Origin of the sequence: Candidatus Aegiribacteria sp. (genome assembly GCA_021108005.1) — a bacterium.
Lineage (GTDB): Bacteria > Fermentibacterota > Fermentibacteria > Fermentibacterales > JCC-6 > Aegiribacteria.
Map to the genome: position 1 here is coordinate 1 of JAIORS010000063.1, position 57,671 is coordinate 57,671.

The following is a 57,671-nucleotide window of genomic DNA, read 5'->3' on the forward strand; positions in this document are numbered from 1 at the left end:
AAATACACCCATCTCTGAAACCCCGCCCCCTGTCAGTTCCCTCGGTTGTAATCACTGTTCATTGAATAAACCCATTTGTTTCCCAACTTGATATTTTTGAAATGACAGCATCTCCATCGAGAACGTTTCGTATATCATCACAATTTGGAGTTTCGGTCCACGAATCAATATCGATTCCGCAATGAAATATGCCCAGGGACCAGTTGTTTTGGGGATCGCCATAACTGTTCATAAGTGTCTTTGTATTGTTCATCTGGCCTTCAGAACTACCTACAGGCCAGTGGATCGGAGCGGGATCGTTGGCATGCGCTGAAGCGGACCTGGATTACAACACAGATCGATTATTAAGTTATATGATATACGTATGGTGAAATTCGAGATCGGCAATATCCCGGTCAATTTGCTTAAAATCGTTAGTATCAGGAGAACAATTGATAGATGACATCAGTGATATCGTAGCACTGTACAACAGCGACCCGGAGAAGGAGCACATCCGGCTGGAACGCCACCAGCTTGAGCATGACATCACATTGAGGTACCTGAACAGGTATCTGCCCCATGAAGGCTCCATTCTGGAAGTCGGGGCTGCAACAGGAAGATATACACTCGAATTAGCAGGGCGCGGACATACGCTCACAGCTGTTGACATATCGGAAAAGCTGATTGAGAGATGCAGAAAACGAATAGAAGAACAGGGGCTTGAGAAACATGTACAGTTTCTTGTAGCCGATGCGCGTGATCTCAATGAGGTGCCGGAAAAGGAATTTGACGCTGTTCTGCTTATGGGTCCTCTCTATCATCTGGTTGAAGATGAGGACCGGAAGACGGCTCTGAGGGAAGCATTCAGCCGGCTGAGAGAAGGCGGCATCATATTCTCATCGTTCATCAGCCGCTTCGGCATTCTGGGTGGCGTGCTCAAGCTATTTCCTGAATGGATCGAGAATCAGCCAGAAGTTCGTTCAGTTATCGAGAAAGGCAGCAATCCTGAAAACCTTCGGATAGGAGATTTCCGCGGGTACTTCGCAACCGTCTCCGAGATTGTTCCCCTGCATCAGGGTATCGGATTTGAAACCCTGGTTCTGGCCGGTGTTGAACCAGCTATCTCAGCTGATGATGAAAGTTACAACAGCCTTCAGGGTAAGCGTCGGCAACTATGGCTGGACCTGTTCTTTGAAGCAAGTACGAAGGAATCGGTTATCGGAGCTTCAAGACATCTTCTCTATATCGGCAGGAAACGGGAGAAGTGAACGAATGAAAATTGACAACACCAAACCTGAACACCTCGTAAACCCTTCGACGCTCTCTCAACTGATAGAAAAGGCAGATCGAGTAATCGTCAGGGAATCTCCCTGGATCAATTCAAAAATTTTGTTTGAGTCGAAAGACAGGCAGGATATAATTGCCTTGAAGCAGAGCCTGATTATAGAGAGGCCAAAGGAGTGGTTTCACTGCAAGTGTGACGGCACACCTGCTGTCTATATCTACAGCGGTGATGAAGAAATCATTCGAATAACGAATCATCATGGCCTTTCGATTCGTTGTTCACTCTGGGACAGCGACGCAAGGATTATCGATACCGATAAGTGGCTTTCGTGGTTCGATGAGCGCGGAATCGATGAAGCGCGCGTAGAAGTTGATGAAGCACGTAGAAAATACAAAGGACGGGGATAAACTTAAAAGAGCGAAGCGCGTCTTCAAGTAATATGAAACACACGAATTTTATGACTCGATGCGAGAGAAAATGAGATTCGTTTGGAAACGGAGGAAACGATGCAGTCAGGAAATGAGAGACTTCCTGTTTTCAAGAGAGTAGGCGGGTTCCTGCTCATCATTATCGTGCTTATTGCCTCTTTCCTTCTGGGCATTAAACTGATCGGCATGTTCTCTTCTCATGAACCTGTGCCAGAGTCCTTTCTTGCTGCCGGGTCCTTCTTCAATTCTACGATTGCCATTGTATTAAGCGCTATCGCTCTTACAGCAGCTGTGGTTGCGTATGCTGTAACTTTCCTCACCAGCTGCTTCACGTTCGATTTCAACAAGCCTTTCTTCGCGAGCTTCAAGAAGAAGCTCTATCTTATCAACATCGCCGTTGGCTTGGGCCTATCCCTGGCAATCGGATTCATCATTTCTGTTCCTATCACACCTATCCTGATACATCATGGGCTGCCAGAACCATTACCGTTCATCATTCCCATACTGGCATCGTTGATATGTGTTCAGCTCACTATGGTCTGGATCAATATCTGGGCGCCGCTTAATCGAGCTGTGGTCAGAAAAAGGGCAATTGTGCTCGGAGTTGCCCCCCCTGATCTCGCGAAGGGAGTTCTTGTTGGAGTTTCGGACCCTGGCAAAAGCAGCTTCAAGAAGCTGACTCTTGTAGAAGATGATGTTGGCGTGCTTTGGATAGAGCCTGACCGGCTGGTTTACCGAGGGGATACGGAAAATTTCGTGCTGAAACGGGAGGACATGATCTCCGTAAAATGCAAGGCAGACGCAGGAAGTATGGCCTCATACGCGGGAGCGGCATATCCCATACTGCAATATCGCAGCTCAGACGGAAGTGAGCAGAGCATACGACTTCATTCCTGGGGCAGCTGGTCACTGGGCGGACTGTCTAAATCCCTGAGGCTCATAACTTCGAAGCTCAAATCATGGCAGCTCCGAACACCGGCAGAAAACAGTTGACAGCCACAGGCGTACGACGGAACGTATCGAAGGCATGATTACAGGGAAGTCAGTCCATATCTGTTGACTTCGATTTCAAAGTTCTGTAATTTGAAGTTCATTAAGCGATTCATTCCAGAATTTCTCCGGAGGGAGACGAAGTGAGAGTTGGTTTTGACGCGACTAACATTCTCGGGCACAGCGGGATAAGAACCTACACCCGGGAACTTGTACGGGCTCTGGCCTTCGAGTTTCCAGATGATAAATTTCTGCTTTACACAACGTTCAGTTCTTCGAAAAAGGGCATACTCCAGAAGATCTTCGGTGAATACTCGAATATCGATATTATCGGAGGCCTTCCTCATATAAGAATGCTGGGTGACAGTTTAAAACGCCTGACTGTTCTCACAGGTTCCCTTGCATGGCGATTTCACGAGCGAAAAATTGATATTGTACATCTGACGGATCCATACGGAACTCCGGCATTACCAGGCTCGTTCGTAGCAACTATCAACGATATCTTCCCCATAACTCAGGAACAGTACAGAAACTCAGATCTCCAGAGACAGTACCTCAGCAGGACCCCTGTTCTGCTGAAAAGGGCAGACGCGATAATAACTCCATCAAGTTACGTTGCCGAAACACTTCACAGAAAGTATCCTTCCTGCACACTTGACATTGTACCTGTTCACGATGCCGCCTCCGTATCGTTCAAACCGGTTGCGCCGGATAAGCAGCTCCTGAAACGGTACGGTCTATCCGGTAACTCGTACTTCCTCTTTATCGGACGTGTTGATCCAAGAAAAAACATATCGAATCTACTCGAAGCCTATTCACTCATTCCAGAGGATATTCGCAGGAAGAACCATCTTGTACTTGTCCTGTCCGGAGGCGAGGAAGACAAAAAGAACTTCCAGGCGAGAAACGAAGCTTTCCTTAAAGACCGGTCTGTGCATACGATAGAAGGAATATCGGAGGATGATCTTGTTCAACTGTACTCATCTGCCACTGCATTCGTGTTCCCGTCCTTCGCAGAGGGATTCGGCCTCCCCATTATAGAGGCGATGCAGTGCGGCTGTCCCGTCATTACATCCAATGCGTCATGTCTACCGGAAATAGCGGGAGACGCGGCTATTCTCGTTGATCCACTCAGCCCCACGGAGATTGCATCAGCAATGAAGACACTAACAGATCCCGCCGGTATTCGCGAACAGCTCATACCCCTGGGTTTTGAGCAGGCAAAACATTTTTCCTGGAATTTAACAGCGAAACGCTCTATGGAAGTCTACAGGAGTGTTTTGAGACATAATGGGAAAATTTTCAATTGAATGGTGTTTATCGATTTAAATAATTGTATCCTTTAAGTATCTCAAGCTGAAGAAAACCTTTGTTCTTCGCGAATGCCAGGTAGAGTTCTCTTTCTCGCGATCTGTCGAATGTTCTTCCGTACGGATGAGTTCTATCCACACTGTCAATTCTCAGGGAGTCAACTTCCTTGAAGGGGATCAAATACTTCTCCTGATCGTTTATTCCTCCCCACTTGGAGATGTAATAATTCTTGTTTCTATCATAGAAATATGAGTTAAGCTTGCGCATCTTTTTGTCAGAGCTGATCACGCTGCTTCCCTCGTGGAGTGTTCTTCCAGTCAGGAGACAGGCAACAAGCGGATTGTCAACATCATCCAATGCAGGATTTTCGATAATAGATCCATTACCCTGTGCAAGCCGTACTCTGTAAAAATAATCACAGTCTTCAAAGTATGCCGGGAAGATGTTCTCATCGAAGTACCCAGCTTTTTTGAAAGCGTCCGGCATCAGTATGCACGCGGCAAGTCCCTGAGAATGCTGCCAATCGTCTCCGTGCTTACCGTGCGGTCCCCTCACCGTGACGAGCGCTTTATCATGGGACTCTTCTGCGAGAGAGATCATTCCGTCAATATCACCCGGATGAAAGCGGATATCACTGTTTATAAGAAAGACATAATCGTAACTGTTCTTTTCGTATCCATGATAAAGCGCTTCATTGAAACAAAAGGCTACACCAATGTTGTAGCCTAAATTGAAGATGAACTCGTTTTTAGCATTTGAAGCTATCTTCTCCGATCCAAGGTATTCGGCAATCTCAGGATCTTTTGAAACGAAGTGAAGCAGTAAATCCCAGTCATGTTGAGAATCAATTGAGTTAATCGTCTGTTTCAGCAGATCACATCTGTTCAACGCTATTGTATGAAAAAGGATTCTCAAACCGGCAAGCCCCCTTTAAAGACGCGATCTTAATCGTCAGCAGGAAAAACATATCCTTGCCAACGGGCTACTAATCCTACTTAAACCGATAGAACACACTCCCACACAGTAAGCTACAATACCAGGGAACAGGAAGCCGCGTCAAAGCGAGGTCTGACTGAAATCACCCATTATAATATACAAATCTATGATTAGAATTCGGAATTGCATAAAAAGAACGATACAAAGATATTATGAACCATCTTTCGAGAAAGGGGTTTTTGTGGACGGTGTTTTTCTCAGTGCTCTGTTGCCGCCTCTGAAAGACCTGATTTCAAACAGGAAATGCAGGAAAATCGGCCGCCCGGCAAGGGACGCATTCGGCCTTCTGTTTGACGATGGAATTCTTATTCTGAACGCCAGACCGGATTCTCCGGGCCTCATCTGGAGCAAAACGGCGAATATGACAGAACTGTCCTCCCCGACATGGAACCATCATCTCGACGGTGCAAAAGTTCGGAATATTGTCCAGCCGGGCGCTGACAGAATACTGAATCTCTGTTTCAGCAGTACTCTTCTCTATGGGAATTCCGACGTTACTCTCATCTTTGAGGCTACCGGGCGGAATGCGAACGTTATCCTGGTAAGAGATGAGGATAAGAGAATTCTTGCCTGCCAAAGGAAAGTACTCTCAACCAAAAGCAGGTATAGAACAGTTGCCCCGGGTCAGGTATACGTTCCACCACCATCTTCTGGCCTGTCTCCAGGAGAATGGAACAGTTCCATCGAATTGAAAAGAACCATTGAGAATAAAAAGGCCTCTCCCGCCTTACTATACACGATGCTGGAAGGTGTTGGCCCGACGACCGCACGAGCTCTTATAAGCCATTCGGATATCAATAAGACCTCATTGATCGATGTCGTAATTGAACTTGAGACCGCTCTGCTTGAACAGAATTTCAGCCCATGGTTCGGTCCTGACGGCCCACTTCCCATTGAACTTGGTACAGGAAAACCCATAGAGTTTCCCCTCTCCATGAAAATGACGGGAAAAAACACCTGTCTAAAGGAGGACAGGCTTGAAACATGGTCAGCCATTCTACGGAGGAGGCTGTCTTTCCTTTACAAAAGGCTTAGCAATCTCAAGGTCGCCCTGGATGGACTCGTATCCCCTGAAAAGTACCGAACATGGGGTAACCTGCTTCTCTCAACACAGAATAATTCGAAGAAAGGCCTCAGTGAGATTGTACTGAGGGACTGGAACGGTTTTGAGCACACAATTCCTCTCAAACCCTCAAAGTCACTTAAATCAAATGCCGGCAGGTTTTTCAGGAAGGCTTCAAATACTGGAATAGAGAAACGCAATCTTGAGGAACATGAACAAAGTACGCTGTATGAAATAGAATCCCTGGAAAAGTCACTCTCAAGAGCCCCTGACCTTCCGGTTGCCGAACTGGACGATCTTCTTCGGAATCACCGGAAAAAGGAACTCAATAAGGAAGAAGGGAAAAAACTAATAGGAGCTAAAACACTCAGCGGAGAATGGAGATGCTTCGCGGGAAGAAATGCCAGAGAAAATGAGGAAGTTACATTCAGAATCGGCAAGCGGGGCGACTTATGGTTCCATGCAAGGGGTATTCCAGGTGCCCATGTAGTTCTTAAGCTCGATGGAAGGTCAGACAATCCACCGGAGGATATCATATTGGAGACAGCAATTGAGGCTGCAAGGGGAAGCGGAGCCTCCTCCGGTATCATCCCTGTTGATTATACCAGGGTTCAGTATGTTAACCGCATAAGAAAAGGAAAACCGGGACAGGTTGTATATTCCAGAGAGAAGACTGTTTTTATTGATCTGGACAGACTGCCCTGAATTGAATAGTTAATACAATGAATCAGAATATGACATGGAGAAAAACATGAACAGTAGATTCACGCTGGCCCATCTTGACGTGTTCAAATCCGCTTACCTCTTCCAGGCTCTGGAGCCGGAAGAGCTTGAATTATTCGTTGATAAGGCTCAATATTCTGACCTGGCTCCCAACAGTGTGATAATCCGTGAGGATGACACCGGCGAATATCTATACCTTATCCTGTCAGGCAAAGTTCGCGTGACCAAGAAAACCTTCGAGGGTATCGAACAGATACTCGGAATTCTCAAAATGGGGGATTTCTTCGGTGAAATGGTCCTGCTTGATCGCAGAAGCAGAAGTGCCTCTGTATATTCACATACTCGGGTTGAACTGGCAAAGATCCAGCATTCCAAGGTATCTTGCATATTAAATGAAAACCCCAGGATAGGTCTAAAAGTATTTCACGCGTTCTCAGAGGTTGTTTCCCTCAGACTGCGAAATGCCAACGATAAGCTCAGATCACTTCCCTTTATCGAAAGAACCTTCTGAGGATGGCTAAGAGTGCTGAGGAACTTCTCGCGAAAGCGAAGGAAGCCTCCGGAAATTGCTACTGTCCTTATTCGAATTTTCATGTGATCGCGGTTCTTGAAGATGAGAATGGTGACCTTCACGTTGGGGTCAACGTCGAAAATTCCTCCTATGGTCTTACCGTGTGTGCCGAAAGGGCAGCGGTTTTTTCAGCGGTTTCAAACGGACAGAAGAAATTCAAAAGGATTCTGATATACTCGCCTGATGGTGAACCTATGCCGTGCGGAGCCTGCAGGGAAGTACTTGCCGAATTCTGCGATGATGATTTCCAGGTGATGGTGGCAACGAACGACACGGTCAAGTCCTATACTCTCACTGAACTACTCCCACACCGCTTCTAATACCCTCTCAAGCGATAGTATTTATATGCTATTCGATCCCTATCATGGAAAGGGATATACGCTTTCTTTTAATGTCCACATCCATGACCTTTACTCTGAGTTTTTGACCTGCCGAAACTACATCTGCCGGATTTTTAATATATCTGTCAGCCATCTGGCTGATATGGACAAGTCCATCCTGATGAACCCCTATATCTACAAAAGCGCCGAAATTCGTAACATTCGTTACTATTCCGGGCAGTATCATTCCCTCATCAAGATCCTTAATATCATGGACATCAGCAAAACTGAACATCTGGAAGGATTTTCTGGGATCCCTTCCTGGTTTTTCCAGCTCATCCATGATATCACGCAGCGTGGGAAGCCCGATTTTTCCACTGATAAACTCTTTGAGATCAATTGATTTCCGGATCTCCTCTGACTTCATCAGTTCTGTAACACTCGAACCCTTCGATCTGGCCATCCGTTCAACCAGTGCATAACTTTCCGGATGAACACCGCTTCCATCCAATGGGTTCTGCCCTTTTCTGATCCTTAAAAAACCCGCGGACTGCTCAAAGGCAACAGATCCGAGACCTGTAACCTGCAGAAGCTGTTGACGGCTGGAAAATGCTCCGTTCTTCTCTCTCCATTCGAGAATATTTCCAGATACTTTCGCGGAAAGACCGGATACATACGATAGAAGTCGAGCACTTGCTGTATTGATATCAACGCCAACTCTGTTGACACAGCTCATCACTGTATCATCAAGAGCCTTGTGCAGTTTTTTACTGTCCACATCATGTTGATACTGGCCTACTCCTATGGACTTAGGGTCTATCTTGACCAGTTCCGCCAGGGGATCCTGAAGCCTTCTTCCTATCGAGATCGCTCCGCGTACAGTGATATCAAAATCGGGAAATTCCTCCCTGGCAATTTCGGAAGCCGAGTAGATTGATGCTCCGCTCTCGTTCACCGATACAGCTTTTACATCCTGCGGAAGCCCCACTTCGCCCAGGAATTTTTCGGTTTCCCGGCCGGCAGTACCATTACCAACAGCGATGTACTTCGGTCCGAATCTCTCTATCAACCCGTTAACGGTTTTAGCGGATTCCACTTTTTTCGCTTCAGACATAAAGGGAAATATCGCTGTATTATGTTGAACCAATCCCTGTGAATCGAGACAGACAAGCTTGCAGCCGGTCCGGAAACCAGGATCTATTGCCAGCACTTCTTTCGAACCCAGCGGTGGAGCAAGCAGAAGTTCTCTCAGATTTGATGCGAATACTACTATTGCCTCATCATCCGCCGCCTCCCTGCTTCTGCAGCGGGTCTCCGTCTCCATAGACGGAGCGAGAAGTCTCTGGAAACCATCCTTTGCGGCCTCAGCGATTATTCTTTCTTCAGGAGTATCGGGGTTCATGCATTTTCCTGACAGAATAATGTCCATTGCTCTATCAATCGACACTGTTATCCTGAGAGATAGAACTTTTTTCTCCTCTCCCCTTCGCATCGCAAGAACTCTGTGTGATGGAGTTCTGCATACAGGTTCATCCCATTCAAAATAATCTCTGAATTTCGCCCCTTCCTCCTCCATTCCCGAATTCACCCTGCATTTGTAGTTGCCTGTATTCCAGTAAAGCCTTCGCATAGGGTTTCTGATTTCAGCGTCATGTGACAGCACTTCCGCAATGATATCCCGTGCTCCTGCAAGTGCATCTTCCAGTGTTTCAACGCCTTTTTTCGGATCCAGATATTCGAGCGCATACAAAGATGGATCATCACCCTTCTGAAGCAGTATCCGCAGCGCAAGAGGCTCGAGCCCCTTCTCCTTTGCCTTTGTGGCTCTGGTTCTTCTTTTAGGACGGAACGGCAGATAGATATCTTCAAGAGAAACCACAGTATCCGCATTGATGATCCTGTCCTTCAAATCGTCTGTAAGAAGTTCTCTTTCATCAAGTGACCGCAGTATGGATTCCCTTCTACCATCAAGTTTTTTCAGCTGTTCCAGTCTGTCACGAACGGTTATGACGGAAACTTCATCCATGCTTCCGGTAGCTTCCTTTCGATACCTTGCAATAAAAGGTACGGTAGCTCCCTCCGCAAGTAGAGACGCGACAGCGGCAACGTATTTTGTGCTTAATCTTGTTTCAAGGGATATCTTTTTATAATGATAGTTTTGCATTTCTTTCTCTTTCAGAACTGTCTGAAGGACTGGAAGATAAGCAAGGATTACTGATGGAGATGGTTCAATTTATCCAGGTTGAATGACCTATACCCTTTTCTTGATGGATCGGACGGTATTGAATACCTGTATGAATGATTATTTCACTGATACATGAAGAACATCTCCTGGATCAGGGTTATTTTCAGCCCGGTTTGATGAAAATTCTACTCCAGGATCTCAAGAGCCTCATTAATCGCGTCACGAACCTTCACCATTACATCGGGAGTCAATGTAAGCCCCTTGCGAGTAGGCTTCCAATCACCCTTATCGTCCATATAGTATATTCTGGCGCCTATGTACTGGCTCCCTTTGAATTCGGAAAGCTCAACTCTAATCAGATCCTGTCCTTTTTCTATATCCTTTACTGTCTTCTCCACTGTTTCTCCATTCATTGTTTTTTAACCGCTCATTTTAGTTGAACCGGAAGTCTAATGAAAAATGGCGGTGAAATGCAAGCCCGGTTCCAATCCGCCTGCAATTAGCCGTAGAACAATCTGTTTAATTTCAGGATTAATTATTGATCTGATTAGTATCTGACATGGATGAACTTTATCAGCCACATTCGGAATAGCCGCAATTGAGGGAACAGGAAACACATCCTGATTCGTACTTGAGAGGTCCTCCGCACATTGGACAGGCTCCAGCAAGGTTCTCCACGACTTCTTCATCGTTCGATTCAGCAGCATTCGTTTCAGTATCGTTACTCTGTTTCGCCTGTACCGGTTCGATGGATTGTATTGTGGCGGTACTGTTCATGATTAAAGTATCCACATTCTCGTTGCCGTACCATTCAATGGTCTGGCCAATGGCATCAGCGCAGGATAGGATTCTGTTACCACCCTGCCAGACTATTCTATGGCAGCTGATACCCTTGAGTTCTTTCACTATTGCCTCGGGTTTGACATTGGATCTTAGAGCCAGAGAAATGAGCCTGCTTATAGCTTCCGACTGGCTGGCTGCGCAACCGCCGGCTTTCCCCATCTGTGAAAACAGTTCAACAGGACCATTTTCGTCTCTGTTTATTGTCACATACAGCTTTCCGCACCCTGTTCTGATTCTTCTTGTTATCCCTGAAGTAACATCTCCCCTGTCCCGTGGGCTTATTGGCATTAATGGTAGCGTAACTTCATCGGCCTTCTCGGACTCCCTTGATTTTGCAAGGTTAAGAACCTGCTTGTCCCTGCTTTTATCCCGATAAACCGTAACACCTTTGCAACCAATCCTGCGGGAAAGCTTGAAAATTTCAGCGACACTCTTCCTTGAAGCGTTCTCGGGAAGATTCACCGTTTTTGAAACTGCGTTATCGGTGTATTTCTGGAAAGCAGCCTGCATCCTTACGTGGTAAGCGGGAGATATATCATGAGAAGTGACAAATATTCTCTGAATATCCCCTGGAATCTCGGGTATTCCCTGGCAAGTGCCTTTTTCAGCAATTATCGTAAAAACTTCTTCAGAGAAGAAATTTCTTTCACTCGCAATTCTCGCGAATTCTGGAACTACTTCATGCAGTTCATCATCTTTGTCCAACAGGTTCTTTCTTGTAAAAGCAAGAGCAAATACAGGTTCAATTCCACCTGAACATCCGGCAAGGATGCTGATTGAACCGGTTGGCGCAATTGTGGTTACTGTCGCGTTACGTATCATAGGCATATGCTTGCTGTCGTAAACGCTTCCTTTGAAATTCGGAAATGCTCCACGTTCCGCGGCCAGATCTGTGCTTGCTTTTTTTCCCTTCTCAGCAATGAAACTCATAAGTTCTTCTGCGAACAGCAATGCTTCCTCGGAGTCATAAGGTATTCCCAGCCTGAAGAGAAGATCTGCAAAACCCATAACACCAAGACCTATTTTTCGATTCCCGGCTACCATCTCAGCTATCTCATCAAGAGGATAACGATTTATCTCAATTACATCGTCCAGAAACCTTACAGCAGTTTTCACAGTTGTTTCAAGCTTAGCCCAGTTCATTTTAAACATTCCGGTTTCGCTTTTTTCCACCATAACTGAAACATTTACAGAACCAAGGTTGCACGCTTCATATGGAAGCAGTGGCTGCTCTCCACATGGATTTGTAGCTTCAATATCAGCGATATGCGGTGTAGGGTTAGCGTCATTCATGCGGTCAATGAAAACCAGTCCCGGCTCCCCTGAATTCCAGGCTGAATCAATAATTGAGTCGAATATTTCATTTGCGTCCTTTGAACCAACTACTTTGCCGTTCCGGGGGTTCACAATATTGTACTTGGTTCCCCTTTCAACTGCATCCATGAATTCATCGGTAGCTGCGACTGAAAGATTGAAATTGTTAAGCTTTTCCATATTGCGCTTAACGTTTATGAATTCACAAATGTCGGGATGGTCCACCCTGAGAACGGCCATGTTTGCTCCCCGGCGAACCCCTCCCTGCTTGACGGTTTCGGTTGCCTGATCAAAAACATTCATGAAAGATATAGGACCGCTGGAAATACCTTTCGTTGACATTACAGTATCATTTACAGGGCGTATCTTGGAGAATGAGAACCCTGTTCCCCCCCCACTCTTATGTATCAGCGCCGTATTCTTTACAGCGGAGAATATGCTTTCCATACTGTCTTCAATGGGAAGAACGAAGCACGCTGAAAGCTGCCCGAGTTCTCGTCCGGCATTCATTAGTGTGGGAGAATTGGGAAGGAATTCCTTTTTAGCCATCATATTGTAGAATGTGATCGTCATCTGTTCTACATCGTTCTCGTATTTTTCCTCAGCAGACGCAACGGCTTCAGCAACACGCAGAAACATATCCCCCGGCTTCTCAATGATCTCACCGGATTCGTTTCTTTTCAGATACCGTTTCTTCAAAACAGTTTGTGCGTTCTTGCTGAATTCAGGCGTAATCAATCCAATGAAATCAGATGAGTTCTTTCCTTCATCAACAAGCTTTTCACTGCTACTGTCTGTTTTCGAGAATAGATCGTTCTGCAGATGAAGTTCAGCCAACTACACCCTCCTGCCCCATTTGTAAGGGGTAATCATCAGCAGAAATAATAACCACTATTAGTTAATCTGCATATGTAAATTTTATCACTACTTTCAAACCTATAATTGGTTTCAACTTTTAAACTAACTCAGATCCCGGTCACAAGTCAAAACGCCATCGATAGAGGTAGACTATCAATATTTTGTACCTTTGGCAAGGGGGCACTACTACAGGTTGTGTTGAACGCTAACGTATTGGCATATGGACGATTCGTTTGCTTGTTTATAAGCAACGAATATTCTATATTGTGAGCAGTATGAAAAGCAAACGAAGAAAGAGTTTTGAAAAGGAAGTGCTCAGTCACCTGGACAGGCTCTATGGATATGCAATGCATCTTTGCAAGAATAGTGAAGACGCGTCCGACCTTATCCAGGATACTTATCTGAACGCACTCAAATCCGAGAAGCAGTATTCCCTTGGAACAAATGCGGGGGCATGGTTGTTCACAATAATGCGTAATACATTTTTGAATGAAATTAGAAGAAATGAAAGAAAGCCAATAGGTATGGCTGGAGAATGGATAGAACAGATGGTCAGGGAAGATGTATCGGAGCTGCACAAGCACGGTCCCGACCCGAGTGTAAAGTGTCTTGATAATTTACTGAAGGAAGATATAACAAGAGCTATCGCTAATCTTCCTGAGGAGTTCAAGGATTCCATAGTACTCTGCGATGTTCAGGGATTTTCATACACAGATATTGCATCTATTCTTGATATACCGATAGGTACGGTAAGATCCAGGATACACAGAGGCAGACTAATACTGCGCCATTTGCTTTCTGACTGGAAGAATGTGGCAATGGGGGAGAGTTGATATGACATGTGAAGATGCTCATTTACACATGCACGATTACATTTCTGGTGAGCTGGCTCCCGAGCATCGAGAAAACCTTATGGACCATATTGATGGATGTCCGGACTGCAGGGAATTCTTCAGACAGACCGAACACATTCAGCAAACCATGAGAGATTACATGCAATACAAGGCTCCCTTCGAGCTGCAGAACACTATCAGCAGTTTACTGACAAATGCATGATTTGTCGGAATCGACAGTTGCCAGAATCTCAGCTGCGGTTATCGGATTCCTGCTTCTCGCGTTGATGCCGGTACTGTTCAGGAAACCTTCTACTACTATTTCAGATATAGGAGAAATCGCCATCCGTGCATCTATGATTTCCCTATTCGATTCCGTCTGGTCTGGCAACTGGTGGATAATCGAGGGGATTGAACCTCCTCTCCCCGGTGAAGTAGCCTTCGGAATACATGATTATTACCCTTACAAACTTATTACCGCGAGAGATGCGAGAACCGGTGATGTTCTTGTCAGAATTGTTTCTCCGTTAAATCTCCCGCCGAACCCGCATTTTGTAACCCACAAGGATTTTCATATCACCGCTGTTGTACAGGATACAGATGCTTTGGTCATTATACGGGGCCAGGACTCCGAATCCTGGCCGGTCCGGCTGTTCTCAATTATTACTAGTGGCTGATTCGGACAGTATTTATTAATATCCTGTTGAAATTGAATTTTTATGAATGGAAAGACACGAATATGAGAAGTACAATTGTGTTGTTCGTGATTTCTCTTGTTCTTATCTACGGCTGCGGTGAAAGAACAGAAGAAGTAGAATCCGCCGATAATGATTCATCGTACACCAGCCAACTTTCGGTGCGGCTGCCCGGTGTTCTTATTGCTCCCACTGGAGATACGGTAGACATTCTCCTCGAAACTGATGTCATTCTTTACTATTGGCTCCCGCTTGATAAACACGATGATATGCAGGCCGACCTTCTTTTCCTGGCTTCGCTTGATACAACCTGTCTGGCTCTGCCTGTCCAGCCGGATCACAATTCGAGAAATCATGCTCAGCGCGTTATCAATAACATGGAAATATCTTTGCCCGTATATCTCGCGGATTCCACTGTCATGAAGAAGATGGATACCAATATACTGCCAACCTGCCTGATACTGACTACCGGGGGCGAAGAGATCACTGGAAACGGTTTCGGATCTCCTTCAAGGCTTCTCTCTTCCATCCACTGTGGGGAATAATGGACAGATACTTTCTTAGCGATGTTCATCTTTTCCCGGAGAGGGAATCCCATCCCGGCCGGGACAAATTCATTTCCTTTCTTAATTATCTCCATGATTCCCACGATTCCGGAGAATTCTGGATACTGGGCGACCTCTTCGATTTCTGGTTTGAATACCAAAGTGTCGTTCCATCCGGATATGAAAGAAGCCTTTCTGCATTAAGAAGCCTTTCCGATAAAGGATGGAAAGTTCATTTTCTTCCAGGCAATCATGATTTCTGGGTAGGAAAGCATTTTGAGGAAGCGACCGGAGCAACGATACACCTCGAAGATTATCTGACATTGGAAATGAATGGAAAGCGGGTGCTCCTGGCCCATGGTGACGGGCTGGGATCCGGCGATGTCGGTTACAGACTTTTAAAGCCGGTTTTGAGGTCTGGTACAAGCAAATTCCTCTTCAGACTTCTTCATCCTGACGTTGGCACTTTCCTCGCTAGACGTTTCTCAGATACCAGTAAGCGGATACTCAGGCGTGACCTTGACAGCATCCCCTCAGGACTGCAGAACTGGATTAATGACAAATTCGATGAGGGTATTGATATCATCATTATGGGTCATACACACCTGGACACTGTCAAAAGAAGTAAAACAGGTATATATGTTTCTCTTGGAGACTGGCTGACGAGATTCACCTACTGCCGTATGAATAATGGCACCGGGCAACCTGAACTGTTAACATATTCACATGGAATATCCAACAGTCAGAGGGAGAAGAGGGAACAGTGACAGAGTTACCAGCAAAGGATAAGAACCCGGATATCTCAATTGTAATCGCGGCGTTCAACGAAGAGGAGAGCCTTCCGGAACTTGTGAAGGAAATATCCGAATGCATGCAGAACAGAATTCATGAAGTTATCATCATCGATGACGGCAGCACTGATAACACCTGGGAACGAATCTGCCAGCTGTCTTCGGATTTCCCGGTAACAGGATTAAGGTTCAGCAGTAACAGAGGAAAGGCTGCCGCCCTGGCTGCGGGATTCAATGAATCACGAGGTGAATTTGTAGCTACTCTTGATGCTGACCTTCAGGATGATCCACTTGAAATACCCGGAATAATTGATCTGATGATTAAAGAGGGCTTCGATCTTGTTAGTGGATGGAAAAAGGACCGTAAGGATCCTCTCGGAAAAACAGTACCCTCAAAGTTCTTCAATTTAACCGTCAGGCTGGCTACAGGCGTAAAACTTCACGATTTCAACTGCGGATTAAAGGTTTACAGAAGGAAAGTCATCGAAAACCTGGAACTCTACGGAGAAATGCACAGGTATACTCCCGTGCTGGCAGCTCAGCAAGGCTTTTCGATAGGTGAAAAGATTGTAAATCACAGACAACGTAAATATGGACAAACCAAGTACGGACTTGCCCGCTTTTTCAGGGGATATTCAGATCTTCTGACTGTACTTTTCTTACACAGGTACTCTTACCGTCCCCTCCATTTCTTCGGGGGCATCGGAACAGTACTGGCTCTGATTGGACTTGGTATTTCAGCGTATCTTACAGTAGTCTGGTTCGGTGGTGAGTCAATAGGAAGAAGACCCCTTCTGCTTCTTGGTGTTCTCCTTCTTGTTGTAGGTTTTCAGTTCATTTCACTGGGCCTTCTTGGTGAAATGCTTCTGAAATTGTCCAGAAGGAAATCATTCGACATTCTGGAGAGAACCAAACCCAAATCGGAAGAAGAATGAAGACAGGAGTCGTAGGACCATTCCCCCCCTACCGCGGTGGAATTGCCCAGTTTTCCATGCGGCTTCTTGAAACCCTGAAGTATAACTTTCCCGAACATGATTTTATTCCGATATCGTACAGAAAACTTTATCCGTCCATGCTGTTCCCCGGAACGTCACAGCTCGAACCGGAAACCGAACATAACGGTGATGAAATAATCAGTTTAATCGATTCATGTAATCCTTTCAGGTGGATGTCATCCAGAGATTACTTCAAGAAATCCGAATTCGACAACCTGATAATTCAATGGTGGCATCCTTTCTTTGCGCCATCGGTTCTTGCTTCAATTCCCAGTTCAATTCCGTCCGCGGCTATTTGTCACAATGTTATTCCCCATGAATCCTTTCCGTTTGCCGGAAAACTGTCAAGGAATTTCCTTGACAGAATGAAGCTTGCTGTTGTTCACAGCGAAACGGATCTGGAAAAAGCTGCATCCCTTGACCTGAATGCAGAGCTTCTCAAACTCTACCATCCTGTTTACGATCAGTACAATAATCCTGAAGTCACCAGGGAATATTCAAGAAAGAAACTTGGTTACTCGGAAACTGAGCGTTTGATTCTTTTCTTCGGTCTTGTGCGACCATACAAGGGTATTCAGGATCTTGTAAGGTCGATGAGTTCCCTTCCGAATGATATATCTCTTCTTATTGTTGGTGAATGCTACGCAGACAAACGTGAAATAACCTCAGTCATTTCCTCTCTCAAGCTTTCACATAGAATAAAATGGATCGATGAGTTCGTTCCAGATGACGATATCGCCATGTATTTCAATGCAGCTGATATTGTTACCCTCCCTTACCGCAGCGCTACTCAAAGCGGTGTGGCACAAATAGCTCTCTCCTTCGGCAGGATTCTTGTTCTTACCGATACCGGTGGATTGTCAGAACTTGTTGATCCTGGTTCCACAGGCTTCCTTGCTCAACCCTGGTCACCATCAAGCCTGGCAGAATCCATACTCGCCGCTTTTGAACTTGCTTCCGATCCTGATACAAAAAGCAGGATAAGACTGAAGGCTTCCTCATTCAGCTGGGAAACGTATGCTGAAGAACTTGTGAAAAAGCTGCAATGAGGATATTCATTACCGGAGCAGGTGGATTTATTGGATCATGCATCGCGGAATATCTTTCGATAAGAGGGTATGAAACTGTTAGTTACAACAGATCAAAGCATGGAAATCTTTCTCTGGATGGGATACCTGAAGATATCGATGTAATCGTTAACTCAGCAGGTCGACTAGGAACTCCTGGCGTTAATAGTAACGAGTTAACGCTATCCAACACAGCCCTTCCGAAAACACTTGCCGACTACTGTTCGCGTAAGGATACTCATTTAATACATATCAGTACACCCGGTGTTGCAGGCCTTTCAGCGAACGGTTCGGAGGATTCGGAATACGATCCCTGGGGCGAATATGAATCTTCAAAAATGAAGGGTGAAATATACCTGCGTAAACACGAGGATCTGCCCGCTGACCAACTGACAGTTCTTCGCCCTGATTTCGTTTACGGACCTGGTGATTTTCACAAACTTGCCTTGTTCGAACAGGTTTCAAAAGGATGGATGCCCCTTATCGGAAGAAACGGCGCTAAAATCAGACCTACATTTGCAGGAGATGTCTGCCGGGCAGTGGAGTCTTCTCTTCCCGGAGGTATACTGAACGGCGGGCTTTTTAACATAGCTGGTCCGGAAATCGTCACTGTCAGGGAACTGTGCAGTGAGATCGCATCGGCTCTGGGGCAATCTTTAAAAATCGTACCTCTGCCGAAAATGTTCTTCAGAATGGTTCTTAAGCTGGGGAAACTGTGTCCAGACGCGCTTTCAGAAAGCAGGTTCCAACTCTTCGGCAAAGATCACTACGTATCGACCGAAAAGGCAGAGAAGGCTGATTTCCATACAGAATGGAATCTTAAAAAAGGTATAAGTGAAACAGTTTCATGGTATCTGAACAACGGAGTTCTACGCTAATGAACTCTACCAAGAAAAAAGCCTGGATAAAATGGCTTATGAGAACCGGTATTCTGCTTCTAATCACTGCTGCCGCATGGATTATTATTGTCAACGGCGAGAACTGGCTTGAACAGATAAACAAATTCAGCTGGCAACCTGTCTGGCTTTTAATATGTACCTCCACCCTCTTTCTTGTAATATCCTACTTCCTTATACCTGCAGGATGGATAATTCTCTCACACCGCGCGGGAAGCACTGTCAGTTCAAGAGAACTTCGAGCTGCATGGTTCTTGTCGCAGCTCGGCCGGTATGTACCCGGAAAAGTATGGCTGTTCGCCGGCAGAGTTGCCTTCCTGAAATCACGAGGTCTAACCGGATACAGAGCCACAAGTGTTCCATTTCTTGAACTGCTGTACACAGTTGCTGGAGCAGGCCTTGCCGCAGTGATACCGGTTGTGGTTTCCAGAAGCGATGTATTTTCGCATTCTGGTTTGAAGTATGCAGTACTTGCGGCGGGAATTTCACTTCTGGTGATTCCATTTCTCACCCCCATTCAGAAGTGGCTGTACAGGCTGAAGTATGGGCGCGTTCCTCAGGAATTGCCGTTACCCGGATTAATCGGTTCCATCAAGCTCCTTCTCATCTATTCTGCCATATCCTGGCTTCGGGGACTGGCTCTTTTTCTCTGGTTGAAAGGCTTCGGCATATCAGATGTGAGTTTTCTTCTTTGCTGCGCAGCTGTTCCTCTGTCATGGCTTGCCGGTTATATCGTATTTGTCGTTCCCGGCGGGATTGGTGTTAAGGAGGCGGCTACGGTAGCCCTCCTCGCTCCTTCAGGCGCAACGGGCCCTGTTCTTGCTGTCATAACCGGACAGCGTTTGATATCATCTATTATTGAAGTATCTTTGGCTCTTGTTTCTACAAGAACAGTAAAAATCTTTGGAAAAGAAAAATAATCATTAAAGGACTTCGTGATGAAAGATAATCCTCAAAAAGCGTCTCTTAGCAAGCAGGAACGTGCATTCTTTGATCAACGGGCAAACTTATATGACAAGGTCATTATAAGCACGTCACCTGTAGGTATGGATCGCATTAAACGCAGGGCTCGATCGATTACTCAAGGTGCGGAACTGAAAAAGGGGATGACCGTTTTAGAACTCGGTTGCGGCACTGGAGAATACACAAAAGAATTCGCTGAAAAACAAGTTCAACTGGTTTCCCTGGACATTTCACCGGAAATGATAAGAGTAGCCAGATCCAAGACAGATAGCGGTGTGCAATTTGTCGTCAGCAACGCTGAACAGCTCCCTTTTAAAGAGGGTGTTTTCGATTCCGTAATAGGCAACGCTATTCTCCACCATTTTCCTGATTTATGTATGGCCTTGCAGGAAGTAAGGAGAACTAAAACACAACAGGCAAGAATTGTATTCAGGGAGCCAAATCTGTATAACCCCGCAAAGTTTTTTGCGTTCGGCATCCCGATACTGCGGATTTTCAGGAAAAACCGCTGGTCACCGTCGGAGAAAGTATTCTCCCGTTCGTTTATCAAGAAACTACTCAAGGAGACCGGATACTCCGTGCTGGATATTGAGTATGCCGGATTAGTTGGTTCCAAATGCCCGATCCCAATTACCAGATTCTTGTACCGGATAGAGAGACGGTTCTCAAAAACTCCTGTTTTAAACGCGCTTATGGGCTCCATGATCATCCAAGCTAAATAATCTTGAATCGATCGACTTGTTTCCGGAGAATCACTCAGCATAGAAATATCGTGCTTTCAACAGTCATTGGTATTTTCTCGAGAATTCCAGCCGGTGAACCTGACACTGTGCTTGCTGTCATAACAGGAAAGCATTTGATATCATCCATTATTGAAGTATCTTCTGTTTTTGTTTCTACTCGAATAGTAAGACTCTTCGGAGAGGGGTAACTATTTTGATTTCATTTCCGAAAAGAACCGGATTTCTGCTTTTTCTAATTCCTGCAGTACTAATAACCTATTCAACTGTCTTTACATCAGGAAGGTTGCCGGGCGGGGAACTCAGCGACACGGTAAATCAGGGATACTCCTTCTTTACATTCACTACTGAATCTCTTCAGGATGGCAGTCTCCCCCACTGGAATCCATATATATTCTGTGGTATTCCATTCTACTCTTCGTTTTCCGCTCCTGTTTTCTATCCCATTCGTGGTCTGCTTCTGCTGATCACAGGTCTAGAAGGCATGATTCGTTTTCTCTTCCCTATTCAAATGCTTCTTGGCGGAATATTTGCATGGCTTTTTCTTGGATCAATCGGAGTAAGCAGGTGGGGCAGAATCGTCGGCTCTATTGCTTTTGCGGTAACAGCCTGGTCGAACACATTGTTCTACGCGGGACATGGAAGTAAGATAATCTGCTGGAGTTTTCTACCGCTTCTATTGTATTCATGTGAAAAGTGGATGCAGACTAGAAGGGGAAAATACATCGCTATCGGTGGGATGGCTCTTGGTATGCAGACCCTGGCCAGCCATCCTCAGATGGTTCTCTATTCTGTGGGAGCAGCTTTTATCTGGCTCGGATTCCGTGCTTTCTCAAGTAAAGGCACCGTTGGGAAGAACCTTGGAAGTGCTGTATTGGGAATAGTGATTGTAGTACTTCTTGCAGTAGCAATCGGAGCAATTCAGTTGCTGCCGGGATACAATTTTTCAAAGTATTCCTCAAGGGCTGATGATCTATCTTACGAACAGGCCTCGAGTTATTCTCTCCCTCCGGAAGAAACGTTTACGATGCTGTTCCCACATCTTTTCGGCTACAGGCACGGATTTCCGGATAGTACATTTTCCGGTGTTCCTCTGTATTTTGGCAGGCTTGGTTTGCGATTAAGCAGTGAATTCACAGGCGTCCTGGTCTTTCTACTGGCATCTGCTGCATTTCTGGGTTCCTCAAAAAAGTACAGATGGCCTTTGCTGGCTATCATGGTGACAGGACTGCTCATATCATGGGGCGGTTATACTCCGTTCTTGGGAGTACTCCACAAGATCATTCCGCTTTTCCGCAAACTGAGAGCTCCGCATATGGCCGCATTCCTTACGACTTCCGCTATAGCGCTGGCTGCGGGCCCCGGTTTCGATTCTATCTTCCATAATGAAAATTTCCCCAGAAAGAAGTTCATGATCGGAATTTCCGTTTTTGCAGGCATATGCGTATTTATCTTCCTCCTCGCTGATTCTGTACTGCCCGGTCTGCAATCAGGCTGGTGGTCCAGAATGGGAAACCCCTCGGCTTCAGGATACGCTTCCCTGGTACATAGAAGAGTTGATATCGCTTCTCCAGATTTTCTGAAAGCTGCCGCTGCTGCCCTGGTGCTGGCAGGTTTTATCTATTTCAGAAACAAAAAATTAGTAAGCCTTGTGATACCTGGTACACTCCTTTCAATTCTGATCGCCGCTGAAATAATACCGCTGGACAAGGATTTTCAGATCTACCTTGATGAAACAAGGGTTGATGATCTTGTTGAACATGACAATGATCTTTTCGCACTTACAGGATCCGGAAGGCTCCTCATGGGTGGAAACGAATTCGTTCCATCCCATATCAGATCGGTAGGTGGTTATCATGCGGCAAAAACCGCTATTGCGGCAGATCTTCAATCCATTATCTCAACTGGCGGTATCATAGCAGCCCGACAGACGGCGTTTACCGTTCTTCAGACACAGGATGGCTATCTTACATATCCACAGTTCAGAGATTATCTGATAGAACAGACTTCTTCTTCAGATCCATCATACGTTGACACACTCGAAGCTCTGCTTCCCGCGGAACAGCTTCCGAGGGTATGGTTTGCTGAATCCTGGGTAGAACTATCTGAAGATCAGTGTCTTAATCTTCTGTCGGGCGGCATCGATCCTCAAAAGATTACTATACTGTACGAAAGTTCTGAACTGCCCGAAATGCTTAACACAGCGGAAGCGGAAGCAATAATAGTAATCGATGAGCCTCAAAAGATTACAATTCGGACTGATAATCCGGAGGATGGTCTACTTGTTCTCGCCGACACGTGGTATCCAAGATGGCGTGTATTCATAGATGAAGAACCAGCTTCAATGATGCAGGCAAATCACTGGCAGCGGGGAGTTGTTGTACCTTCAGGACTGCATGAAGTAGAATTCAGGTTCGATTCATCCGATGTTAACACAGGTCTTGTTATATCAATCGCGGGTTTACTGTCCGCTCTTCTTATCGTAGCACTTGATATAAAATCCGGAAGACAAAAGAAGAAAGCAGCAGAATGACAAGAGACCGTAAAAGGCTGTTCCATATACTCTCAACCTGGGGAGGTGTAATCCTCCTGATAGCAGCCATTCTGTATTTCACACTGAATCTGTGGCCAAGGTGGCAGCCGGGAATCATTCGTTTCTGGGAAACTTCAAGGGAGAGTGCCAGTCTGCCTATGATAGTGCTTTCATTCATTTCGTTGATGCTTGGTTACTATTTCGCTCCAGCGCCCTGGCGAAAGATACTTGAGGCGCTGAAGATCCCTAAAATCGATAAGGGAGAAGTAAGAAGGAACTGGTACATCACTCAGATGGGACAGTACGTTCCGGGCAAACTCTGGATGGTCGTTGGAAGGATGACTTTCCTTAAGGCAAAGGGTATTGGACCTGTAAAAGCCATCACAGCATTTATCCTTGAGAATATCTATATGATGGTAGCCCTGACAATAATGGCTTTGATAGGTCTTCCATTTCTGGGTCTGGCAAATGTGCCTGTTCCAGTTGTAATCGCCCTATGGGTTTCAGCCGGTCTTGGGATTATCATGATGTTCGCTCCGAAAATACAGAAAGCTCTGACCCATAAACTGAGTCATCGATTTGGCACGGACATCGATACATTACCTCACATCTCACATAAGGACCAGGCTATATTCATTGGTTATCATCTGCTTTCGTGGGGTCTTCGCAGCATGGCCCTCTACTTCTGGTTCCGCGGTTTCGGAGTGCGGCCCGAGCAACCTTTCGCAATGATAGCTATCTGTATGCTGGCTGCACCCGTTTCCTGGTTCATTGCCCTGGCAATGGTCTTCATCCCTGGAGGGATTGGTATCAGAGAGGGTGTTCAGGGAATCCTTCTTTCAGGTTTCGTCCATGGTGGGGTGGAAGTCGCTACAGTAATAGCACTTGGGCAAAGGCTTATGCTGATGGTAGTGGAAGGGCTCTACGCGCTTCAGGGAATAATATACGGTTCTCTCCGCCGCAGATTCACCAAATCCATGAATCATATAGAGCAGATCTTCCACCTTGCGGGAAGCGTTATCAGGAGTAAGCTGGCTATGTACGGTCTGGCCAAGGCACCAAATCCTGTGAACGTAACTTTTTCTGTCACAAGGCGATGTCAATCAAGATGCAAAACTTGTTACATCTGGAAGCATGACTCCGATGATGACCTTGATATCAGTACTATTGAAAGGCTTTTCCGTTCTATAGGCTGGACTTACTTCTTCAACGTTTCGGGAGGAGAACCGTTTCTAAGGGATGATCTGCCAGATATTATTAAGTATGCCTGCAGATTCATGACTCCAGCAGTTATTCACATACCAACAAATGCTATAGCAACAGACAGAGTAATACGGATGACAAATGAGATTCTTGATGTGATTGACAAAGAAGCCCCTGGAACTGTGCTAACGATAAAGCCCTCCTTTGACGGTATAGGAAAACTTCATGATGAAATAAGAGGCGTTCCGGGCAATTTTGAAAAACTGCTTGATACGGTAGAGCGGCTCAAACAAATGCAGAAAACACACAGTAATCTCCATGTTGGAGTGGGTACCGTAATATCCAGATTCAATGCCCATCATCTTGTAGAGATAATTGAATACTCGAAGAATATGGGAGTTGATTCCTACATCAATGAAATCGCTGAGGAGAGGGAGGAATTCTTCAACCTGGGCTCAGGCATCACACCGGACGGTAACAGTTATGGAAAGATTATGGATGTCTTTAAGAATTCAGTAATGGAAAAAATGAAAGACATGAAACTTCTGCCCAGAATCACGACGGCGATGAGGGTTGTTTATTATGACCTTGTTGTTCAGATACTTAATGAAAAAAAGCAGGTAATTCCCTGCTCGGCAGGATTGATGAATGTTCATATCAACTCCGATGGAGGTATCTGGCCCTGTGCTGTCCTTGCATACAGGGGTCAGATGGGGAAACTTGATGGTAATACTGATTTCCAGGACATCTGGAATTCAAAGAGAGCAAAGGAAATAAGAAAGTCAATCAGGCGTGGTGAATGCGCCTGCCCTTTGGCCAATCAGGCTTATTCGAACATTCTGCTCCATCCGCCCAGCCTTTTCAAGGCCCTCTGGATCGCCTTCCGGGGCCGGGGTCGGGGTCGGGGTTGGACGTAACTTCTGGTCACTTACCAAATAGAGATTTCTTTAATAATTTGACTATCACTAAATATTTCTTTTCCATTACTTATTGCTTTTCTTATTCCCGACCTGCTCATTCTAAGAATACCGGAGCAATCGCTCTGACTTAATCCAAAATGATTTGATAATACCCATGCAATTAGAGCTCTTGAATCCGACAACTCGGGATTTCTTGTATTTCCCTGGATCATTTCAGCTGAAAATCCCCAATTGTCTTCAATCCAGGCGAATAGTCTTGTAATTCTATCGTGAGTATCCTCTCGATCTCTTGCAATCCGATTCCCTTCCTGCTTTATCCAGTTCATAGTTCTCACAGCAAATTCTTTATTTCCCAAGACTCTACAGTTACCTTTCAGGCCGTCACATCGACTTTCCGATGTTGTGCTGCAGATTCCCTTCCTTCCAAGTGAGTAAGTCCCAAGAACCATCGTTTCGAGCGTTTTATTACTCGTTTTTTCACTAATACATTTCAAATAGTTGGAGATAGAATCACCTCTTTCAGATCCGAACTTGGACAAGACATACATGCTATTGAACCATGGCTCTTTACGAACTCCCATAATTGAACCATGACCGCACCATCTATACTCCTCTAATCCGTTGATATTCTTAACAATACCGGCTTTTAGGGGATTCAAATGAATGTATTTGACTAATTGAATAAAATATGTTTCTTCCTGTACAAGTATTGACTTAAACCGTCCTTGGAATACATGTCCTTTTCGATCATTACGTAGATTGTAAGAAACAGCAAATCCAGTAAGTAAGCACTGCATGAATTTGTATATCGGTTCGCTACCAGTACGTACTAAAAGGTGGAGATGATTAGGCATAACTGCCCATGCGTATATACTTACGTGCAATTCAGGTACAAGTTCTGCAAGTCTTCCTGTCAAATCAAACTTGTCTGATTCGCTTTGAAAGACTGCTTTTCCATCAATACCTCGAACCATTATATGGTGCAAGGCACCTTTCCAATCGGGGCGTGTTTTTCTTGCCATTCTGTTTATAGTGTATGCTTAATTGCAACAACTTTCAAGGGGCACAAATCTGGTATAGGTTAATGTATGTCGGTTTAATCGGTGTTATTGAATTTCATAAGTGACCAGAAGTTACGTCCGACCCCGTGAGCGGAGGAGGCTCAGGATAGTGGAAGGGGATGAAGGCGGGAGATCGCCGGCATTGAGTACGATGTCTACACCTGCGATTATGCTATGGGGGATAGCTGATACACTACACGAAGAATCTTCGCCCGCATAATTGGCACTTGTGGAGACCAGTGGCACACCACAGCGTTTTAAGAGTTGTCCGCTCAATGGATCGGCAGGATGACGGAGTGCCACAGTGTTATCCTCTCCCCTTACCCATTTCGGGCATTGCTCGGATGCTGGTAAAACAAGGGTCAGCTTTCCAGGCCACCGGCATCCCATTATCCCGATAACTTCAGGATCGCTGCAATCCGCAACCGTTTCAACCATGGCTGTGGTATCAACAAGAAGAATAAAGGGCCTTTGACTCGCGTAACCCTTGATCTTAGCAAGCCTCTTCACAGAATCCCTTTTATCGGCACGACATAGTATTCCGTAAACAGTATCGGAAGGGTAAAGGATCACTCCTCCGGAGAGAAGGAGTGAAACTGCTTTCTCAACGACTTCCTCTTCAGGATCTGAGATATCTACGGACAGTTCAGTTGCTTTCACCAGTTACGTAATTTCCTCAGTTTTGCTTCAACAGCATCATCTTCCAGCGCCAGAATCTGAGCAGCAAGGTATGCGGCATTCATAGCTCCGTGCGATCCTATGGCAACTGTTGCAACCGGAATGCCCTTAGGCATCTGAACGGTTGAAAGAAGTGAATCCATTCCATTCAGCGGTCCCGCAGCAAGAGGTACTCCTATGACCGGTAGAATTGTGTGAGCCGCAATAGCTCCGGCAAGATGAGCGGCAAGGCCAGCACCTGCAATCAGGACCTTCAAACCTCTCTCGGAAGCTGTAGAGGCATATTTCTTCACCCTGTCAGGCGTTCTGTGCGCTGACATCACATTGACCTCATAGGGAATACCAAGATCCTCAAGGATCCCTGCCGTCCGTGTCATAACCTCTCTATCGCTTTCACTGCCCATAACTATTCCTACAAGCATTAGACTGTCCTTCCAATATCTTTTCTGAAATGTTTCTTTTCGAAATCAATCTTCTCAAGCTCCCGGTAGGTTTTATCAAGAGCATCGTCCAGCGAATCTCCCATGGCAACCACACTGAGCACTCTTCCACCACTGGTTACAATCCTATCATCTGTCTTCCTTGTTCCCGCATGAAATACAGCAGCGTCTTTAATATTGTTCAATCCAAAAATAGGAATATCCTTATCGTACGATGATGGATATCCACCAGAAGCCATCACAACACAGGCACAGTAGCCATCCTTGACTGGGACTTCTCTCGGAAGTGATCCTCCTCGGGCAGCAGTATCAAGAAGACTCGCAAGATCAATTTCAATCATGGGAAGCACTACCTGAGTCTCAGGATCAGCAAAACGAACATTGAATTCAATCACTTTCAGGCCTTCGTTCGTAATCATCAAACCAGCGTAGAGAACCCCTCTGTAATCCATACCCCTTGAAGCCAGCTCTTTCAGTACAGGGAGGATAATTTCCTCTCTGGCTTTTTCGCAAAAACCATCTTCAATTTCAGGCGGTGGACAAATCGCTCCCATTCCTCCTGTATTCGGACCTGAATCTCCATCGCCGAGTCGCTTGTGATCTCTGCTCGGAGGAAGAATGACGCAATCAGTTCCGTTGCAGATGGCGAGTATGCTTACTTCCTTACCCTCAAGCCTCTCTTCTATGACAACACGCTGACCAGCCTCACCAAACCTGCCTCCGAAAAGTGAATCAAGGATGGAGCATGCTTCATCAGATTCATCAGGTAGAAACACTCCTTTACCCGCTGCCAGACCGTCAGCCTTTATTACAAATTCTTTTACATCTTTACCCATGTACTTCATAGCAGAGCCTGTGTCCGTGAAAACCTTACAGCGTGCTGTAGGCACGCCTGCGGAATGCATGATATCCTTCGCGAACCATTTACTACCCTCAAGTCGGGAAGCATCCTTTCCCGGGCCAAAGCAGGGAATTCCTTCCTTTCTCAGTTCATCAGCGAGCCCGGTTACAAGAGGTGCTTCCGGGCCAACTACAACAAGGTCAGCCTCTTCTCTTCTGGCGAGATCGACAAGGCCACATATATCATTGGCTTCCACAGGAAACAGTTCCCCAATTTCTGCCATTCCCGGATTACCCGGTGCACATATCAGGGAATGATTACCTGACCTTGATAATGCCCATGTAAGCGCATGTTCTCTGCCTCCACTTCCGATAACCAGAATTCTCACTTTTCCTCCCTGGAATGGTAAACATGGCTCTCGGCGGGAAACTCTCCGTCAATGACCTCCTGCGAGAATTTCTTCAGAGCTTCAAGGATCATGCAGTCCATCTGTGCGTATTTCTTGAGAAACTTTGGCTTGAACTTGCCAGATAGACCAAGCATGTCGTTCACTACAAGTATCTGTCCATCGGTATACCTGCCGGCACCTATACCAATGGTGGGAACCTTGAGTTTCCCGGTAAGCTCTCGTGCAAGTTCCTCTTCAATACACTCAAACACGATTGAGAATGCACCTGCCTGCTGCAGGGAAAGGGCTTCTTCGAATAGCTCATCACGTTTGTCGCTGTATACAACCTTGTAACCTCCAGTTTTCCCGATTGACTGTGGAAGTAATCCCACATGCCCCATAACAGGTATTCCTGAATCGATGATAGCCTTCACTCGGGATACAGATCGATTGTTGCCCCCCTCGAGTTTGACAGCGTCAGCTCCGCCCTCAGAGATAAATCTCACCGCGTTCTTTACAGCCTGGGTATCGGAGTTCTCATAAGATCCGAATGGCATATCACCTACAACGAGTGTGTTGGCGGCTCCCCTTGAAACAGCCTTTGTATGGGCAATCATGACATCAATATCCGCGCCGATAGTAGTTTCTTCACCAAATACAACCATTGCCATGGAATCACCTACAAGTATAAAATCTACTCCTGCTTCCTCTTCAAGCCTGGCGGTCATGTAATCGTATGCGGTAAGAGACACTATCTTCTCGCCCCTGCTTTTCTTCATCTCAAGTAAATTGATATCCTTTTTCATTTTAATGGCTCCTTAACCTTAACAGAGCTATTCGATGCCAGGCGGCTGTCTGGAATCAGCCATTTGTAAACGACCAGGTAGGATACTATCGCGTAGGCCAAACCGGCAACCACATCAATAATATAATGCTCCGCGCCGTACGATATTTCAAAACAAATACCGACAACTACTATTGCAAACCACAAGGCTTTCCATCGAAATTCACGGAAAGCTATCATTAATACCAGTATCGGTACTCCGGCATGAAGCGAAGGCATCGCACCCCTTGGGCTGGGGCTGAAAGCGGAAATTATTCCACCTGGAGCGATTTCGCCGAGAGCTCTGATTGTTATCCTTTCCACATGTGGTATCATGTTTTCAAGCGAAGCCATCCATGGAGGTGTAAGGGGAAATAGAACATAGGTCGCATAACCTGCAAGAGAAATGAGTGTCATTGCAACGGTCGCCCTCTTCATCCTTTCCGCTCCCTTTCTGAAGATGAGTATCAGTGGAAATACGATCGGGATGAAGAATAGTGAAGAATGAAATACGGCGAAAACATAATCGAACCATGATATACAACCCTGATATAGATGTTCCTGAAGCCAGACCACAGGAAGTTCTCCGAACAGTTTACTTTCAAAGGCTATAATGCCAGCACCATGGTATTCCTGAAAATTCGATGAGACCACGAACTGCAGCTGCCAGTACGAAAACATGAGCAGCGGATAGAATATCCACGGTCTCAGTACTCCGGGCAGCTTTTTCCATCTGTACAGGAAATAGAACAGTATGAAAGAGAGAAGAGGAACTGGAACCCTCGGAACAAGCCTTACAATGGGAACAATCAGCAGGATTGCAGTGTAAACTGTAAAAAATAGAAGGATCAAACGGTAGTTTCTGTCTTTTACAGAAGAGTATATCGTTCTGAACGAAAACAATTTAATACCTTCCGCAAACTTAGTATTAACATGGATAAAAAAGTGGGGGGGCCATATCCCTGAAGAATGTCTATTAAACAGGGCTAAAGGACTTACTACGGCCTGTTGCTGCTTCTGTCTACCTGTTTGTACAGGTCACGCATCATCAAAACATCAGGGCGCGGCCTTCATCGGTTCCTTTTGCCACTCTCAGCAAATGGCCCCCTATAGTAAAAAGTTAATATCCTTTGCCCCGGGTGTCAAATCCGGCCTTGGAGTATCCTCTAATCTCAATTAGTTTTGTCATTGGATATCTTAGTGACCACTCTAACAGAAAGTGCTTTCAAATGGCAAAGAACATTACAAATCCTGAAAAGGATTTCGCGAAATGGTACCAGGATGTAATCCGTGAAGCGGAGCTTGCAGACTCCGCTCCAGTACGGGGATGTATGATAATTCGCCCTTATGGATACTCAATATGGGAGAATATTAAGGAGAACCTTGATGCACGCTTCAAGGAGACAGGACATAAGAACGCATACTTTCCTTTGTTCATACCTGAGAGCTTCATAAAAAAGGAAGCAGAGCATGTGGAAGGTTTTGCCCCAGAGCTGGCCATTGTCACCCACGGCGGAGGCAAGAAACTTGAAGAACCCCTGGTCATCAGGCCTACTTCCGAAACCATTATAAACCATATGTTCTCCAAATGGATCAACAGTTACAGAGATCTGCCCATGCTGCTTAATCAGTGGGCAAATGTAGTTCGATGGGAAATGCGTCCCAGGGCGTTCCTCAGAACCACTGAATTCCTCTGGCAGGAAGGGCACACCGCCCATGCGGATGAAAAAGAAGCCAGGGAAGAAACCCTTAGAATGCTGAGAGTATATACTGATTTCGCGGAGAATGTAGCCGCGATACCCGTAATACCCGGAAGAAAAACAGAACGGGAGAAGTTCGCCGGCGCAGTGGACAGTTATACAATAGAAGCCATGATGAGCAACGGCTGGGCCCTTCAGAGCGGAACAAGCCACTACCTTGGAACAAATTTCGCCAGGGCATTCGATACGATGTACCTCGACAGCAACAACGAACAGCAATTCGTGCATCAGACCAGCTGGGGTGTGTCCACAAGGCTTGTCGGGGGCGTGATAATGGTTCATGGTGATGAAAACGGTCTGCGTCTACCTCCCAAGCTTGCACCTGTTCAGGTGGTTATAATTCCAATAGCTAGAGATGATTCCGCTAGGGCTGAGGTTATGCAGGTTGTTGACGGTATCGGGAATGACCTCAAGACAAAAGATATTCGGATTGAGGTGGATAACCGTGAGGGTATGAGTCCCGGCTTCAAATTCAATTACTGGGAAGTCCGTGGAGTTCCACTGAGGCTTGAGATAGGGCCGCGTGACCTGGAAGAGGGACATGTAACGGCGAGTCCGAGGAACAAGCCGGGCAGAGATGGTAAATTCACCATTCCTCTTGAATCCGTTGTGGATAGAATTCCGGTGCTTCTTGATAAAATCCAGGACGAAATGCTTGATGAAGCGATCCGGAAGAGGGATGCAAGGACTTATTCCGTTGAAAGCTTTAATGATTTCCGCGAAGCCATAGTGAACAATCCCGGTTTCTACAATGTATGGTGGGATGGCAATACTGAAGATGAGGCAAGGCTGCAGCAGGAAACCAAAGCCACAGTAAGATGCATCCCCCTCGAACAGCCGGATGGCTATGGGAAATGCATCATGACCGGCAGAAAGACAAATACAAGAGTTGTTCTGGCCAGAGCTTACTGAAATACATCAATATTACTCAGACTCTGTTATATAAATGTGTAATAATGCATGAATGCAAGACCTGACCCTGGACGCTAGAAAATCGCATAGATGAAAGGCGCCAGAGCTGATCCCTGTGCAAATATGATTATCAGGCTGAGCAGCAGCAGCACCACTATAATCGGAGCCAGCCACCACTTTTTACGAACCTTGAGAAAATCCCAGATCTCTTTTGCATGTCCCATATCATTTTTCCATCCTAATAAGGTTTATCAGGTCTGCCGCAGGGTCCATCATCATCGACATTCAGCCAGTAAGATACTGTTTCTTTGCGGGAACGAATACGGAGTGGATCCTTTCCCAGAAGACGTATTATAAGCCCTGTGGGAACAACAGCGATAAAAAACACAAGTGTGAGAAGAATATTCGTCATAACAAAGCCCATGATGGCAGCCAGCTTCATCCAGTATTTTTCCAGAGGTCCCAGAATTCCGGGAAATAGTAAGGTAATAAACAAAAACAAACCCGATAATCCTGCAGAGAAGGGCCATACAGGCTTGTTTCCAAGGCAGAGCAAAAGCGCCATAACAGCAAAAGCTCCTGACATTGTCAGACCGAATTTCCGATGTATGCGTATCTGTTTCATAATGATATTCTCATCAGTCCAGTTCGTATACCTTTCTCCAGTCCTTGTCTTCCAACAGTTCAGGCTGTTCGATCTTGCGGAGCAAGCAGTTACCCAGAGCAAGCATATCCATCCCGGTTCGCATAAAACAGAGATATGCGTCCTGTGGTGAGCATACGATCGGTTCTCCCCTTACATTGAAGCTCGTATTTATAATTATTCCATAGCCCGTTTTCTTCTTGAATTTCGAAATCAGACTGTGATATCTCGGATTGTGTCTACTGTCTACAGTTTGAATGCGGGCAGAATAGTCGACATGAGTTATTGCCGGAATATCCGATCTCGGAATTCTCAGCTTTTCCATTCCGAACAGCTGTTTTCCATCTTCGCTCACATCTTTCCTGTGATCTCTGCGTACAGGCGCAACAAGAAGCATGTACGGGCTCGGTTCTTTAATCTCGAAGTACTCTTCTACATCCTCAATAAGTACAGATGGAGCGAAGGGTCTGAAGGATTCCCGATACTTGATTTTCAGGTTCATTAATGACTGCATTTCAGGATTTCTGGCGTCTCCGATAATTGATCTGTTTCCGAGAGCTCTAGGTCCAAATTCCATTCTTCCGGAAAACCAGCCAATGACTTTGCCATTTGCAAGAGCGTCGGTTACTTCTTCCGAAGCACTTGCATCATCAAGCCTTCTGTATGGATAGTCCTTCTTCCGGAGCCAGGATTCAATTTCATCATCACTCCAACATGGTCCCAGATACGATCCGTTCTGGATGTCGTTTACACCATCAGCCTCCCGGTCTTTACCCAGAACCTGGTGCCAAACAAAGAGAGCGGCTCCAACAGCACCCCCTGCATCACCTGCAGCAGGTTGAATCCAGATATTATCGAAGATACCTTCTCTCAGGATTTTACCATTCGCAACACAGTTCAGGGCAACTCCTCCGGCAAGGCAGAGATTTTTCTGCCCGGTTTTCGCTCTTACATGCCTTGCTGTTCTGAGGACAACTTCTTCGGTAACGGCCTGAACAGAAGCAGCCAGATCCATGTCCCTTTGTGTGATGTGCTTCTCCGGGATTCTTGGTGGTCCTCCGAAGAGTTTGTGAAACTTCCGGGAAGTCATGGTAAGACCTTGGCAGTAGTTGAAATACTTCATATTCAATCTGAAGCTTCCATCCTCTTTCAGGTCCATGATATTATCGAGAATTGTCTGTACGAAACGAGGTTCGCCATATGGCGCGAGGCCCATGACTTTGTATTCACCGGAATTTACTTTAAAACCAGTGTAGTATGTAAACGCAGTGTACAGGAGCCCCAGACTGTGAGGGAAGTGTAACTCATGCATGAGCTTTATTTGATTGCCCTCGCCGATTCCCCACGAAGCGGTTGCCCATTCACCGACACCATCCATTGTTATGACAGCAGCCCTGTCAAAGGGGCTGGGGAAGAATGCTGATGCTGCGTGTGATTGATGGTGTTCGGGATAGAATAATTCTCCGTTGAATCCCTCAAGATTCTTTCGGATGCGATCTCCCATCCAGAGTTTTTCCTTCAGCCAGAGGGGCATTGATTTCAGAAAGGATGGAAGACCTGATGGCGCAAATGACAGATATGTCTCAAGTAATCTCTCAAACTTCAGAAAAGGCTTGTCATAAAACGCAGCGTATGTAAGTGAATCCGCGGTTATACCGCCTTCTTCAAGGCAGTAATTAATAGCATTTACAGGGAATCTGTGATCGTGCTTCTTTCTGGTGAAGCGTTCTTCCTGAGCTGCCGCAATAATTTTGCCATTGTGAACCAGACATGCTGCAGAGTCATGGTAAAACGCGGAGATTCCAAGAATCCACGTATTGATAATATTCCCCCGGATTGTATTTCAGAGTTGACTTTGTCATATTCAAATTGCTGAAGAACAATAAATCTCTAACTCAGATCACAGAATCGAAAATATAATGAACAAAGATTACATAAGTAATGCTAAGGTTGAGAAAGAACATAGCGAATTGAGAAAAACTGCTAGTTCAACTGCTCGTATCTCCATAATAGCAGTTGGTGTTCTTCTTATAGGCACTGCCATTCTTGCAGACTTATTTAAATTGAGTGGACCTGGGATTGGTCGCGGGCAGGTAATCATTTGTCTTCTAGGGCTTATTATTACTTCTGCGGGATTAATAAGACGTCCTATTCAAGCGTATAGAACCCTTGCATTAGTAATCCTTAATACGATTGTCCTGCTCATACTTCTTGAGCTGATCGCGACTGTGGTTCTTAGGTTCTACAGCAGCTCTGATGATCGAGTGAAAGAATCTGTTCGAGATGGAATTGCTCAACTATACGGACCGGAATATTCACCCTACGTAGTGTGGAGAGAACGTGAGCATACTGAAGAACACCTAACAATACTGGAAAACGGTCGGAGGTTGACAGTTGGCACGTCGAGGAGTCCTGATGCATTTGAAGTTTTCTGTTTCGGAGGTTCCACTATGATCGGTTGGGGAATTTCCGATAGTGTGACGATACCCTCTTTGTTGCAGGCAGAACTGGACAGCATTCTGGATATTCCCGTCCGGGTAGAAAATTTTGGTCAACAAGCATACGTGAATACTCAGGAGTTAATAGAGCTGATTCTGCAACTGAGGAAAGGCAGGAGACCGGATTTAGTCATTTTTTATGATGGAATCAACGATACATACTCTGCATACCAGTCCGGTGTTGCCGGAGTGCCTGAGAATCTTGCTGAAATTATGCAGAAATTCGGGGACAATTCAGATAATCAATATGAGCAATCCTTGTTATCATCAATAGTATCCTATAGTAACTTGTTTAAACTTGTTAAAGAATTCATTCCACAATCCAGTGCTTCGGAAAGTGCCATGTCAAGAATAATCAATTATCACACCATGGGTACTCAGGCTGATAGCTTGGCTGCGGAAATTGTGGAAACGTACCTCAGTAATTGCGAGATTGTATTAGCTCTCGCAGATGCGTACGATTTTGAACCGTTGTTTTTCTGGCAACCCGCTCTTGGAGCTGGTGCAAGTAAAATATGCACTGAACGTGAGATTGAGGCACTGAATGGAATGGAGCCTGCATTGACTGATCTTGTAAATACCACATGGAATGAAGCCTACAATGTAGGGAATTCTCAGTCAGTCTATCATTACATAGGGGATTGCTTTGACGGATTTGAAACCGAACTTTACGCTTTCGATGATTTCTGCCACCTAAATGCGGAAGGAAATCAGATTATATCTTCACTTATGATTGATTATATGATTAATGACTCTCTTATACCTATTCCGGTGTGCATGCCATAGTAAAGGCTAACGAGATAATCATGGAAAACTTATTAATCTGTTGTTAGAAACGGAGATACTTCTTTCAAATGACATAACCATATCTGACATTTGACATTTCCCGGATCTGAATTAAAATCAGGCTGCTGAATCACGGTAGAAAGCGGAAATCCGAGTATCCAGACGCTGATTGAAATTCCCATTAGGGTTGTGTAACAATATCACGTTAATTAAATTCAGTACTTCAATGAATAGATACCAGCTTCCTGAAGCAACTACAATGAACGGGAAATATAATTAAGAATCATGAACTAAACGATGCAACTGTTAAAATCATCAGAATTATCGCTATCTCATCTGGCTGTCTGCTTTTGCTGGCTGCAATGCTCTCGAATACGATTGGATTAAGTACAAGCGCCAGCTTGAGCATGAACCAGGTCTATTTTGCTGTTGCGGGTATCATTCTAGTGATAAGCGGGTTTCTCGGTCGTCGATTTCCGGCGTTTCACTCAAGTACTGCAAAGATACTTCTCAATACCGCTATTGCTGTAGTTCTCCTTGAGTTTTTATCACTTGCAATTGTAAAAGTGATCGATTCTGATAGATTCAATATCAGAGCCCGAAAAATCGAGGAGTGTCATCCCGAAGAACTTAAGAGTGCGGTTGTATGCGGTCGTTACGCGCCTTTTGTCGTATGGCGAACCAATCCCATCATTAATTGTGATTCGATTACCATCAGTGAAGATGGCTACCGTTTAACTCCAGGAGCTTCGCGCAATTCGGATGCTTTCAGGGTTTTTATGCTGGGTGGTTCAGCTATGTGGGGTACGGATGTATCTGATTCTTGCACAATAGCTGCATACTTGCAGAGGGATATCAGTGAATTGATTGACAGACCTGTCGCAGTAAGCAATCTGGCTCAGATAGGATATTCCTCCACGCAGGAGCTGATCGAACTGATGCTTCAGCTAAGAAACGGCAATACACCTGATCTGGTAGTATTCTATGATGGTTTCAATGATGTGTGTTGTGGTTTCGAGAACGGTGCTGCAGGAGTTCACGCTTCACTGGAATCAATTGCAGGAAGGGTCGAGGGAACATCTGAGGTGCTGGGGATTCTGCCTGTATGGAAAATTTTGCTAAGCAAAACAAATACGTGGCTTCTTATGACGTCACTTCAAACAAAGGGAATCTTACCGGAAGAAACACAGGAAGTCCCCACTTACAGAACAATGGGAATCAATTGTGATTCGCTTACCTCAGAAATTGTCAGTATCTACTACGGTAACTGTCGAGTTGTAGAAGCGCTTGCTGATTCTTACGGATTCGATTTCCTGGTTGTCTGGCAGCCGACTATATGGAGTGGAGACAAGCATCTTACTGATCAAGAGAAGGAATATGTCAAAGTCGTAGATCCATTTTTTCCTTGGGGAGGAGATCCGGCATTCAGAGAGCTGCTTGAAGCAAGCTACGATTTGTATGAAGAATCAATAACTGATTCGACTCGATACTTCTCATTCAGAAACATTTTCGATGGAACTGAGGATGAAGTGTACATTGATTATTCCGGATCACATATCACAGCAGAAGCTAATGAGATGATTGCGGATACGATTTTCAAAATATTATTAGAAACGGAGATACTTCTTTCGAATAATTTGCGGTAGGAATGCCAGTTACCTGAAGCCGCCGCACAGCCCAAACAACGTTTGTATCCTTGAACCAGGTCTTGACTGGGATATTGTCTGGGTAAAGGAAATTAGGAATCTAAGGGATGAGGATGAGGCGAACTTACAACTATTGCAAAGGTTACAATACCTGTTATGAAAAATTCAGTGTGCCGGGAATTTTTTATCCCCGGCATACTGTGATGATTTGATTTTTTATCTAACGTGAGCAGTGGAGTTTGGGATCTCCTCGAACATCTGGCATTCAAGACCGGGAACATTATTGTAGAGGAATTCCTCTATCCTTCCCGCGAATTCAAGCCTGTTGGCCTCTATAGCAAAACCGTGCCCTTCGTTATCATAAACCACGTAGTATACTTCGTTGCCGTTCTCTCTTAGAGCTTTCACCATCTGATCCGATTCCGCCTGTACCACTCTCGGATCGTTCGCGCCCTGAATTACCAGCATGGGAACGGTGATATTCTCGACGAAATACAATGGAGAGCGTTCCTTGAGCATCAAAGAATCATCCTCCATATCACCAATCCTGATATTCATCATAGCATCCAGTGGCTTCCAGTACGGGGGAACGGTTTCCCTGAAGGTAATGAGGTCGGATGGTCCGAAGAAATCCACTCCTGCACAGTATAGATCAGGGGTGAACGTCACTCCGGCAAGAGTGGCGTAACCACCGTAGGAACCTCCCATTATTACTACTCTTTCAGGATCAGCTATTCCCTGTTCAATCGCCCAGTTAACAGCATCTGTAAGGTCATCCTGCATCAGTCCGCCCCACTCTTTATTACCGGCGTTGAGATGCTCTTTTCCAAAACCGGTTGAAGCCCTGAAATTCACCTGCAGAACGGCACAGCCCCGGTTAGCGAGCATTTGAGCGAAAGGTTCGTAACCGAAGTAATCCCTTGCCCAGGGACCGCCATGCACGTAAAGAACCATGGGAAGAGGTTCATCACCTACATTAAGGGGAAGTGTCAGATAGCTGGGCAGAATAAGTCCATCATGTGCAGGAATAAGAACGGGTTCGATTTCTGCCAGCTGGTAATCATCAAGGGCGGGAATAGCATTGAAAAGGTATGTCATTTTCTGCAGTGTTCTGTCGTAGAGATAGTATATGGCAGGGCTCTGTGGAGTGAAATACACCACTATCCATGTGCTGTCAGCATTATCTCTGGAAGTGATCCCGAAATCCCCCGGATAGAATTCACCCAGGAAATCGTAATCACCCTGAATCGAAGAATCAAGCACTTCGACGTTCCTTCGGAGGTAATGGAAGCTGACTGCCCTGGGCTCACCTGTGAAGGGGTCAAAGGAAACACCGCCCACATCCGCAAGAGAATCGTGAGCGATTTCAGTTATTTCTCCGGTATCCAGATCCTGGTAGAAAAGCGTGGTCGTGTTGGATTCAAGGTTGGACTCGTAATAAAGGCCCCTGCCATCCTCGCTGAAACGCTGGGGACTTACCGAATCAAGGGCGGAAAAGCTGACGAACTCTTTCCATTCGGTAGAGCCGGCATCTTTCAAATAATATGCTATGGTTCCATCGTCAGGGTTGATGGTGGCCATTCCTCGAATATTCAAATCTTCGTCGGTCATATAACCAAGAATCATACAGCCGTCTTCGGTCGTTCCCGGGTTTTCCTGAAGCAGAGTAAGCTCCCCTGTCTCGAGGTCACAGGAATAAACATCGAAGAACATAGGATCGTTCCGGTTCATTTCGATGATTACCGTATTAGGCTGATCCCGGTCAGTTGCGCTTACGTAGGCTTTTACTTCTTCAAAAGGAGTAAGGTCAGTTACTTCTTCAGTTTCAACATTCAGTCTGTACACATGCGTATTCTCTTCACCTGCCTGATCCTGCATGTAGAGGATATCTATACCGTTTTCCGCCCAGAAATAGTTGGTCACACCGCGATTTGTATCGTATGTGAGCTGCCTGGCTTCGGATCCATCGGTATTCATAACCCAGAGATTAAGAACGCTGTCAACCGGAGCGATGTAAGCAATCTGATCACCATCGGGAGAAAGTTGCGGCCTTAATCTTTCAGGATTGCCGAATAGAACAGATCTGGGAATAAGATCAGCCGCTCCTTCGGATTCAACGTGTTCAATAACAACATCGGAATCTTCCGGTACGACCGGAGCTCCGTTCTCCCCGCATGCGACCAGCAGAATCAGACCTATAAGAATCATTATCACACTGTGAAGTGATCTGCTTTTCATCTTGTGTTTCCTTTCCTTGAACATGGTTTGAATTAACCCACTAATTTTATCCGGTAATACAGATGTCACAACTGGTTCGCTATGGTGTTACTGTCGTAACCTTTGCTGTGACAACACAAGGACGAACAAAATAGGGGTACTTTTCCTTCCGCCTCTTTATGTCTATCATATAAGAAGAAATGTCCAAATCCAAAATTTATTCAAGAGAAATGGAGTATATGTATGCCAGGCAACATGTTCGATGATAAAGGCAGACTGAATATCCCTGAAATAAAGCATAATGAAAAGAAAACAATCAAGGCTGAAGTCGTGGTCAATGCGGCATACTGCCCGATGGGGCATAATCTGATCTCAATTGATCACGAAGTATCCGGTTTTCCTGGAATCGTTGTGAAATTTCGCGGCAGAAAAAGCGGAATCGGACTTGTTTCCCTTTCATCACTATTCGGAGATACGTCCTACACTGTGATAGAGGGAGATGCAGATCCGGATGAACCTCTTGATCTTTCATGTCCCCACTGCGGAACGGAGCTGGATATTCTGTCAAGCTGTCCATGCGATCCGGAAGCAGTAACTGTTATGTGCTATCTTTATCCAAAAAAGGATCCACTCCAGGCAATTGCTTTCTGTAATGTACTTGCCTGCCCTAACTCGGCTATCATCAGATCAGGTGAGGTCATTCGAATGCTTTCGGAATCACACCTTTAAACAGTTACTATGAAGGGACAGTACAAACACAGTACAAGAGTTGTTGCCGGATATATGGGATCGCTGCTTTTCATACTGGGTTTCATACTTCTCATTCCTCTGCTTTTCGTTCTTGTATTCAAAGGTGGAAATGAGTCTGGAAAAACGCTGATCGCCTTTCTTCTTCCTGCGATTACAGCCCTTATCTCAGGCTTTTTACTGCGAACAAAGATCGGATACAAAGAACCGAACAGCACACAGGCAATGCTGATCTGCGCTATGGGCTGGCTCGTTCTTTCAGCGGTTGGAGCCCTTCCATTTGTTATCGGTATTGGAGCAAGTTACATCGACGCGTACTTCGAAACTATGAGCGGCTTCACCACCACCGGAATAACGATGTTCACGGGGCTGGATTCGATGCCCCGCAGTATTATTTTCTGGCGCAGCCTCACACAGTGGGTGGGAGGTCTGGGAATACTTACATTTTTCCTTGCCGTTTTATCGAGAATCCCGGGCGCTCACCTTCTTTTCGGGGCGGAAAGCCACAAGATAAGCTCCGGAAGGCCCGTTCCGGGAATGCTGAACACGGTCAAGATTCTTTGGATAATTTACTCGAGCTTCACCATTCTTATCATCGTACTTCTGATGTTGAGTGGCATGTCCGCCTTTGACAGCGTGAATCACAGTTTCACGGCCCTTTCCACGGGAGGGTATTCACCTTACGATGCCAGTATAGCTCACTTTTCATCGTTGCCGGATGTCAACTATGTGATGATAGAGTACGTTCTGATTCTGGGCATGATTCTTGGAGGAACAAGCTTCCTTGTTCATTACAGAGTGCTCACGGGAAGGATCAAGTCCCTCTGGGAAGATTCGGAGATGAAACTCTGGTGGGTTCTAATAGGCGGATTCACTGTTCTTGTTCTGCTTGATCATTTATTCCTGTCCCCACTTGGTACCGCTGGAGCCGCAGCCGAACCGGCTGTAAGAACTTCCCTCTTCCAAACGGTTAGCATCATAACAACAACAGGATTCGGTACGCAGGACATAACGAGCGCTTTCTTCGGAACGCTGGCAAGACAGCTATTTCTTGTGATGATGGTGATAGGGGGGTGCGTGGGTTCAACCGCCGGTGGTATTAAAGTTCAGCGAGTAGTTATTCTGACGAGAATAGCCAAACAGCAGATCCGGAAATTAGTAGTACCAAGAAGCGCAACCAACCGGATAGTCATTGACGGAAAATTCCTGGATGAAAGTGAAATCCACAGGGTTTCGGCAATATTCTTCATCTGGATGGGACTCCTTGTCTTCGGTGGCACGGTAACCGCGGCGCTGTCATCACTTGACGGATACGCGTCCTTTTCCGGGATGTTCAGCGCGATGGGTAATATCGGCCCCTGTTTCATTTCCGTTAATCAGATGGGAACACTGAACCCGATAATAAAAATCGTATATATCTTCGGTATGCTTGCCGGAAGGCTGGAAATTCTTCCTCTCCTGCTTCTTTTCAGCCCGAGGGCATGGAGGGTATGGTAGGATAATGGAGGTTTATAAATGCACATAGTAGTCGCCGGAGCCGGACTCATAGGAAGGGAGCTCACAAGAAAACTGCTTGATCATAAACACGATGTTGTGGTAATTGATATAGAGCGAAAAGTCTGCGACAATCTCTACGCTGAAACTGGAGCCCTTACAGTAAACGGCAACGCAACGAATCTCACCACACTGAAGGATGCAGGCATTCACAGAACAGATGTACTGCTATGTCTGATGAGAAATGATGTGGACAATATTTCCTGCTCAATCCTGGCCAAGAGCCTGGGAGTACCAAGAATTCTTGCACGTATGCGCGATACCGTATACGAAAACGCTTACGAGCTTTCAGGAGTGACAAATATCGTAAGGGTAGCCGATCTCCTGCTCGATCAGCTGATGATGGAAATAGAACAGCCTCCAGTAAAGAGAATCATGTCACTTGGAGGGGGCGACGCGTACGTTTACGCTGTTCATATTCCGAAAGGGGCTCCATGCATAGGCAAATCGGTAAAGGATATCGCGGGAGCCGACGATTTCCCGAAAGAGAGCCTTTTCATGGGAATATATCAGGAAGAGAACGAAAAATTCCAGATACCCAGGGGGAATTACGTTTTAGCGGAAAATGATACCGTTTTCGTCATTGCCCACGCCGGTGACATTCAGCTGATAGCCAAAGTCCTTGGGACAGTGTAGTGAGCCTTACTGACACAATCCGCATGAGACAGAACCTGAATGCCTGAGAAGAAATCGATGAGCAAAAAGACACGTCTGCAGAAAGCCATCACAACGCTTGAGGAAAAAAGGGATGAGCTGGGAAGCGAAATCGTTGATATCGCTCTGATTCCCCTCCGAGAAAAGCTTGAAAGCATCAGTAACAGCAATGAAAAAAAATTGCGGAAATACGTTACCGTCCTCTTCGCGGATATATCGGATTTCACTAAAATATGCGAGTCACACGATGCAGAGTACGTAACGGAGGCGCTTAATTACCTCTGGACCGCCCTCGACTCAATTATCATCAAGCACGGTGGTGTAATAGATAAACACATCGGTGACGCCGTTATGGCCCTCTGGGGAACGGAAACCGTTCGAGAGAACGATACGGAGAGAACAATAAAGGCAGCTCTGGAAATGCAGGCTTCAGCGGAAAAAATCCTTCCTGACCCGGAAAAGGGAATCCCAAAATTCAAAATGAGAATAGGAGTGCATTCCGGCCCTGTCTTCCTGGGCAGAATCGGGCTTAAGGGAGAATATACTGCGATGGGTGACACCGTGAATATTGCATCAAGGCTTTACTCCTCGGCTCCACTTGGAAGCGTCATCGTTTCTCATGACTCTTACGGGCATGTCAGGAACTCTTTTGTTTTTGAATCCAGAGATCCAATTGAAGTAAAAGGTGTTACCGATCCTCTGAAAACCTACGTTGCCGTATCAGCCAATCCCAAAAGATTCCAGCAGATCAACACCGGGATACTGGGTATTGAGACTGAAATGATAGGCAGGGATGAAGAACTCCAGGTTCTGATAAGCGCTCTTGGCAGAACAATGCTTGAAAGCACTCCCGGCATGATTACCATTATCGGTGAGGCTGGTATCGGGAAGTCCAGACTGCTTCATGAATTCAGAAAGAGGGTTGAGCGGGAAAACGATGATATGATTTTCTTCAACGCACGATGCACTCCAGAAATGAAGAACACTCCCTGCTCGGTATTCAGAGATATTCTAAAGTACAGAATGAACGTCAGAGAAAACGATTCAACCGAAGTAGCATGGAAGAAATTCGAAGCGGAGATGGGTGAGTACCTGACAAAGGATGAAGTGCTTTTAGCGTGCCACTACGCAGGATTCGATTTCTCATCATACGAACCGGTCAGAAGACTCATGGGAACACAGGCTCTGGCAGCCACCGGACGTTCCTGTCTGGTAAATTACTTTCGAGGCACAGCAGCCGATAACAGAACCATGATATACCTTGAAGACCTGCACTGGGCGGACAACACATCCCTGGAACTCATAGAACACCTGGCAGGAAATATCACCGATGACAGGCTGCTGATACTCTCCCTTTCAAGACCTCCTCTTCTCGAAACGCATCCTCATTGGGGCGAAGGGCTTCCGCATCGATTCATAGAACTGAAACCTTTGTCCGAGAAATACAGCGGTGATCTTACAAGAGAAATCCTTAAAAAAGTGGACAGCCTTCCTGTGGATATCACCAACCTTGTTGTTTCGGGTTCCGGGGGCAACCCGTTCTATATGGAGGAACTGATAGCGATGCTTATGGAAGATGGCGTTATCGTAGCAGGAGAAGACAAATGGACGGTAAAACCCGGATCAATGATCAGAAAAACAGTTCCCTCCACTCTTACGGGCGTTCTGCAGGCCCGGCTTGACAGCCTGCCAGACGAGGAAAAGCAAATGCTTCAGAAAGCATCCGTAATTGGAAGACTTTTCTGGGATCTTGCGCTGGAAAACCTGTATAAGAAAACCACAGATATCGATTCGATGCTTTCTCTGCTGCAGTCCAGAGACCTGATACATGGAAACGATAATTCAACATTCACGCTTGCGCGGGAGTATCTTTTCAAGCACGCGATACTCAGGGATGTAACATACGATACCGTTCTTCTTGAACTCAGAAAAACGTACCACCGCAAAATCGCGGAGTGGATTGTCAATAACAGCGGAGACCGTGTTTTTGAGTTATCGGGCCTGATAGCCGAACATTATGACAGGGGCTGTGACCGGAAGAATGCCCTTGAATGGTTATTAAAATCCGGCAGATCCGCTTATTCAACAAGCTCTTTCGCGGAAGCTTTATCCGCGTTCCAGAGGGCTCTTTCCATCGTCCCGGAAGGCAATGAAAACCTGTCGCAGCTTCACCTTGATACCGGCAACACGCTTGAGAAGCTGGCAAAATACGATGAAGCCTGCGAGCAGCTGGAACGGGCACTGGAAATCGCGGAGGAAGAGGATGAACAGGATATCGCAGCGAAGTCACTGCTTACTCTAACCTGGATAGCAATCCTCAGGGGTCAGATAGATCATGCAAAAGAGCTGAGTCTCATGGCTTTCGAAAGGGCTGAAAAATCCGGCAGCAAATCAATTCTGGCCAAAGCTACAATGAGAATGGCGGATTTCGATAACGAGAAGAACTACGATAACGTTTTATCCTATTACAGGAAAAGCTACCGGATCTATAAAGAGATCGGGGATATCAACGGAACAGCCATCACACGGCTTAACATGGGCAACGTAGCCATGAGCTTCGACCAGCTTCAGGATGCTGAGGAATACTACACCGAAAGCCTGAAAACCTACGAATCACTGGGTAATCAATGGGGAATTGCCAACTGCCTTGGAAACCTCGGCAACGTTTCGCTAATAGGAAATGATTACAACAAATCCCGGGAACTACATAAAAGGAGCATCGCTATCTCAAGAAAAATCGGGGACCGCGAAGGTGAGGTCATTTGTAACCTCAACCTGGGTCACGATACGAAAGGGCTGGGAAGCCCTGAGGAATCGAAAAAACACTACTGCAGAGCCCTGAAAACAGCTGCTTCGCTTGGCCTTCTTCCCCTTGCCCTCTCTGCGCTTCATGAGTTATCGAAAATAATGCTTGATAATAGGGAGCTGGAAAATGCCGCGTTAGCCCTTCTATTCATAAAGGAGAATGAAGAAGTATTTCTGGTTGAAGGAGAATCAACTGATATCGACGGACTGCTCAGCAATGTTCTTGATAAGCTGCCGGACAGAGCAAAAGGCGAGATCAAAGCCTCGGCTGAATCACTTGAACTGGTAGAAGTTGCAAACAGAATTCTTCAAAAAATAGGGACGGAGGCTTTTTAATCATAAATGCTAAATAATAGGATGTTTACTCACAGACTTAAGTGTTGATTATTTGCGTATTCCAAATAAATTCCCTCCGTCCCTATTTATTCACCTCTTCATCTATCTGTTTCTGCACCCTGTTGAACAGGTAATCGCCCTCGAAACCACCGGCACTCAGAAGAGCTCTTGTCAGATCCTGTGTGGTTGTTTCAAGCTCTTCCATAAACTGCCCCTGGGCAAAATAGCGTTTGCCCTCGCTGTCATTTTTATCAAAGAGGGCATTCAGTGACTCCTCTATCATCTGATCAAGACCCCACAGCTTGATGTGAAGGAGTTCGTGCACAACGACCTCTTCAAGATGATCAGGATCAAGCTCGAACCTTACCATCAGCGCTGCCATCCTGTTGCTGGTGTCTATTTTAACATCACCGGACTTACGCCATTCCTTTCGCACGATTACCGGACGAATGTCCCAGTCGCTGAGACTAAGAAGTGGTTTCCACTTCTCCAGGCATTCACCTATCATTTTTTCATCTACCGGTTTCATATTGCTCAATCCTCTTTCTAAAGCGGCACAATAACTCTGCCAAGAAAAATGTCCGATTCATCGCTTCCATCAGGGGTATGCTCGCCAACTATGAAATATTCTCCCTCACCCATCTCATATACAAAACGCGGGTTCTGATCTCCATGTTCTTCGATGAGAAACCCGATGATTGATTCCCCGGTGGCGTCAAGATTCGCGATAAGCACGTCCATATCGATTATTTCAAATTCGTAATCACCCTCCACTCCGGTCCATCCTGTCAACATTAAACCGCCTTCGGGTACAGGCTCCGCAGAAACAAACGAAGTATGATCCTGGTACCAGTCCTCCCTGCGCCAGACTTCTTCTCCGGAGGAATCCAGGCATACCAGGATACCCCGGTACGCGAACCGGCCACCGGTTTTGTCGAACCCACCCGAGCAGAGGATGTTTCCATTATCAAGTTCGGTGAAATCACTGAAACCTGCGGCATATTCACAATCCAGCTCTATCAAACTTTTCCAGACTTCTCTGCCGCCGGCATCGAGTCTGTATATGTGAATACCTTCCGAGGGAAAGTAGTCTTCCCTGTACATCAGGATGCAGCCACCGTCATCCAGAAGTTTCAGCAGACTTCCATCCAGAACATAATCCCGCGATTCGAACAGTTTTATCCGCCAGATAACTCTTCCATCCAGATCCATTGCGGCGACAAATAGTGAACTTATCTGTTCGGAAGTCCTGCTGCTGCCGACGAGTATCATCAGGTCCGTACCCGAGGGTTCAATGGAAGTAATCCGATCTACCGAATCATCCGGGAAAAGGCCGGAAAGGCTGATGGTATTCACATCATCCGGACTGGTCAGATCAACTATCTGGAACTCAACATCAAAGATTCCTGACCAGTGACCGTAAGCAATAGCCACAATGCTTTCATCAATGAAGCCGGGAAGTAACCACTCCGCCTGATCGATTTGATCGGAAAGCAGTTCGGTTCTGCTCATGATTTCTCCCGCGTTGTCCAGCTCCAGCAGCCATAGTTCCCTGCCGTCTTCCGTTAATGAAGAAAATACGAGCTTGAAGCTTGAACAATCATCTGACATTATGCAGTCGAGCAGAATATCGTTACCCTGATTTTCGATTACGCTCAGACAATCCCACTGAAGCGTGCAGTCAGGGATATCTCCAGATACAATTCCCGCAGTCAGCAGGAGCAGCGCGGCAAAACAAACTCTCATTCTTAACCTCTCCTTCGTATAAACCGATTCGGATTTTGTAATACATGGAGAAACTGATGAATCGGTATCCGTTTTAAAACAACTCAGAACTCCGGCCATCCTGAGGTGAGAATGGGTTGCCCGGAAGATTCCTATACTGATTCAGGACCAGTTCCCCGAGCCGAAGTAGAAGATCACCAATAGTGTGTGTGTTTTATGCCAATGCTCTATTCTCAAACAGGCTCCTAATTAACCACCGCTACGGGAGCATCGTGGGCCAGGGAGTAGTGACCTGAGGTTATAACCTGCTCACCCGTTTCTACGCCCTCTTCCACCGCGACTATGCCCCTTCCCTCTGGTCCGAGAGTTACGTAGCGCCAGTCGGCATGTCCGTCGAGAACGACGAAAACCATGTCGCGGTCATCCCTTATCAGAATGGCCTCCTGCGGTATTACAAGCTGATCAGGATACACGGCTATAACTATCTCGAGCCTTGCAGTGGCTCCGGTTCTGAGGTTAGGCACTGCGGGGAGGTCAATTATAACTTCTCCAGCTCTCATCGAAGGGTTAATAACGGGGGATACCGATGCTACGGTTCCAACCAGTGTTGTGTCGTTGAGAGAGGGAACGGTCACGTAAACCCTCTGCCCGCCTGCGCACCTGGCGAGCTCGCGCTCATCGAGGTTTACCGTGGCCTGAAGGCTCCAGGGGTCTATTATTTCTCCCAGAACCGTGCCCGGGTAAACAACCATGCCTTCCCTGGCAGAGACATCCGATATTACACCATCAAAGCCTGCCGTAATGGCAGCGTTGCTGTACTGCGTCTGAGCTGAGGCAAGGCTTGTCTGAGCATCGGCAAGCCCGGTTGTCTGCCGCAGCATGCTTTTCACTTCCGGCGTAAGTTCGCCCCTGTAATTCTCGCATTCGAATTCGTACAGCGACTGTGCGTTCCTGTAAGAACTGCTGGCGCTCGATAACCTGGAAGCGCTTTCGCCAGAGGCTATCCTGAACACCACTTCTCCGTCGCTTACTTCCATTCCAACGTATTCAGGCGCCAGGACCACTTCACCCTGGATCTGGGCTGAGAGGGACTGGGTTCTTGCCGAGGCTATCCTTCCCGTTGAACTGACAACTTCGAACAGCGTGTCAACGACAGCAGCGGAAGCTGCTACCGGAAGGGGCGAGGGCTCAAGAGTCTCCCTTTCGGCTTCTTCCTCCTCACCCCCACAGGCGGCGATAGAGAGAATAATAACTGTAACTGCAAAAAACACTTTGTTAATCACTTTTTCTTCCTCCCTTTCCGGGAAGTCAACTGTATCAAGGCCGGCAGAGATATCAACACAAGAGGAGTAGAAATGAGCATGCCGCACACAACTGTGAATGACAAATTCTCCCACAGATCATTTGTCTTCGAAATAGGCCATAAAACCAGAGGGAGGAGCCCCAGAATCGTTGTGGCACTGGTCTGCAGAATGGGTCTGAGCCTTTCCGCGACCACCATGTCCGCAGCTTTTTTGATATCTATGCCGGCTTTCTTCTTCTTCTGAAAACTGTCTACCAGCAATATTGAATTGTTAACCGCAATTCCAACGAGAAAAACGCTCCCTACGTAAGCCTGCGGAGAAAAAACCTTGTCAAATATCCAGAAACCGGCAACCACTCCCACCATAGCCATGGGTATGACTGCAAGTATGTAAAGTGGAGCTTTAAAGGATTCAAACACAATCGCGGTAACGGCAAATACGGCTATTATCGCAAGCAGTACGATAAGATTCATGTCAGTACCATCATCCTGCAGCCAGAATGGTATATACTCCTCTTCGTAGACTCTGTAACCTGATGGAAGTTCAAGATTGTCAAGAAGTGAGACCCTGAATCGGGCAGCCATTCTTTCGGCTCCCATGAACGAATAGGCAACCGTACGGATGTACTCTCCGTTTTCCCTTTCAACCGAACCCTGCACATCGAGAGTATCGATCTGGATTATATCGCCCAGTTCCATAGTACCGCCGCCTGTCGTTATGCGGCTATCGAGTACATTGGAAAGCTCCGGATTTTCCATACCGTCTATTCTGAATGTCATATCGATGCTTTCATCGCCTATCTGAATCTCTCTGCCGTACCCACCGGCCAGGTTGTAACGGAAAGCCTGGAATATCTGGTAGGGATTGACCCCAAGGTCCGCAAGCTCCTGCCTGTCGAATACCACCGCAAGCTGATTCCGCTCGGGGTTTCTGGTGTCCCAGTTGATATTGACCTCACCAACCCTGGGGTGTCTCTCCAGCATGATCTGCATGGCCAGAGCTATATCCTTGAGCCCCTGATAATCGAAACCTCTGAGTTCAATGGTCTGCATCATTCCCGCGCTTCTGGTACTTCTCCAGTATGGTTCGGGATTCATACCCCTGACAACCACGGTCCGGGTACCCCCCAGGGTCGTAGCGTACGCCACTGCTTCGGCCTCGATCTGAAGGCCGTATCCGGTTTGAACAGCCTCTTCGGTGAGAATTGAATAGATCATTGCACTTTCTCCAAATACCTGAGTTCTTGTAGATTCAATTCCATCCCTGTTCGCCAGAATATCCTCAAAACCCTTTGCTACCTCGTCCACAACATCCTGTGGTGTTCCCGGTGGGTATTGCATCCATACCCTTATGAAATCCACATCGAAGCTGAAGCCCCATTCTTCTCCCTTTTCGACCTTTGCGAGGAATACGTAAACCGCTCCACCCACAAGCAGTAAAGCAAGGATTACTGCTATCAGGGGACGATGATGAAGAACCGCTATCATTTTAGCGAGATGCCTGTCCCATTTCCTTTCTCTGTACCATTTGTTCGATTTCCATCTTCCAGCTATCGACGGTACCAGAGTAAGACAGATGAAATAGGAAGCCGTAAGTGTAGCGGCTATAGTGAAGGCGAAAGGCTGATAATAAAGTTTCAGAATACCTTCACTGGCAAGAAGCGGCACAAGGGCCACCATAGTGGTGAGTATGCCCCCAAGAATGGGCATGGCCACTTCCTTCGCGCCTTTGTCTGCCGCATCCATCGGGGACATCCCCTGTCTCCTGCGGAAGCCTATAGCCTCAAGCACAACAACAGCACCGTCAACGAGAAGCCCGAACGCGATTGCAAGTGCGCTGAGGGTAAGTACATTGATACTGTAACCCGCAAGATACACCGCCGTAACCGCCATCGCGGCGGAAAAAACAATTGAGCTTATTATCAGTGGTGTCGAAAGTGGGCTGTGATTCAGTAGAAGAAGGATAAGAACAATAGCGATAAGTGAAATAAGAGCTCTCCAGGAAAGATCCTTGAGATCATTTGTTATACCCTCCGTACCATCCTCGTTAAGATTGAGTTCTATGCCTTCAGGCAGGTCAGCCTCAAGTTCCTCAATCTCCTTCTTCACAAGCCCGGCAGCACGGACGGCATTGCTTGATGAATTTCGGTCTATCTGAAGGCTTACCTGATCCATTCCGTTGTATCTGTATATAAAATTCTCGGTGGTGTTATAATCCACCAGTATTCTGCTGGTAACATCGGACAGGGTAACGAACCTTCCGCCCCGGCTTGAAACGACAAGATCTTCCAATTCAGCCACAGTCCCCGGAACGGTGGAGAGGCGGATTACCGCTTCGAGTCCCGAGGTGTCTACGGCGACACCGGTATTTCTGTCCACAATACCGTTAGTAACCGCGCCGGCAATTTCGATGAGGGTAAGATCAAGGGAGTTCAGGGCGTCACGGTCTATGTCTAGAACGATTTCCTGCTGACCCAGCCCTTCAACGATTACCGAGCTGATACCCTCGATGCGCTCGATTCTGGGAACGATGATGTCATCGGCAATCTGCTTGAGTACGGAGGGTTCGGCTCCGGTGATAGCGTAAATCAGGAACCCTTCGCTGGTAAGTTCCCTGGGGACGGCCTGCGTAACGCTTCCAATCATGACAGCGCTGGGGAGTTCATCCCGCAGGAATGAAATCCTCTCGGTGAGTTCCATTGACGCGACGTCCATATCCGTTCCTTTTTCAAAGGATACTTCTACGTTGCTCCGGTCTGGCCTTGAAGTTGAAGAGACCTCTATGACACCTTCAACTTCCCGGGCGATATCTTCTATTGGACGGGTCACCTGTTCGCAGATGGCTTCGGGATCAGCTCCGGTCCAGTAAGCGGTGATATTCAACGTCGGCAGTGTAGCGTCAGGTGTTCCCTCTAGCGGCACCCTGTTGAAAGAGACTATCGCAAGGACAAGAAGGGCTGCGAAAATGACTGCTGTCCCCCGCGGCCTGCGGAGAACCAGATCAACCATCGACAACTGTATCCCTCTTTCCTGAAAGCAGCCTGTAAAGGATGGGAACAACTATCAGTGTCAGCGCCGTGGCTACCGATATTCCTCCAATTACCGCAATCGCTAGAGGCTGGCGGAGACTCGCTCCCGAACCGAACCCAATTGCCATGGGAAGAAGGCCAAGGACCGTCGTTACGGTGGTCATAAGTACTGGCCTGAATCGGTCTCTTCCTGCCTGAATTATCGCATCGTTCTTCGCAAGACCCTGCTTCCTGAGCTGGCCTACCCTCTCGACCAGAAGAATTCCGTCATTAACCACAATACCGCACAGAACAACGAGCCCAATACCTGAAAGCGCGTTCCAGCTCTGGCCGAAAAGCCCCAGGCCTATGACGACACCGATAATCCCCAGGGGAACGGTAAACATTATAACGAAGGGCTCGCGGAAGGATTCAAACTGTGTCGCGAGCAGAACGTAAACCAGGCCGATGGCAAGCAGCGCGGCAAGCACAAGACTCGATGTGGTTCTGTTCATCTCCTCGATCTCATCCCCCTGCCTCAGCTGAACGGGGACCTCCCAGAGCAGTGTATCAGCTGCGGCAGCTACTTCATTCGATATCCTCGCCAGGTTGCTTCCCGATCCCTGCACCTGTACGCCCACCGCTCTATTTCCCTGGTTGTGTTCTATATAGCCGGGTGTCTGCTGACGGTACGGTTCCGCTATCCTCTCGAGAGCGAGAAGTCCGGATGATGTAGGTATCGATCTGGCAAGAAGCGAATCCGTAGGTATTCCCTCACCGCTTCCGGCAAGAAGGACAACGTCCACCCTTTCATCCTGCCTGTAATAAGTGGTTGCCGTAATGCCTCTTGATAAACTTTCCACAAAATCAGCGACATCGTTAGCAGTCAATCCGTACAGGTTCAGCAGTTCCTGGTCAAGGTCAAGTACCATCTCCGGTTTGCCCGGAAGGTACTGAACGTCCGCCGACTCCACTCCCTCATACTGAGACAGTATAGCCGCAAGGCTTTCAGCTGCCATAAGATCGGTATCGATACTCTCCCCTTCAAGATAAACGGTGAAGGAACTTCCGCCACCGAGTATCTCACCAAGAAGGGATTCCCGTTTTTCAACTGTGATGGGGAAACTGAACATGGAATTCCAGGTATTTCTGAGCACCGGCATGGCCTTCCGGGCATCCTCCGGAGATGGGTATGAGGCCGTGATGATAGCGTCCACGCCCTCTCCCGATCGAACTCCGCTGCGTCCGGAAGCCCAGTCGGCGCCGGAAGATACAGCCAGCCCTGTGACCTCGGCGGAAAGCTCTATCATCTGCTGCATGGATGTACCTCTGGGAGCTGAATACGAAATTTCAAGCTGATCAACCGGTGTGCTTGGAAGAAGCTGCATTGGAAGCCCCAGCCCCGCTAGCAGCGCAATTAAAAATGCTGCGGTAACTCCGGTCATAATGGCTACGGGATGCTTAAGAGCCTTCTTCATGATATTGGCGTACCGATTCTTCAACCTTGTTGTTACATCGTTGCCTGTCTTTATCCTTCTGATTCTCGCGGTAAGAGCGGGAATTACAGTAACCGCTACGAGAAGACTTGCTATCAGGGCGAATCCCACTGCCAGAGCCTGATCACGGAACAGCTGGCTGGTTATCCCTTCCATGTATACAACCGGGAAGAAAACAATAAGCGTTGTGAGTGTGCTTGCTGTAATGGCCTTGCCGACTTCCGACGTACCGGAATCGGCTCCGCTGAACGCTTCTTCACCGTTTTCCCGCCGCCTGTATATGGCCTCAAGCACTACAACCGCGTTGTCAACAAGTAACCCGGTTCCGAGGGCAAGGCCGCCAAGCGACATGATGTTGAGTGTAACGCCAGATAAGAACAGGAAGAAAAGCGCGATAGCGATACTCAGTGGAAGTGAAAGACCCAGTATCAGCGGGCTTCTCCAGTCTCTCAGGAAGAAGAAGAGGACTCCGAAAGCAAGAAGACCACCAAGAATAAGAGCCTCGATTACTTCACCTATTGAATCTTCTATAAATTCAGCGTCGTTCTGTATTATTTCAAGTTCAAGTGCCTCGTATTCCCCGCCCAGTTCTTCGACGAGTTCCGCAACCTCCCTGGCAACCTCAACAGTGTTGGATTCAGCCATTTTCCTTACGCGGATAATAAGGCATCGCTCACCGTTGAAACTCGCCCATTCGGTAACTGGTTTTTCGCCAAGTGAGACCAGAGCGATATCGCTCAGCAACAGGGGCGTTGTGCCCCTTATTCCTATTACAGTGCTTTCAACATCGGAAAGGCTGGAGAACTCACCTTCAAGCGACAGGAAGTACTCCCGCTGCCCGTCACGGACAAGCCCTCCGGACATGGATACGTTAGCCCCCTGGAGAGCCTGGGATATAAACTTGGGATCAAGGTTAAGTTCTTCAACAACACCTTCCCTCAATCGCACGAATACAGCTGGTTCAGCCTCCCCCTGGATTTCACATCCAGCCACACCTTCGGCCTGATCAATTCTGGTGGTCACGATCCTTCTGGCAAAATCTGTGACCTCGGTCCAGTCTCCCGATTCCATCGTCATGAGTATTTCCATGAACGGCCTTCGCGAAGGGTCGTAATCTACGATAGTAGGTCTTCCAGCCTCATCGGGAAGAGACCATCCGGCTACATCCAGCTTCTCCCTGACTTCCAGCCTGGTAAAGTCCATCCTTGCGCCCCAGTCGAACTCAAGCGTAACACGGCTTCTGTCTCCGTAGGACCTGGAAGTGTAGCTTCTCAGCCCGCGTACCCCTGCTACCGCGTTCTCAAGGGGGTCTGTGACCAGGCGTTCAACCTCGTACGGGCTCGATGACGGATATGTGGTTTCAATGGTAAGCCTGGGGTATTCGACAGAAGGAAGAAGGTCCACCGGCATTTTCATCACCGCGACCGTTCCGAGAAGGGCAGCAACTATGGAGAGGACTGTGACCGCGACAGGCCTGGAAATGGCATTATGGGTAAGCTTCACCGGGACAACCCCCGTTCGTTCTTTTGATTTATACCGGTAAACAATACATCAGAAAAACGATTTTCGCAAAAAATCGAACATAATAATTCCTATATACTTGCTATATAAAACTATACACAAACTATGAAGGAACGAAGCAAAAACTTCGAATTCTATATAATCAGAAATAATCAGTGCTTGCACTTGCGTACTATCCCGGCAGGACACCTTAGTTCCATCCCATATTCGAATATGGAAATGTTGACTGAAATACTGCCCCTGAACATATATTGTTACTATTCACATTTAATCAAACTGTATCGGAGAATGAAATGAAAATTACCGGATGTCTTGCAGTCACATTGACACTATTTCTAGCTTGCGGTGGTGAAGAAACCACACCTCCACAGGAAGATATCATCGAAATAGGAATCGATACACTGATAGTAACCGATTCCATAGGTGTACTCATGGGCGACAGCTGCTACATGATAGGCTCTATCATAAAGGCAGAAGTTCTGCCAGGAGGGGAAGTTATCCTTTTTGACAGATCAACAGGACTTATTTCAACCTACGATGAGAACTGTGAGTTTGTATCTTCTTTTGGCGGTCTGGGTGAAGCACCAGGTAAATTCAACCTTCCGGGACAGATGACTGTTCTGGGTGATGGCAGAATTGCAGCGATGGACTGGATGGACAGGGAAGTGTGCTTCTTCTCACCCCAGGGCGAATATCTTGGCAGCAGGCCAAACCTGGGCTTTGAAATGCCACTTACAATGACGGCAGCAGGTGATTCCTGTTTTGTTATATACTCCTGCCCCACCCGTCAGATCGAAGAAACGTACAAGATGGGATACGAGCTGAATATATGGGAGGGAACTTCCGAAGAACCAAGGGCAACACCATTTTCCCACCTTTTCGATTTCGGGCAGGAAGAGTACGATTTCAGGCCTGGCTACCTGGCTGTTACTTCTGACAGCCATGGCAGGGTTTATCTGCACAGAATGAACACAGAGGATTATCTCATTGAAGTGTACAACTTAGATGGCGAGCCTGTTGACACAATTGAATCGGAATCAGTTCTTATTCCACAGGAAGAAATTGACAGGTTCATTTATGTTCCAGTGGCCACCTTCATGGTTCAGGATGAAAACGGTAATGGCCAACAGATAAGCGGCGAATATACTGAATTCGCACCCCAGATAGAAAATCTCGGGATTGATTCACTTGGTAACCTATGGGCACAGCGCGGAACAACCGAGGAAATGATGTGGGATGTCTTTTCACCCGAAGGAAAGATAATCAGACAGGTAACGCTCAACGTATTCCCGGATTCAGCCATGATACATGTAGAAGTAAACGAACATGGGATAGTTGCCTGGGATCTTATTCCCGAAGACTATCCAAGGCTCTACAGACTTGAGCTGAAACAGAATTAGACTATCCTTCACTCCTTTACTGTCGCGGTCCAGATGGAGTAGGCGATCGCGCTTCCGCCGAAAACAGCTGCCCCTATCCAGGGCCATGAAGCTCCTTCGGCCGTGCCGCCTATGGCCGCGAATATTACCGCAATCAGCAGGAAAACAACGTCAAAGATGGTGGCTTTAGCCCACTTACCCACGGGAGCCTCGCCTGAAAGAACCTCCTGGCGGCTTGCGTCCACAAGTACATGGTAATCCTTACCCGCAAAACTGTACACAAGCTCCCAGATGGGAACATAGACGAGATCAACGCCCTGGACATCTATGGTTGTATCTATATCGGTAACCTTTGTGGCTTTGCTTTCTGCCTTCTGCTGATGAAGTTCTATTATCCTGTTCCTTGCGGATGTTTCGGCCCTTTCCTGAATAATCTGTCCGTTGACGATATGCTCCTGCATATTGAGCTTCTTCAGCTCATCTATGGAAAAGTCCTTCTTGCCCTCGAGAAGATTCTTGTTGGGAGCTTTTTTCGAACCCCCTATTCTGAGAAAGAACTTGCCCCAGTCGGGGAATACACATTGCTGCCCGGGTTCCATATTCCTGATCCCCCAGAATTCCGAAGTATCTTCCCTGGCGTAAACGGGCCATGTATAATCATCGGTAATCCGTCCCTGAACCGGTTCCCAGTAAGTCTCTGTTCTTTTATTCTTTCCCTCGCCTACAGTTCTCGTTCGTTTCTGCTGGCCGCTCCAGCGGGTATTTCCGGTGCATCTGACTATCCAGTAGGGAAGAACCCTTGCTTCAGTCTCTCTCCAGCTGACTTTGTTGGGAAGCTCCTTCGATTTGTAGAAACCCTTTTTCAACCAGCCTGAGGCTATGCCTATGGCTTCATCCCGGCCGACTTTGGGAGGCAGAAGATAGTGAGATTCAACCGTTACGATGTTATCGTAACCCGCAAGCATCGTTGTGGTGCCGCAGTACTCACAGGTAATGACAGCCTCACCCTCCATATACGCTAGAGGCGCTCCGCAGTTACTGCAGCTTATCTCATGAATTTCAGGTTTAGAATCGTCCGCAGCAATATTCTCAGCGGGTGTTTCCACCGGTCCCGCAGCGGGTTCACTCTGAGATTCTGGAGCCGGTTCTGCGGCAGGATCAGTGCTACCGTTCATCTCTTCAGGCATTTCTATCCTCCCCTATAAGGTTTCATGCTTAAAACAAATCAGATTACTTCAGCAAAGCTGAAGATATGCAATTCGGAATCCTCAGTCAGCCACCGATATTTTAATCATCACATCACCCTGACGGATTGTGTCCACGACATCCTGACCCGCTGTAACCTTCCCGAATACTGTATGCTTTCCGTTAAGATGAGGCTGGGGCGCATGTGTGATGAAGAA

49 protein-coding genes (1 of these 49 running past the window's edge) are annotated in these 57,671 nt (G+C 46.6%); 27 read left to right on the forward strand and 22 right to left on the reverse strand.

Annotated features, from left to right (window positions below):
• Positions 1 to 58 precede the first annotated feature (58 nt).
• Positions 59 to 253 (reverse strand): hypothetical protein, encoded by a 195-nt coding sequence (locus K8S15_03720; GenBank protein ID MCD4775141.1) that lies wholly within the window; start codon positions 251 to 253, stop codon positions 59 to 61.
• Between the two features lie 178 nt (positions 254 to 431).
• On the opposite strand from K8S15_03720, the gene K8S15_03725 reads away from it, so the two are divergent.
• From K8S15_03725 to K8S15_03740, 4 genes are all read left to right on the forward strand, one after another.
• Positions 432 to 1,247: a class I SAM-dependent methyltransferase gene (locus tag K8S15_03725; GenBank protein ID MCD4775142.1), complete on the forward strand. Its 816-nt coding sequence runs from the start codon at positions 432 to 434 to the stop codon at positions 1,245 to 1,247.
• A 4-nt stretch (positions 1,248 to 1,251) separates the two neighbouring features.
• Entirely contained in the window at positions 1,252 to 1,671 is a 420-nt protein-coding gene (locus tag K8S15_03730; protein ID MCD4775143.1) for a hypothetical protein, read from the forward strand.
• A 99-nt stretch (positions 1,672 to 1,770) separates the two neighbouring features.
• The gene (locus K8S15_03735; protein MCD4775144.1) at positions 1,771 to 2,685 is read left to right on the forward strand and encodes a hypothetical protein; all 915 of its coding nucleotides are present in this window, start codon (positions 1,771 to 1,773) and stop codon (positions 2,683 to 2,685) included.
• Between the two features lie 140 nt (positions 2,686 to 2,825).
• Entirely contained in the window at positions 2,826 to 3,992 is a 1,167-nt protein-coding gene (locus K8S15_03740; GenBank protein MCD4775145.1) for a glycosyltransferase family 4 protein, read from the forward strand.
• A 7-nt stretch (positions 3,993 to 3,999) separates the two neighbouring features.
• Here the strand turns inward: K8S15_03740 and K8S15_03745 are convergent, their stop codons facing one another.
• Positions 4,000 to 4,908 carry a hypothetical protein gene (locus K8S15_03745; protein MCD4775146.1) on the reverse strand — a complete coding sequence of 303 codons (909 nt, stop codon included), beginning with the start codon at positions 4,906 to 4,908 and terminating at the stop codon, positions 4,000 to 4,002.
• A 262-nt stretch (positions 4,909 to 5,170) separates the two neighbouring features.
• On the opposite strand from K8S15_03745, the gene K8S15_03750 reads away from it, so the two are divergent.
• From K8S15_03750 to cdd, 3 genes are read left to right on the forward strand one after another with little or no spacing between them, the layout of a single operon-like run.
• Positions 5,171 to 6,757, forward strand: coding sequence for an NFACT family protein (locus tag K8S15_03750; protein ID MCD4775147.1), 1,587 nt, complete (start codon positions 5,171 to 5,173; stop codon positions 6,755 to 6,757).
• A gap of 46 nt (positions 6,758 to 6,803) precedes the next feature.
• Positions 6,804 to 7,286 (forward strand): cyclic nucleotide-binding domain-containing protein, encoded by a 483-nt coding sequence (locus K8S15_03755; protein MCD4775148.1) that lies wholly within the window; start codon positions 6,804 to 6,806, stop codon positions 7,284 to 7,286.
• Positions 7,287 to 7,288: 2 nt separating this feature from the next.
• Complete coding sequence (cdd, locus tag K8S15_03760; protein MCD4775149.1) at positions 7,289 to 7,666, forward strand: cytidine deaminase; 378 nt, start codon at positions 7,289 to 7,291, stop codon at positions 7,664 to 7,666.
• Between the two features lie 28 nt (positions 7,667 to 7,694).
• Here cdd and K8S15_03765 read toward each other — a convergent pair whose 3' ends face one another.
• The 3 genes from K8S15_03765 to K8S15_03775 form a co-directional block, all read right to left on the reverse strand.
• The gene (locus K8S15_03765) at positions 7,695 to 9,830 is read right to left on the reverse strand and encodes an RNA-binding transcriptional accessory protein (GenBank protein MCD4775150.1); all 2,136 of its coding nucleotides are present in this window, start codon (positions 9,828 to 9,830) and stop codon (positions 7,695 to 7,697) included.
• Positions 9,831 to 10,036: 206 nt separating this feature from the next.
• Positions 10,037 to 10,249, reverse strand: coding sequence for a transcriptional coactivator p15/PC4 family protein (locus tag K8S15_03770; GenBank protein MCD4775151.1), 213 nt, complete (start codon positions 10,247 to 10,249; stop codon positions 10,037 to 10,039).
• 175 nt (positions 10,250 to 10,424) lie between these two features.
• Positions 10,425 to 12,752 carry a vitamin B12-dependent ribonucleotide reductase gene (locus K8S15_03775; protein ID MCD4775152.1) on the reverse strand — a complete coding sequence of 776 codons (2,328 nt, stop codon included), beginning with the start codon at positions 12,750 to 12,752 and terminating at the stop codon, positions 10,425 to 10,427.
• Positions 12,753 to 13,141: 389 nt separating this feature from the next.
• Here K8S15_03775 and K8S15_03780 point away from each other — a divergent pair, with 389 nt between their 5' ends.
• From K8S15_03780 to K8S15_03835, 12 genes are all read left to right on the forward strand, one after another.
• Positions 13,142 to 13,699, forward strand: coding sequence for a sigma-70 family RNA polymerase sigma factor (locus K8S15_03780; protein ID MCD4775153.1), 558 nt, complete (start codon positions 13,142 to 13,144; stop codon positions 13,697 to 13,699).
• Position 13,700: 1 nt separating this feature from the next.
• Entirely contained in the window at positions 13,701 to 13,922 is a 222-nt protein-coding gene (locus tag K8S15_03785; protein MCD4775154.1) for a zf-HC2 domain-containing protein, read from the forward strand.
• Positions 13,915 to 14,376, forward strand: a complete 462-nt coding sequence (locus K8S15_03790) for a hypothetical protein (protein MCD4775155.1) — start codon at positions 13,915 to 13,917, stop codon at positions 14,374 to 14,376. The genes K8S15_03785 and K8S15_03790 overlap by 8 nt, the downstream gene beginning before the upstream one ends.
• Positions 14,377 to 14,438: 62 nt before the next feature.
• Complete coding sequence (locus K8S15_03795) at positions 14,439 to 14,939, forward strand: hypothetical protein (protein ID MCD4775156.1); 501 nt, start codon at positions 14,439 to 14,441, stop codon at positions 14,937 to 14,939.
• Positions 14,939 to 15,706 carry a UDP-2,3-diacylglucosamine diphosphatase gene (locus K8S15_03800; GenBank protein ID MCD4775157.1) on the forward strand — a complete coding sequence of 256 codons (768 nt, stop codon included), beginning with the start codon at positions 14,939 to 14,941 and terminating at the stop codon, positions 15,704 to 15,706. The genes K8S15_03795 and K8S15_03800 overlap by 1 nt, the downstream gene beginning before the upstream one ends.
• Before the next feature lie 32 nt (positions 15,707 to 15,738).
• Positions 15,739 to 16,665 (forward strand): glycosyltransferase family 2 protein, encoded by a 927-nt coding sequence (locus K8S15_03805; protein ID MCD4775158.1) that lies wholly within the window; start codon positions 15,739 to 15,741, stop codon positions 16,663 to 16,665.
• On the forward strand, positions 16,662 to 17,774 hold the full coding sequence (locus tag K8S15_03810; protein ID MCD4775159.1) for a glycosyltransferase: 1,113 nt from the start codon (positions 16,662 to 16,664) through the stop codon (positions 17,772 to 17,774). The genes K8S15_03805 and K8S15_03810 overlap by 4 nt, the downstream gene beginning before the upstream one ends.
• Positions 17,771 to 18,670, forward strand: coding sequence for an NAD(P)-dependent oxidoreductase (locus tag K8S15_03815; GenBank protein MCD4775160.1), 900 nt, complete (start codon positions 17,771 to 17,773; stop codon positions 18,668 to 18,670). Before K8S15_03810 ends, K8S15_03815 begins: the two co-directional genes overlap by 4 nt.
• The gene (locus tag K8S15_03820; GenBank protein MCD4775161.1) at positions 18,670 to 19,608 is read left to right on the forward strand and encodes a hypothetical protein; all 939 of its coding nucleotides are present in this window, start codon (positions 18,670 to 18,672) and stop codon (positions 19,606 to 19,608) included. The genes K8S15_03815 and K8S15_03820 overlap by 1 nt, the downstream gene beginning before the upstream one ends.
• Positions 19,609 to 19,623: 15 nt before the next feature.
• Positions 19,624 to 20,373 (forward strand): methyltransferase domain-containing protein, encoded by a 750-nt coding sequence (locus tag K8S15_03825; protein MCD4775162.1) that lies wholly within the window; start codon positions 19,624 to 19,626, stop codon positions 20,371 to 20,373.
• Between the two features lie 214 nt (positions 20,374 to 20,587).
• Positions 20,588 to 22,924, forward strand: coding sequence for a hypothetical protein (locus K8S15_03830; protein ID MCD4775163.1), 2,337 nt, complete (start codon positions 20,588 to 20,590; stop codon positions 22,922 to 22,924).
• The gene (locus K8S15_03835) at positions 22,921 to 25,044 is read left to right on the forward strand and encodes a lysylphosphatidylglycerol synthase domain-containing protein (protein MCD4775164.1); all 2,124 of its coding nucleotides are present in this window, start codon (positions 22,921 to 22,923) and stop codon (positions 25,042 to 25,044) included. Before K8S15_03830 ends, K8S15_03835 begins: the two co-directional genes overlap by 4 nt.
• 11 nt (positions 25,045 to 25,055) lie before the next feature.
• Here the strand turns inward: K8S15_03835 and K8S15_03840 are convergent, their stop codons facing one another.
• The 6 genes from K8S15_03840 to K8S15_03865 form a co-directional block, all read right to left on the reverse strand.
• Entirely contained in the window at positions 25,056 to 26,069 is a 1,014-nt protein-coding gene (locus tag K8S15_03840) for a transposase (protein ID MCD4775165.1), read from the reverse strand.
• Between the two features lie 111 nt (positions 26,070 to 26,180).
• A complete protein-coding gene (locus K8S15_03845) occupies positions 26,181 to 26,768 on the reverse strand; it encodes a threonylcarbamoyl-AMP synthase (protein MCD4775166.1) in 588 nt (195 codons plus the stop codon).
• Complete coding sequence (gene purE / locus K8S15_03850; protein ID MCD4775167.1) at positions 26,765 to 27,208, reverse strand: 5-(carboxyamino)imidazole ribonucleotide mutase; 444 nt, start codon at positions 27,206 to 27,208, stop codon at positions 26,765 to 26,767. Before purE ends, K8S15_03845 begins: the two co-directional genes overlap by 4 nt.
• A complete protein-coding gene (purD, locus tag K8S15_03855) occupies positions 27,208 to 28,455 on the reverse strand; it encodes a phosphoribosylamine--glycine ligase (GenBank protein MCD4775168.1) in 1,248 nt (415 codons plus the stop codon). The genes purE and purD overlap by 1 nt, the downstream gene beginning before the upstream one ends.
• The gene (gene panB / locus K8S15_03860) at positions 28,452 to 29,261 is read right to left on the reverse strand and encodes a 3-methyl-2-oxobutanoate hydroxymethyltransferase (protein MCD4775169.1); all 810 of its coding nucleotides are present in this window, start codon (positions 29,259 to 29,261) and stop codon (positions 28,452 to 28,454) included. Before panB ends, purD begins: the two co-directional genes overlap by 4 nt.
• Positions 29,258 to 30,181, reverse strand: coding sequence for a phosphatase PAP2 family protein (locus K8S15_03865; GenBank protein MCD4775170.1), 924 nt, complete (start codon positions 30,179 to 30,181; stop codon positions 29,258 to 29,260). The genes panB and K8S15_03865 overlap by 4 nt, the downstream gene beginning before the upstream one ends.
• 326 nt (positions 30,182 to 30,507) lie before the next feature.
• On the opposite strand from K8S15_03865, the gene proS reads away from it, so the two are divergent.
• Positions 30,508 to 31,950, forward strand: a complete 1,443-nt coding sequence (gene proS, locus K8S15_03870) for a proline--tRNA ligase (GenBank protein MCD4775171.1) — start codon at positions 30,508 to 30,510, stop codon at positions 31,948 to 31,950.
• Positions 31,951 to 32,024: 74 nt separating this feature from the next.
• On the opposite strand, the gene K8S15_03875 is transcribed toward proS, so the two are convergent.
• Genes K8S15_03875 through K8S15_03885 form a run of 3 tightly spaced genes read right to left on the reverse strand, consistent with a single transcriptional unit; the run spans position 32,025 to position 34,415 of the window.
• Positions 32,025 to 32,174, reverse strand: coding sequence for a DUF5989 family protein (locus K8S15_03875; GenBank protein ID MCD4775172.1), 150 nt, complete (start codon positions 32,172 to 32,174; stop codon positions 32,025 to 32,027).
• A gap of 14 nt (positions 32,175 to 32,188) precedes the next feature.
• Positions 32,189 to 32,575 (reverse strand): hypothetical protein, encoded by a 387-nt coding sequence (locus tag K8S15_03880; GenBank protein ID MCD4775173.1) that lies wholly within the window; start codon positions 32,573 to 32,575, stop codon positions 32,189 to 32,191.
• A gap of 13 nt (positions 32,576 to 32,588) precedes the next feature.
• A complete protein-coding gene (locus tag K8S15_03885) occupies positions 32,589 to 34,415 on the reverse strand; it encodes a carbamoyltransferase (protein MCD4775174.1) in 1,827 nt (608 codons plus the stop codon).
• 97 nt (positions 34,416 to 34,512) lie between these two features.
• Between K8S15_03885 and K8S15_03890 the strand changes: the two genes are divergently transcribed.
• A complete protein-coding gene (locus K8S15_03890) occupies positions 34,513 to 35,877 on the forward strand; it encodes an SGNH/GDSL hydrolase family protein (protein MCD4775175.1) in 1,365 nt (454 codons plus the stop codon).
• Between the two features lie 362 nt (positions 35,878 to 36,239).
• Positions 36,240 to 37,523: a hypothetical protein gene (locus K8S15_03895; protein ID MCD4775176.1), complete on the forward strand. Its 1,284-nt coding sequence runs from the start codon at positions 36,240 to 36,242 to the stop codon at positions 37,521 to 37,523.
• 216 nt (positions 37,524 to 37,739) lie between these two features.
• On the opposite strand, the gene K8S15_03900 is transcribed toward K8S15_03895, so the two are convergent.
• Complete coding sequence (locus tag K8S15_03900; GenBank protein ID MCD4775177.1) at positions 37,740 to 39,761, reverse strand: S9 family peptidase; 2,022 nt, start codon at positions 39,759 to 39,761, stop codon at positions 37,740 to 37,742.
• A 222-nt stretch (positions 39,762 to 39,983) separates the two neighbouring features.
• Between K8S15_03900 and K8S15_03905 the strand changes: the two genes are divergently transcribed.
• From K8S15_03905 to K8S15_03920, 4 genes are read left to right on the forward strand one after another with little or no spacing between them, the layout of a single operon-like run.
• A complete protein-coding gene (locus tag K8S15_03905) occupies positions 39,984 to 40,469 on the forward strand; it encodes a hypothetical protein (protein MCD4775178.1) in 486 nt (161 codons plus the stop codon).
• A gap of 9 nt (positions 40,470 to 40,478) precedes the next feature.
• Positions 40,479 to 41,984: a TrkH family potassium uptake protein gene (locus tag K8S15_03910; protein ID MCD4775179.1), complete on the forward strand. Its 1,506-nt coding sequence runs from the start codon at positions 40,479 to 40,481 to the stop codon at positions 41,982 to 41,984.
• 18 nt (positions 41,985 to 42,002) lie between these two features.
• Positions 42,003 to 42,677 carry a TrkA family potassium uptake protein gene (locus K8S15_03915; protein ID MCD4775180.1) on the forward strand — a complete coding sequence of 225 codons (675 nt, stop codon included), beginning with the start codon at positions 42,003 to 42,005 and terminating at the stop codon, positions 42,675 to 42,677.
• A gap of 57 nt (positions 42,678 to 42,734) precedes the next feature.
• The gene (locus K8S15_03920; GenBank protein MCD4775181.1) at positions 42,735 to 45,836 is read left to right on the forward strand and encodes an AAA family ATPase; all 3,102 of its coding nucleotides are present in this window, start codon (positions 42,735 to 42,737) and stop codon (positions 45,834 to 45,836) included.
• Positions 45,837 to 45,918: 82 nt separating this feature from the next.
• Here K8S15_03920 and K8S15_03925 read toward each other — a convergent pair whose 3' ends face one another.
• From K8S15_03925 to K8S15_03945, 5 genes are all read right to left on the reverse strand, one after another.
• Positions 45,919 to 46,365 (reverse strand): hypothetical protein, encoded by a 447-nt coding sequence (locus K8S15_03925; protein ID MCD4775182.1) that lies wholly within the window; start codon positions 46,363 to 46,365, stop codon positions 45,919 to 45,921.
• Positions 46,366 to 46,382: 17 nt separating this feature from the next.
• Positions 46,383 to 47,582, reverse strand: coding sequence for a hypothetical protein (locus K8S15_03930; GenBank protein ID MCD4775183.1), 1,200 nt, complete (start codon positions 47,580 to 47,582; stop codon positions 46,383 to 46,385).
• A gap of 224 nt (positions 47,583 to 47,806) precedes the next feature.
• Positions 47,807 to 48,844 carry an efflux RND transporter periplasmic adaptor subunit gene (locus K8S15_03935; protein ID MCD4775184.1) on the reverse strand — a complete coding sequence of 346 codons (1,038 nt, stop codon included), beginning with the start codon at positions 48,842 to 48,844 and terminating at the stop codon, positions 47,807 to 47,809.
• Entirely contained in the window at positions 48,841 to 51,873 is a 3,033-nt protein-coding gene (locus K8S15_03940) for an efflux RND transporter permease subunit (GenBank protein ID MCD4775185.1), read from the reverse strand. The genes K8S15_03935 and K8S15_03940 overlap by 4 nt, the downstream gene beginning before the upstream one ends.
• The gene (locus K8S15_03945; GenBank protein MCD4775186.1) at positions 51,866 to 54,871 is read right to left on the reverse strand and encodes an efflux RND transporter permease subunit; all 3,006 of its coding nucleotides are present in this window, start codon (positions 54,869 to 54,871) and stop codon (positions 51,866 to 51,868) included. The genes K8S15_03940 and K8S15_03945 overlap by 8 nt, the downstream gene beginning before the upstream one ends.
• Before the next feature lie 311 nt (positions 54,872 to 55,182).
• Between K8S15_03945 and K8S15_03950 the strand changes: the two genes are divergently transcribed.
• A complete protein-coding gene (locus K8S15_03950; GenBank protein ID MCD4775187.1) occupies positions 55,183 to 56,289 on the forward strand; it encodes a hypothetical protein in 1,107 nt (368 codons plus the stop codon).
• 8 nt (positions 56,290 to 56,297) lie between these two features.
• On the opposite strand, the gene K8S15_03955 is transcribed toward K8S15_03950, so the two are convergent.
• Both K8S15_03955 and K8S15_03960 read right to left on the reverse strand, forming a co-directional pair.
• A complete protein-coding gene (locus tag K8S15_03955; protein MCD4775188.1) occupies positions 56,298 to 57,455 on the reverse strand; it encodes a hypothetical protein in 1,158 nt (385 codons plus the stop codon).
• 81 nt (positions 57,456 to 57,536) lie between these two features.
• Positions 57,537 to 57,671: the 3' end of a peptidylprolyl isomerase gene (locus K8S15_03960; protein MCD4775189.1), read on the reverse strand. It continues 345 nt past the right edge of the window; only the last 135 of its 480 coding nucleotides appear in the window; the start codon falls outside the window, past its right edge; its stop codon occupies positions 57,537 to 57,539.

What these genes read in the sequence shown, in the direction of transcription:
- purE (MCD4775167.1), bottom strand. Translation starts at nt 27,208, where the DNA reads ATGCTTGTAGGAATAGTTATGGGCAGTGAAAGCGATAGAGAGGTTATG.
- K8S15_03785 (MCD4775154.1), top strand. Translation starts at nt 13,701, where the DNA reads ATGACATGTGAAGATGCTCATTTACACATGCACGATTACATTTCTGGT.
- cdd (MCD4775149.1), top strand. Translation starts at nt 7,289, where the DNA reads ATGGCTAAGAGTGCTGAGGAACTTCTCGCGAAAGCGAAGGAAGCCTCC.
- K8S15_03780 (MCD4775153.1), top strand. Translation starts at nt 13,142, where the DNA reads ATGAAAAGCAAACGAAGAAAGAGTTTTGAAAAGGAAGTGCTCAGTCAC.
- K8S15_03920 (MCD4775181.1), top strand. Translation starts at nt 42,735, where the DNA reads ATGAGCAAAAAGACACGTCTGCAGAAAGCCATCACAACGCTTGAGGAA.
- K8S15_03895 (MCD4775176.1), top strand. Translation starts at nt 36,240, where the DNA reads ATGCTCTCGAATACGATTGGATTAAGTACAAGCGCCAGCTTGAGCATG.
- K8S15_03820 (MCD4775161.1), top strand. Translation starts at nt 18,670, where the DNA reads ATGAACTCTACCAAGAAAAAAGCCTGGATAAAATGGCTTATGAGAACC.
- K8S15_03900 (MCD4775177.1), bottom strand. Translation starts at nt 39,761, where the DNA reads ATGAAAAGCAGATCACTTCACAGTGTGATAATGATTCTTATAGGTCTG.
- K8S15_03950 (MCD4775187.1), top strand. Translation starts at nt 55,183, where the DNA reads ATGAAAATTACCGGATGTCTTGCAGTCACATTGACACTATTTCTAGCT.
- K8S15_03790 (MCD4775155.1), top strand. Translation starts at nt 13,915, where the DNA reads ATGCATGATTTGTCGGAATCGACAGTTGCCAGAATCTCAGCTGCGGTT.
- K8S15_03800 (MCD4775157.1), top strand. Translation starts at nt 14,939, where the DNA reads ATGGACAGATACTTTCTTAGCGATGTTCATCTTTTCCCGGAGAGGGAA.
- K8S15_03735 (MCD4775144.1), top strand. Translation starts at nt 1,771, where the DNA reads ATGCAGTCAGGAAATGAGAGACTTCCTGTTTTCAAGAGAGTAGGCGGG.
- K8S15_03930 (MCD4775183.1), bottom strand. Translation starts at nt 47,582, where the DNA reads ATGAGAGTTTGTTTTGCCGCGCTGCTCCTGCTGACTGCGGGAATTGTA.
- K8S15_03815 (MCD4775160.1), top strand. Translation starts at nt 17,771, where the DNA reads ATGAGGATATTCATTACCGGAGCAGGTGGATTTATTGGATCATGCATC.
- K8S15_03720 (MCD4775141.1), bottom strand. Translation starts at nt 253, where the DNA reads ATGAACAATACAAAGACACTTATGAACAGTTATGGCGATCCCCAAAAC.
- K8S15_03875 (MCD4775172.1), bottom strand. Translation starts at nt 32,174, where the DNA reads ATGGGACATGCAAAAGAGATCTGGGATTTTCTCAAGGTTCGTAAAAAG.
- K8S15_03955 (MCD4775188.1), bottom strand. Translation starts at nt 57,455, where the DNA reads ATGCCTGAAGAGATGAACGGTAGCACTGATCCTGCCGCAGAACCGGCT.
- K8S15_03910 (MCD4775179.1), top strand. Translation starts at nt 40,479, where the DNA reads ATGAAGGGACAGTACAAACACAGTACAAGAGTTGTTGCCGGATATATG.
- K8S15_03810 (MCD4775159.1), top strand. Translation starts at nt 16,662, where the DNA reads ATGAAGACAGGAGTCGTAGGACCATTCCCCCCCTACCGCGGTGGAATT.
- K8S15_03880 (MCD4775173.1), bottom strand. Translation starts at nt 32,575, where the DNA reads ATGAAACAGATACGCATACATCGGAAATTCGGTCTGACAATGTCAGGA.
- K8S15_03940 (MCD4775185.1), bottom strand. Translation starts at nt 51,873, where the DNA reads ATGGTTGATCTGGTTCTCCGCAGGCCGCGGGGGACAGCAGTCATTTTC.
- K8S15_03915 (MCD4775180.1), top strand. Translation starts at nt 42,003, where the DNA reads ATGCACATAGTAGTCGCCGGAGCCGGACTCATAGGAAGGGAGCTCACA.
- K8S15_03765 (MCD4775150.1), bottom strand. Translation starts at nt 9,830, where the DNA reads ATGCAAAACTATCATTATAAAAAGATATCCCTTGAAACAAGATTAAGC.
- K8S15_03730 (MCD4775143.1), top strand. Translation starts at nt 1,252, where the DNA reads ATGAAAATTGACAACACCAAACCTGAACACCTCGTAAACCCTTCGACG.
- proS (MCD4775171.1), top strand. Translation starts at nt 30,508, where the DNA reads ATGGCAAAGAACATTACAAATCCTGAAAAGGATTTCGCGAAATGGTAC.
- K8S15_03755 (MCD4775148.1), top strand. Translation starts at nt 6,804, where the DNA reads ATGAACAGTAGATTCACGCTGGCCCATCTTGACGTGTTCAAATCCGCT.
- K8S15_03835 (MCD4775164.1), top strand. Translation starts at nt 22,921, where the DNA reads ATGACAAGAGACCGTAAAAGGCTGTTCCATATACTCTCAACCTGGGGA.
- K8S15_03840 (MCD4775165.1), bottom strand. Translation starts at nt 26,069, where the DNA reads ATGGCAAGAAAAACACGCCCCGATTGGAAAGGTGCCTTGCACCATATA.
- K8S15_03925 (MCD4775182.1), bottom strand. Translation starts at nt 46,365, where the DNA reads ATGAAACCGGTAGATGAAAAAATGATAGGTGAATGCCTGGAGAAGTGG.
- K8S15_03890 (MCD4775175.1), top strand. Translation starts at nt 34,513, where the DNA reads ATGAACAAAGATTACATAAGTAATGCTAAGGTTGAGAAAGAACATAGC.
- K8S15_03795 (MCD4775156.1), top strand. Translation starts at nt 14,439, where the DNA reads ATGAGAAGTACAATTGTGTTGTTCGTGATTTCTCTTGTTCTTATCTAC.
- panB (MCD4775169.1), bottom strand. Translation starts at nt 29,261, where the DNA reads ATGAAAAAGGATATCAATTTACTTGAGATGAAGAAAAGCAGGGGCGAG.
- K8S15_03905 (MCD4775178.1), top strand. Translation starts at nt 39,984, where the DNA reads ATGCCAGGCAACATGTTCGATGATAAAGGCAGACTGAATATCCCTGAA.